Source organism: Enterobacter sp. R-1.6.2 (assembly GCF_035064085.1).
Lineage (GTDB): Bacteria > Pseudomonadota > Gammaproteobacteria > Enterobacterales > Enterobacteriaceae > Enterobacter > Enterobacter asburiae_B.
In genome coordinates, this window is the sequence record NZ_JASEYI010000015.1 from 1 (window position 1) to 57,671 (window position 57,671).

Consider the following 57,671-nt stretch of genomic DNA (forward strand, 5'->3'; position numbering starts at 1 on the left):
AGTGAAACGCCGTAGCGCCGATGGTAGTGTGGGGTCTCCCCATGTGAGAGTAGGGAACTGCCAGGCATCAATTAGAAAAACCCCGTACCGTAAGGTGCGGGGTTTTTTGCTTTTGTTTTTCCCTCTCCGCCCTCCTTGAAACTTTCTCACCTTCCGCTTGCAGGCTCGACATTATGCCCGTTTCTGGGTATCGTTAGCTATCTGGATGTCTAAACGTTTATACGTATGCTGTGAGGATATAAAGCTATGCCGATTCGGGTGCAGGACGAGCTACCAGCCGTCAATTTCTTGCGTGAAGAAAACGTCTTCGTCATGACGGCTTCGCGTGCGACAGGTCAGGAAATTCGCCCGCTGAAGGTGCTTATTCTCAATCTGATGCCAAAAAAGATCGAAACAGAAAACCAGTTCCTGCGTCTTCTGTCGAACTCCCCGCTGCAGGTGGATATCCAGTTGCTGCGAATCGATGCCCGTGAATCACGTAACACGCCATCTGAGCATTTGAACAACTTCTACTGTAACTTCGATGACATTCAGGGTGAAAACTTCGACGGACTGATCGTGACCGGCGCGCCGCTCGGCCTGGTTGAATTTAACGATGTCGCCTACTGGCCTCAGATCAAACAGGTTCTGGAGTGGGCAAAAGATCACGTTACCTCCACATTGTTTGTCTGTTGGGCGGTACAAGCCGCACTGAATATTCTTTATGGCATCCCCAAGCAAACCCGCACTGAAAAGCTCTCTGGCGTATACGAACACCACATTCTTCATCCACATGCGTTGCTGACGCGCGGTTTCGATGACTCTTTCCTGGCCCCGCATTCTCGCTACGCCGATTTCCCGGCCCAGCTGATTCGTGATTACACCGATCTGGAGATCCTGGCCGAAACGGAAGACGGAGATGCTTACCTGTTTGCCAGCAAGGATAAACGCATTGCTTTTGTGACCGGACATCCTGAGTACGATCCGCATACCCTCGCATCAGAGTATTTCCGTGATGTCGAAGCGGGTCTTAATCCGGATGTACCGTACAACTATTTCCCGAAAGACGATCCGCAAAACAAACCGAGAGCAACCTGGCGCAGCCACGGGAATTTGCTTTTCACTAACTGGCTCAACTATTACGTCTACCAGATAACGCCATACGATCTGCGTCACATGAATCCAACGCTGGAGTAATCTTCTGCACTAAACGATCCTAAAGCGTTTCAGCTATTCAAATCAGGCACCTTCGGGTGCCTTTTTTATTTCCGAAATGTCGCCCACCCTCCAGTTAAACTTTAATTTCAATAAAATCAGACAATTAAATTCAATATTAAATTAAAATGGAAATTGTTTTTGATTTTAGAAAAAATATAGATAGTCTTAATTCTGCTGAGCGAAAACTACCCAACGATCTTTCGTTCGCATCGGGGGCGTGATTTTGGATCTTTGATGAGGAGCAGAGTAATGACTCAACAGGCAACGACGGTCGATGAACTGGCCTTTACCCAGCCGTATGGCGAGCAAGAACAGCAGGTTTTGACGGCGGAAGCGGTAGAATTTCTGACTGAACTGGTGACCCGCTTTACGCCGCAGCGTAATAAGCTGCTGGCGGCACGCATTCATCAGCAGCAGGAAATTGACGATGGCAAGTTGCCTGGATTCATTTCGGAAACCGCTTCCATTCGTCGCGGTGAGTGGAAAATCCGCGGCATCCCTGAAGAGTTACAGGATCGTCGCGTTGAGATCACCGGTCCGGTAGAGCGCAAAATGGTGATCAACGCCATGAACGCCAACGTTAAAGTCTTCATGGCCGATTTTGAAGACTCTCTGGCGCCGGACTGGCGTAAGGTCATCGAGGGGCAGATCAACCTGCGCGACGCCGTGAACGGCACCATCAGCTATACCAACGAAGCCGGCAAAATTTACCAGCTCAAACCGAACCCGGCGGTGCTGATCTGTCGCGTGCGCGGCCTGCACCTGCCTGAAAAACATGTCACCTGGCGTGGGGAAGCCATTCCGGGCAGCCTGTTTGATTTCGCACTCTATTTCTTCCACAACTACAAGAACCTGCTGGCAAAAGGCAGCGGCCCTTATTTCTATCTGCCAAAAACGCAGGCCTGGCAGGAAGCGGCCTGGTGGAGCGAAGTGTTCAGCTACGCGGAAGATCGTTTCAACCTGCCGCGCGGCACCATCAAAGCCACGCTGCTAATTGAAACGCTGCCTGCCGTGTTCCAGATGAATGAAATTCTGCACGCCCTGCGCGACCACATTGTCGGCCTGAACTGCGGACGCTGGGACTATATTTTCAGCTACATCAAAACCCTGAAAAACTATCCCGACCGCGTGTTGCCGGATCGCCAGGTCGTGACCATGGATAAACCGTTCCTGAGCGCTTACTCGCGCCTGCTGATCAAAACCTGCCATAAGCGCGGCGCCTTTGCGATGGGCGGCATGGCGGCATTTATCCCGAGCAAAGACGCAGAACGCAACAATCAGGTGCTCAACAAGGTTAAAGCCGACAAAGAGCTTGAAGCCCGTAACGGTCACGACGGCACGTGGATTGCCCATCCCGGCCTGGCCGATACGGCGATGGAGGTCTTTAACCGCGTTCTCGGCGACAACAAAAACCAGCTGTTTGTCACGCGCGAAGACGATGCCCCAACGGCTGAAGAACAGCTGCTGGCACCGTGCGCGGGCGAGCGTACGGAAGAGGGCATGCGTGCCAATATCCGCGTCGCGGTCCAGTACATCGAAGCATGGATCTCCGGCAACGGCTGCGTACCTATCTACGGCCTGATGGAAGATGCCGCGACGGCGGAGATCTCACGTACCTCCATCTGGCAGTGGATCCACCATCAAAAAACGCTCAGCAACGGCAAACCGGTGACCAAGACCCTGTTCCGCCAGATGCTGGCCGAAGAGATGCGGGTGATCCAGGACGAGCTGGGCGAGCACCGCTTCAGCAGTGGACGTTTTGACGACGCCGCGCGCCTGATGGAGCAAATCACCACATCAGATGACTTAATCGACTTCCTGACCCTGCCGGGCTACCGCTTCCTGGCGTAACTCACCACATAACAATATGGAGCATCTGCACATGAAAACCCGTACCCAACAAATCGAAGAGTTGAAGAAAGAGTGGACACAGCCTCGCTGGGAAGGCATCCGCCGTCCTTACAGCGCGGAGGAAGTGGTGAAATTACGCGGCTCGGTCAATCCGGAATGCACGCTGGCACAGAACGGTGCGGCGAAAATGTGGAAGCTGCTGCACGGTGGCTCTAAAAAGGGCTACATCAACAGCCTCGGCGCGCTGACCGGCGGTCAGGCGCTGCAGCAGGCGAAGGCGGGTATTGAGGCGATTTATCTCTCCGGCTGGCAGGTTGCGGCGGACGCTAACCTGGCGTCCAGCATGTACCCGGATCAGTCGCTCTATCCGGCTAACTCCGTGCCGTCGGTGGTGGATCGGATCAACAATACCTTCCGCCGTGCGGATCAGATCCAATGGGCCGCCGGAATCGAACCTGGCGATCCGCGCTTTACTGACTACTTCCTGCCGATCGTCGCGGATGCGGAGGCGGGCTTCGGCGGCGTGCTGAACGCCTTCGAGCTGATGAAATCGATGATTGAGGCCGGTGCAGCGGCCGTTCACTTCGAAGACCAGCTGGCGTCAGTGAAAAAATGCGGACACATGGGCGGTAAGGTGCTGGTTCCTACACAGGAAGCCGTACAGAAGCTGGTTGCCGCGCGTCTGGCTGCGGACGTGCTCGGCGTGCCGACGCTGGTGATTGCCCGTACCGATGCCGATGCGGCGGACCTGATCACCTCTGACTGTGACCCGTACGACAGCGAGTTCATCACCGGCGAGCGTACCAGTGAAGGCTTCTACCGCACCCATGCCGGCATTGAACAGGCGATCAGCCGCGGCCTGGCGTACGCGCCTTATGCGGACCTGGTCTGGTGTGAAACCTCCACGCCGGATCTGGCGCTGGCAAAACGCTTTGCCGACGCCATCCACGCGAAGTATCCGGGAAAACTGCTGGCCTACAACTGCTCGCCGTCCTTCAACTGGCAGAAAAAGCTGGATGACAAAACCATCGCCAGCTTCCAGCAGCAGTTGTCCGACATGGGCTACAAATACCAGTTCATTACCCTGGCAGGCATCCACAGCATGTGGTTCAACATGTTCGACCTGGCGCACGCCTATGCGCAGGGTGAGGGCATGAAGCACTACGTTGAGAAGGTGCAGCAGCCGGAGTTTGCGGCGGGCAAAGACGGTTACACCTTCGTGTCTCACCAGCAGGAGGTGGGAACCGGCTACTTTGACAATGTGACCACGATTATCCAGGGCGGAACCTCCTCCGTCACCGCCTTAACGGGTTCAACGGAAGAAGCACAGTTCTAATCTTTTCCCCCTCTCCCCTCTCGGGGAGAGGGTTGGGGTGAGGGGGAATATATGTCGCGTGGCCTGGAATTGCTGATTGCCCAAACTATTTTGCAGGGCTTCGATGCCCAGTATGGTCGTTTTCTTGAAGTGACATCCGGCGCGCAGCAGCGCTTCGAACATGCAGACTGGCATGCGGTTCAGCAGGCCATGAAGCAGCGTATCCATCTCTATGACCACCACGTGGGTCTGGTGGTGGAGCAGCTGCGCTGTATTACCGACGGTAAAAGTCCGGACGCGGAATTTTTACTGCGCGTGAAAGAGCACTACACCCATTTGTTACCCGATTACCCGCGCTTCGAGATTGCGGAGAGCTTTTTCAACTCCGTCTATTGTCGGTTATTTGACCACCGCTCACTATCTCCTGAGCGGTTATTTATCTTCAGCTCCCAGCCCGAGCGACGCTTTCGAACCATTCCCCGTCCGCTGGCGAAAGATTTCTTTCCCGATCGCGGATGGGAAAAGCTCCTGCACCGCGTGCTAACGGATCTGCCGCTGCGCCTGCCCTGGGAGAATAAAACCCGGGATATCGGCTATATCCACGCCCATCTCAACGAAACCTTCGGCGCGGAGGTGCTCAGCCACAGCCATTTGCAGGTTGCCAACGAGCTTTTCTACCGCAATAAAGCCGCCTGGCTGGTGGGCAAACTGGTTACGCCGACCGCCATTGTGCCTTTTCTGCTGCCCATTCACCGTACCGACGATGGGGAACTGTTTGTCGATACCTGCCTGACCACAGGCGCCGAAGCCAGCATCGTGTTTGGCTTCGCCCGCTCCTATTTCATGGTATACGCTCCGCTGCCTGCCGCCCTGGTGGAGTGGCTGCGAGAGATCCTGCCGGGCAAAACCACCGCCGAGCTGTATATGGCCATTGGCTGCCAGAAGCACGCCAAAACGGAAAGCTACCGGGAGTACCTGCGCTATGTCACCGCGGCCGATGAGCAGTTTATCGAAGCGCCCGGCATTCGCGGTATGGTGATGCTGGTCTTTACGCTGCCGGGTTTCGACCGGGTCTTTAAGGTGATTAAAGACAGATTCGCACCGCAGAAAGAGATGACCGCCGCGCACGTTCGCGCCTGCTATCAGCTGGTTAAAGAACACGATCGCGTCGGGCGCATGGCGGATACCCAGGAATTCGAAAACTTTGTGCTGGATAAACAGCAGATCGACCCGGCGCTCATGGCGCTGTTAATGCAGGAAGCGCCCGCGAAAATCACCGATCTGGGTGATAAAATCGTGATTAGCCATCTCTACATCGAACGCCGCATGGTGCCGCTGAATATCTGGCTTGAGCAGTCCGAAGGCCAGGCGCTGCGGGATGCCATTGAAGAATATGGCAACGCGATTCGCCAGCTTGCCGCCGCCAATATTTTCCCGGGCGACATGCTGTTTAAAAACTTCGGCGTCACCCGTCACGGGCGGGTGGTGTTCTACGATTACGACGAAATTTGCTACATGACCGAGGTAAATTTCCGCGATATACCACAGCCCCGCTACCCGGAAGATGAGCTTTCCGGTGAGCCGTGGTACAGCGTCTCGCCGGGCGATGTGTTTCCGGAGGAGTTTCGCCACTGGCTGTGCGCCGACCCGCGCATCGGGCCGCTATTCGAAGAGATGCATGAGGATCTGTTCCGCGCCAGCTACTGGCGCGGGCTGCAAACGCGGATCAAAAATGGGCATGTCGAAGATGTGTACGCTTACCGCCGCAAGCAGCGGTTTTGCATTAGGTTTGCACCCTCTCTAGCAGGGTGAGGGCATCAGATTTCCCTCTCCCTGCGGGAGAGGGCCGGGGTGAGGGCATCAGGCCGCACTCAATCTCAACGAATCCCACCATACGCCAGCGTCACCTCTTTCGCCGCCTTAATCACCAGCGCGCCCAGCTCGGTCACGCGGTCGTCGGTCATCCGCGAAATCGGCCCGGAGATGGATATGGCGGCAAACGGCTCGCGGTGCTCGTCAAAAATACAGGCCGCGAGGCAGCGCAGGCCCAGGGCATGTTCTTCATCATCAAACGAATAGCCGCGCTTGCGGGTCAGGGCCAGATCTTCTTTCAGATGCACGGGCGACACCAGCGTGGCGTGGGTATAGGCGTGCAGCCCTTTACGGTGCAGCAGTCCCGTCACCTGCTCTTCGCTCAGCTGCGAAAGAAACGCTTTCCCCGCCCCGGAGGCATGCATCGGCAGCTTGCCGCCAATCGGTGCGGACATGCGCATCAGCTGCGTGCACTGCACCTGGTCGATGATAATCGCCTGGTGGTCGCTCTGGTCCAGCACCGCCAGGTTGACCGTCTCGCCGGACTCCTCCATCAGCTTGCGCAGAATCGGGTGCACAATCGCCAGCAGGTTGCGGCTCTGCAGGAAGCTGCTGCCGACGATAAACGCATGCGCGCCCACCGCCCAGTGCCCCAGCTCGCCGACCTGGCGGACAAAGCCCAGCTGCTGCATGGTGGTCAGCAGGCGGTGCGTCGTGGAGTTCGGCAGGCCGGCCTGCTGGGCCAGCTCCGTCAGGGCCACGCTGCCGTGCGACTCGGCTATCCACTCCAGCAGCTTCAAACCGCGCGTTAGCGATTGAACCTGTCCGCCCTGTTGTGCGGCGGCGGCGGTGGCAGCAGGTTTTCTGCCGCGTTTAGCGGGAACGGTCGCGACCATGACGATCTCCTTTTTCTGTATCGTGGAAATCATTTTCGTTTTATTTGGTGAATTTGCAACCGTTATCCTGACTGATCGGATGAGTGATGGTGAACATGTCTCATGTTACCGCTGTGCGGCTTTTCCACCCTGCGAGATTGTGCCAGTATGGAACGCAGCCTTTTGGCCTTGTTGAGCGTTGTCGGGAGCAAGTGTGAGCAGCAAAGTAGAGCAACTGCGTGCGCAGTTAAATGAACGAATTCTGGTGCTGGACGGCGGCATGGGCACCATGATCCAGGGGTATCGTCTGAGTGAAGACGATTTCCGCGGCGAACGCTTTGCCGACTGGCCCTGCGACCTGAAAGGGAACAACGACCTGCTGGTGCTCAGCAAGCCGTCCGTTATTAAGGATATCCACAACGCCTACTTCGAAGCGGGTGCGGATATCGTTGAAACCAACACATTCAACTCGACAACTATCGCCATGGCGGATTACCAGATGGAATCCCTGTCGGCGGAAATCAACCTGGAAGCCGCGAAGCTGGCGCGCGCCTGCGCCGACGAGTGGACGGCCCGCACGCCGGACAAGCCTCGCTACGTTGCCGGGGTGCTTGGCCCGACGAACCGCACCGCGTCGATTTCGCCGGACGTCAACGACCCGGCGTTTCGTAATATCACCTTCGATCAGCTGGTCGCGGCCTACCGTGAATCGACCAAAGCGCTGGTGGAAGGCGGTTCCGATCTGATCCTGATTGAAACCGTATTCGACACCCTCAATGCCAAAGCCGCGATTTACGCGGTGAAAGAGGAGTTCGAGGCGCTGGGCGTTGACCTGCCGATCATGATTTCCGGCACCATCACCGACGCTTCCGGCCGTACCCTGTCCGGTCAGACAACCGAAGCGTTTTATAACTCCCTGCGTCACGCCGAAGCGCTCTCCTTTGGCCTTAACTGCGCGCTGGGGCCGGATGAACTGCGCCAGTACGTACAGGAGCTTTCCCGCATCGCGGAATGCTACGTCACTGCCCACCCGAACGCCGGTCTGCCGAACGCGTTCGGTGAATACGATCTCGATGCCGACACCATGGCGGCGCAAATCCGCGAGTGGGCCGAGTCTGGCTTCCTGAACATCGTCGGTGGCTGCTGCGGCACCACGCCGGAGCACATCGCGGCCATGAGCAACGTCGTGGCCGGGCTGCCGCCGCGCAGGCTGCCCGAGCTTCCGGTTGCCTGTCGTCTGTCCGGCCTTGAGCCGTTGACCATCGGCGACGACAGCCTGTTTGTGAACGTGGGTGAGCGTACTAACGTCACCGGTTCTGCAAAGTTCAAGCGACTGATCAAAGAAGAGAAATACAGCGAAGCGCTGGACGTTGCCCGCCAGCAGGTGGAAAGCGGCGCGCAGATTATCGATATCAACATGGACGAAGGGATGCTCGACGCCGAAGCGGCGATGGTGCGTTTCCTCAACCTGATTGCCGGCGAGCCGGATATCGCCCGCGTGCCGATCATGATCGACTCCTCCAAGTGGGAGGTCATCGAAAAAGGGCTGAAGTGCATTCAGGGTAAAGGCATCGTCAACTCTATCTCGATGAAAGAGGGCGTTGATATCTTTATCCACCACGCGAAGATGGTCCGCCGCTACGGTGCCGCCGTGGTGGTCATGGCCTTCGACGAGGTGGGCCAGGCGGATACCCGCGAGCGTAAAATTGAGATATGCCGCCGCGCGTACAAGATTTTGACCGAAGAGGTGGGCTTCCCGCCGGAAGACATTATCTTTGACCCGAATATCTTCGCCGTCGCGACCGGGATTGAAGAGCACAATAACTACGCCCAGGACTTTATCGGGGCATGTGAGGACATCAAGCGCGAGCTGCCGCATGCGCTGATCTCCGGCGGCGTATCGAACGTGTCGTTCTCGTTCCGCGGTAACGACCCGGTGCGCGAAGCGATCCACGCCGTGTTCCTCTACTACGCCATCCGCAACGGCATGGACATGGGGATCGTTAACGCCGGCCAGCTGGCAATTTACGACGACCTCCCTGCCGAGCTGCGCGATGCCGTAGAGGACGTAATTCTTAACCGCCGCGACGACGCCACCGAGCGCATGCTGGACCTGGCGGAGAAATACCGCGGCAGCAAATCGGATGAGGCGGCAAACGTTCAGCAGGCCGAGTGGCGTTCGTGGGACGTGAAAAAGCGTCTGGAATACTCGCTGGTCAAAGGTATCACCGAATTTATCGAGCTCGATACCGAAGAGGCGCGCCAGCAGGCAGCCCGCCCGATTGAGGTGATCGAAGGTCCCCTGATGGACGGCATGAACGTGGTCGGCGATCTGTTCGGTGAGGGCAAAATGTTCCTACCGCAGGTGGTGAAATCCGCCCGCGTGATGAAGCAGGCAGTGGCCTATCTGGAGCCCTACATCGAAGCCAGCAAAGAGAAAGGCTCCAGCAACGGCAAGATGGTTATCGCCACCGTGAAGGGCGACGTGCACGACATCGGCAAGAACATCGTTGGCGTAGTGCTGCAGTGTAATAACTACGAAATTATCGACCTTGGCGTGATGGTCCCGGCGGACAAAATCCTCAAGACCGCGCGCGAAGTGAACGCCGACCTGATTGGCCTCTCTGGCCTGATTACGCCGTCGCTCGACGAAATGGTCAACGTGGCAAAAGAGATGGAGCGACAGGGCTTCACCATTCCGCTATTGATTGGCGGGGCGACCACCTCGAAAGCGCACACGGCGGTGAAAATCGAGCAGAACTACAGCGGCCCGACGGTCTACGTGCAGAACGCCTCGCGCACCGTGGGCGTAGTCTCCGCGCTGCTCTCCGACACCCAGCGCGACGATTTTGTGGCGCGCACCCGCAAAGAGTACGAAACCGTTCGCATCCAGCACGGCCGTAAGAAGCCGCGCACCCCGCCTGTTTCGCTTCAGGCGGCACGCGACAACGATCTGGCCTTCGACTGGTCCAGCTACACGCCGCCGGTGGCACATCGTCTGGGCGTGCAGGACGTGACGGCCAGCATCGAGACGCTGCGCAACTACATCGACTGGACGCCGTTCTTTATGACCTGGTCGCTGGCGGGCAAATATCCGCGCATCCTGGAAGATGAGGTGGTCGGCGAGGAGGCGAAGCGCCTGTTTAAAGATGCCAACGACATGCTCGACACGCTGAGCGCAGAGAAAACCCTCAACCCGCGCGGCGTGGTGGGCCTGTTCCCGGCGAACCGCGTGGGCGACGACATCGAAATCTACCGCGATGAAACCCGCACCCACGTGCTGGCGGTCAGCCGCCATCTGCGCCAGCAAACGGAAAAAGTGGGCTTTGCCAACTACTGCCTGGCCGATTTCGTCGCGCCGAAGCTGAGTGGTAAAGCCGACTATGTCGGCGCCTTTGCGGTAACCGGTGGTCTCGAAGAAGATGCGCTGGCGGACGCGTTCGAAGCGCAGCACGATGATTACAATAAAATCATGGTGAAAGCGATTGCCGACCGCCTGGCGGAAGCCTTCGCCGAGTACCTCCACGAGCGCGTGCGTAAGGTGTACTGGGGCTATGCGGCGAATGAAAACCTCAGCAACGAGGAGCTGATCCGCGAAAACTACCAGGGGATTCGCCCGGCGCCGGGCTATCCGGCCTGTCCGGAGCACACCGAAAAAGGCACCATCTGGAAGCTGCTGGATGTGGAAGCCCATACCGGCATGAAGCTCACCGAGTCGTTCGCCATGTGGCCAGGCGCGTCCGTCTCAGGCTGGTACTTCAGCCATCCGGACAGCAAGTACTTTGCCGTGGCGCAGCTGCAGCGGGATCAGATTGAAGATTACGCCCTGCGCAAAGGGATGAGCGTGTCTGAAGTGGAGCGCTGGCTGGCGCCTAATCTTGGCTACGATGCCGACTAAAATCACTTTTCCTTACAACAAACAGGGCGCTCATTGGGCGCCCTGTCTCTTTCTTACGTTTAAACCCTTATACTGGAAGAAGGTTCTTATCTTTTGCCCGGTGGCGCTGCGCTTACCGGACCTGCGCGTAGGCCGGATAAGGCGTAGCCGCCATCCGGCAAGACAATGCGCAACAAACCTCAGGAAAACACATAACGATAAGGAGGAAAAACTTCCGTGCTGACGTTGTTACACCTGCTCTCTGCAGTCGCACTGCTCGTATGGGGCACCCATATCGTCCGTACCGGCGTGATGCGCGTATTTGGCGCGCGCTTACGTACCGTTCTCAGCAGCAGCGTTGAGAAGAAGCCGCTCGCCTTCTGCGCGGGCATTGGCGTAACGGCACTGGTTCAGAGCAGTAACGCCACGACCCTGCTTGTCACCTCCTTTGTGGCGCAGGATCTGGTGGCGCTGGCCCCGGCGCTGGTGATTGTGCTGGGTGCGGATGTAGGTACCGCGCTGATGGCGCGTGTTCTGACCTTCGATCTCTCCTGGCTGTCGCCGCTGCTGATTTTTCTCGGCGTCATCTTCTTCCTCGGCCGCAAACAGACGCGCGCCGGGCAGCTCGGGCGCGTAGGAATTGGCCTCGGGCTGATCCTGCTGGCGCTGGAGCTGATTGTGCAGGCGGTCACGCCAATCACCGAGGCCAATGGCGTTCAGGTCATCTTCGCCTCCCTGACCGGGGACATCATGCTGGACGCGCTCATTGGCGCGGTGTTTGCTATCGTCAGCTACTCCAGCCTGGCGGCGGTCCTGCTGACGGCCACGCTTACCGCCGCAGGGGCGATCTCTTTCCCGGTAGCGCTGTGTCTGGTGATCGGGGCCAACCTCGGCTCAGGCCTGCTGGCGATGCTTAACAACAGCGCGGCCAATGCCGCCGCCCGCCGCGTGGCGCTGGGCAGCCTGCTGTTTAAGCTGGTGGGCAGCCTGATTATCCTGCCCTTTATCCACCCGCTGGCGAACCTGATGGACAATCTCCCGCTGCCGAAGGCGGAGCTGGTGATCTACTTCCACGTGTTCTACAACCTGGTGCGCTGCCTGGCGATGGTGCCTTTTGCCGGGCCGATGGCCCGCTTCTGCGAGCGTCTCATTCAGGACGAACCGGAGCTGGATGCGCGCCTGAAGCCGAAGCACCTGGATACGTCCGCTCTGGATACCCCGGCGCTGGCGCTGGCGAATGCCGCGCGCGAGACGCTGCGCATGGGCGACGCAATGGAAACCATGCTCGAAGGCCTGCAAAAGGTGATGCACGGCGAGCCGCGTGAAGAGAAAGAACTGCGCAGACTGGCGGACGATATCAACGTGCTCTATACCGCTATCAAGCTTTACCTGGCGCGTATGCCGCAGGACGAGCTGGCGGAAGAGGAGTCCCGCCGCTGGGCGGAAATCATCGAGATGTCGCTTAACCTTGAGCAGGCCTCGGATATCGTTGAGCGTATGGGCAGTGAGATCGCCGACAAATCCCTTGCCGCGCGTCGTGCGTTTTCAGGTGAAGGCCTGAAGGAGCTGGAAGCGCTGCACGAACAGCTGGTCAGCAACCTCAAGCTGGCGATGCTGGTCTTCTTCTCCAGCGACGTGCCGAGCGCGCGCCGCCTGCGCCGCAACAAGCATCGTTTCCGCATTCTGAACCGCCGCTACTCGCACGCCCACGTTGAGCGTCTGCACCAGCAGAACGTGCAGAGTATCGAAACCAGTTCGCTGCACTTGGGGCTGCTGGGGGATATGAAGCGTCTCAACTCGTTGTTCTGCGCGGTGGCGTACAGCGTGATGGAACAGCCGGATGAAGACGACGAGCGGGATGAGTATTAATCTCCGGCGTGTTTGATAGTTAGCCCAAGACCCAATGCTTTCATGACCGCCAGAGTGGTTTTAAGCGTTGGGTTTCCTTTATCACTGAACGATCGATACAGTTGCTCTCGTGATAGGCCAGTTTGCTGTGAAATGGTCGACATTCCTTTCGCTCGCGCGATCACGCCCAGAGCTTTAGCAATATACGCTGAGTCGCCCGTTTCTAAGGCATCAGCCATAAACACGGCGATTTCCTCGTCATCCACCAGCGCATTGGCTGGATCGTAGGGTGTTAATTTATGCATGCTCATTCACTCCTGCCATTGGGATACATTGCTCAGCATTTTTGCCATAAGTATGTCTCTGGCCTGGCTGCTTTTGTCACCACCACACAACAGCACGATGATGCAATTGCCCTGGTCTTTAAAATAGATTCTGTAGCCCGGACCATAGTGGATCCTCAGCTCACTTATACCTTCGCCCACGGGTTTAATGTCGCCCGCTAAACCATTTGCCAACCGAAAGAGGCGGGAAGCGATAATGGTTTTCGCTCGCCGATCTTTTAAGTTTTGCTCCCAGCGTTGGAAGGATTCTGTCTGAACGATCTCCTTCATATTACTCCATGTGATTTATAAACTACAAATAATTGTCTCTGGAGAGTAAAGCTAAAAGGAGTTAGCTCAAGGATAAATGGCCTGACGCTAAATCCTGAAAGCGTCTCGCAAAATAAAAAACCCGTCTCAGTAACCGTCGGCTAATCTTTTTTTCCAGCCCATACCTAAGGTATATTTCGCCCTTCACAGGAGAAACTATGCTGCCAACTCAATCAACCCGATTAAACAAATACATTAGCGAGAGCGGGATCTGCTCACGTCGCGAGGCTGATCGTTACATTGAACAAGGTAACGTGTTTCTTAACGGCAAACGCGCCACCATCGGCGACCAGGTGGTCCCTGGCGATGTGGTTAAAGTGAATGGTCAGGTCATCGAACCGCGTGATGCTGAAGACCTGGTGTTTATCGCGTTGAACAAACCGGTTGGGATTGTCAGCACCACGGAAGACGGTGAGCGGGACAACATCGTTGATTTCGTGAACCACAGCAGCCGTATCTTCCCGATTGGCCGTCTGGATAAAGACTCTCAGGGGCTGATTTTTCTCACCAACCACGGCGATCTGGTCAACAAAATTCTGCGTGCCGGTAATGACCACGAGAAAGAGTATGTCGTTACGGTGAACAAGCCGGTTACGGACGAATTTATTCGTGGCATGGGCGCGGGCGTGCCGATCCTCGGTACCGTCACGAAAAAGTGTAAGGTGAAGAAAGAAGCGCCGTTCGCGTTCCGCATTACGCTGGTGCAGGGCTTAAACCGCCAGATCCGCCGTATGTGCGAGCACTTCGGTTATGAAGTGACGAAGCTGGAACGCACGCGCATCATGAACGTCAGCCTGTCCGGTATCCCGCTGGGCGAGTGGCGCGATTTAACGGATGACGAGCTGATTGAGCTCTTCAAGCTTATCGAGAACTCCTCGTCCGAAGCGAAGCCGAAGGCCAAAGCCAAACCGAAAACCCAGGCGATTAAGCGCCCGGTGGTGAAGGCGCCTCAGGCGGAAGATAAGGGGCGAGGCAAGCCGGGTAATGGAAAACGCTTTACCCAGCCGGGGCGCAAAAAGAAAGGGCGCTGATTAGCGCCTTCCACGGGTAGACGTTGTGGCGGACCAGGAAAAGGTCGCCTCTGCATCGGGTTTATAAGCCTGCTCTTTTTTAAGCTTGCGGGCTTTTTTCGCCGCGGCGTCACGCTGCGCCATCAGCTTATCGATGTACTCTTTTTTCACCTGATTGGTTTCGGCGTTCGTCAGCGTGCGGCCATGTGCGATACGGGCACGGTCGAGAAGCGTTTTCAGTTCGCGCTGCTCGGCTTCCGTCATGTCTTTCTGGGTCAAACGTGGTGTAGCCATTGCTGAAGCCTCCTGATAGAGAGGCTTCAGTGTAAAGCAAGCCGCGCAAATTAACCCTGCTTCACCGCATCTTTTTTCGTTTGTTCATCAATCGGTTTGCCGGACCAGTAGCCCGCCAGCAGCGAGCCGGAGAGGTTATGCCAGACGGAGAACAGCGCGCCAGGCAGGGCCGCCAGCGGGGAGAAGTAAATTTTACCGAGCGCCGCCGCCAGGCCGGAGTTCTGCATGCCTACCTCGATTGCCAGCGTGCGGCAGGTCGATTCGTCAAAACCGAACAGCTTCCCGCCCCAGTAGCCGCCCAGCAGGCCAATCGTGTTATGCAGCACCACGGCGATAATCACGACAAAGCCCACGGAGGCAATGTGCGATGCGGAACCCGCCACCACGGCGCTGATGATTGCCAGAATGCAGACCATCGAAAACGCGGGCAGGTACGGCTCAACGGCCTTCACCACGCGCGGGAAAAGATGGTGAATGACCAGCCCCAGCGCAATCGGGATCACCACAATCTGCAGAATGCTGAGCAGCATGCCCATCACGTCCACCTGAATATGCGCGTCCACGTACAGACGGGTTAACAGCGGCGTGGCAACGACGCCAACCAGCGTCGAAACGGACGAGATCGTGACGGAGAGCGCCACGTCGCCTTTCGCCAGGTAGATCATGACGTTGGACGCCGTGCCGCTGGCCACGCTGCCTACCAGCACCATCCCGGCGGAGAGATCGGGCGGCATCTTAAAGGCCATCGCCAGCAGCCACGCCGCAAGCGGCATCACCAGGTAGTGCAGGAAGATCCCTGCCGCGACGGGCGCAGGGCGAGACAGCACGCGTTTAAAGTCGTCGATTTTCAGATGCACGCCCATACCGAACATGATCAGCATCAGCAGCGTGGCGACCCACGGACCAATGCCCGTGAACGTGGCGGGGGTGTAATACGCGAGTACGGAGAGCAGCAGCGCCCATAACGGGAACAGCCGCGTAACGGCGGATAACATAGTGGATTCCTTACAGTATTGTCGTGTTGTTTAGTTATGAAAAAGCCGGGTCTGTGCCCGGCTTATAGGTATTGTTTATCCTGCTAACGAATTTTATTCAAACAAATTCTGATGAAGTTTCTGCACGACCTGCTCGGCCTGATCGGCAGGCACCAGGAAGCAGAGGTTGTAGCTGGATGCGCCGTAGCAGATCATGCGGATGCTGAACGGGTCGAGCACGCCGAACACTTCTTTACCCACGCCGCAGGCGCGCGACAGCTTGTTGCCGATGATGGCAACCAGCGCCAGGTCTTCTTCTACTTCCACGCGGCACAGCTCAGACAGCTCAATCAGCAGCGACTGCGTCAGCAGCGTGTCGCCGGTGGAGGTAGAGCCTGTGGTGTCCAGCGTAAGCGCAATGCTCACTTCAGAGGTGGTGATCAGATCCACCGAGATATTGTGGCGCGCCAGAATGCCAAACACTTCCGCCAGGAAACCGCGTGAATGCAGCATATTGTGGCTGTGGAGCGTCACCAGCGTCTGGCGACGGCGCAGGGCCAGGGCGCGGAACAGCGGTGGGTTTTCCGTTTTTTTGCAGACCAGCGTCCCGCCCGCTTTCGGATCTTTACTGGAGCCGACGAAGACCGGAATATCGCTGCGTACGGCCGGCAGCAGCGTTGCCGGGTGCAGCACTTTCGCACCGAAGGTGGCCATTTCAGCCGCTTCTTCAAAGGCGATCACATCAATACGTTTAGCCGCAGAAACGACGCGCGGGTCGGTGGTGTAAATTCCCGGAACGTCAGTCCAGATATCCACGCGCGTTGCATGCAGGGCTTCGCCCAGCAGCGCGGCGGTGTAGTCGCTGCCGCCGCGGCCAAGCGTGGTGGTGCGGCCTTTTGCTTCACTGCCGATAAAGCCCTGGGTGATCACGATACCGTCTGCCAGGCGTGGTGCCAGCTGCTGATTGGTCAGCTCCGCCAGCGCCTCAACGTCCGGCTCGGCGCGGCCAAAGCGATCGCTGGTGCGCATCACTTTACGCACGTCAAACCACTGCGCCTGAACGTTACGCTCGCGCATGATTTCAACAAACAGCAGGGTGGACATCAGCTCGCCGTGGCTGACCAGCTCGTCGGTCAGGGCGGTGGAGGTAGCCAGAGACGCCGCTTCTGCCAGAGTGGTGATATTTTCCAGCAGACGTTCCACTTCCTCGCGGATGACGTTCGGGTTCTGCAGACGTTCAAGGATGTCGAACTGAATTTTGCGCAGTGCATCCAGCTTCACGAAACGTTCTGTCGCTTCCAGTCCTTCAGACAGAGAAACCAGCAGGTTCGTCACGCCGGCGGAGGCAGACAGCACCACCAGGCGGGTATTCGGATCGGCCAGCACCACATCGGCGCTGCGGTTCATGGCATCGTAATCGGCCACACTGGTGCCGCCAAATTTGGCGACCACAAAACTCGTCATAACAACCTCGTGTCAGGGAATGAATAAGCGACCATGGCACAAGAATGAAATGAAAACAGGTGCAGGCGCAAAATACGGCCCTATAAATAAAATGCGGGGGAGGTCCTGTCAATGCTGGGATTATGCGGATTTTTTATGGGGGGGTACCCCTGAGAAACAGGACTTATAACAGCGCCAGATTTTATGCTCCGTTTTAGGGCTTTTTGACCGACATTTCGCCGCCCCGGGAGGGCGCTTCAGCAGCTATACTTTTCGGGTCTTTTCACCTGTGTTTGATGCAGGCCAGGGCAATGGCATAAAAACCATCACAATTTTTATTTGCAGGCGCTACAATCGACCGCAGTCACAATTCTCAAATCAGAAGAGTATTGCTAATGAAAAACATCAACCCAACGCAGACCGCTGCCTGGCAGGCACTCCAGAAACATTTTGATGAAATGAAAGACGTCACCATCGCGGATCTGTTCGCGAAGGATGCCGATCGTTTCTCTAAGTTCTCCGCGACCTTCGACGACCTGATGCTGGTGGATTTCTCCAAAAACCGCATTACCGAAGAGACGCTGGCAAAACTGCAGGATCTGGCGAAAGAAACCGAGCTTGCCGACGCCATCAAATCCATGTTCTCCGGCGAGAAGATCAACCGTACCGAAGACCGTGCCGTGCTTCACGTGGCCCTGCGTAACCGTAGCAATACGCCAATCATCGTTGACGGCAAAGACGTCATGCCGGAAGTGAACGCGGTGCTGGAAAAGATGAAAACCTTCTCCGAAGCGATCATCTCCGGTAGCTGGAAAGGCTACACCGGCAAAGCGATCACCGACGTGGTTAACATCGGTATCGGCGGTTCTGACCTCGGCCCGTTCATGGTGACCGAAGCGCTGCGCCCGTACAAAAACCACCTCAATATGCACTTTGTGTCTAACGTCGATGGTACCCACATCGCCGAAGTGCTGAAGAACGTGAACCCGGAAACGACCCTGTTCCTGGTTGCGTCCAAAACCTTCACCACTCAGGAAACCATGACCAACGCCCACAGCGCGCGCGACTGGTTCCTGAAAACCGCGGGCGACAACAAGCACGTGGCGAAACACTTCGCGGCGCTGTCTACCAACGGTAAAGCGGTCAGCGAGTTCGGCATTGATACCGCGAACATGTTCGAGTTCTGGGACTGGGTTGGCGGCCGCTACTCCCTGTGGTCTGCGATCGGTCTGTCCATCATCCTGTCCGTGGGCTTCGACAACTTCGTCGAGCTGCTCTCCGGCGCGCACGCGATGGACAAACACTTCTCCACCACCGCACCAGAGAAAAACCTGCCGGTGCTGCTGGCGCTGATCGGTATCTGGTACAACAACTTCTTCGGCGCTGAAACCGAAGCGATCCTGCCGTACGACCAGTATATGCACCGCTTTGCTGCTTACTTCCAGCAGGGCAACATGGAATCCAACGGTAAGTATGTTGACCGTAACGGCAACGCGGTGGATTACCAGACTGGTCCAATCATCTGGGGCGAGCCGGGCACCAACGGCCAGCATGCCTTCTACCAGCTGATCCACCAGGGCACCAAAATGGTACCGTGCGATTTCATCGCCCCGGCTATCACCCATAACCCGCTGTCCGACCACCATCCGAAGCTGCTGTCCAACTTCTTTGCGCAGACCGAAGCGCTGGCGTTCGGTAAATCCCGAGAAGTGGTTGAGCAGGAATACCGTGACCAGGGTAAAGATCCGGCAACCCTGGACCACGTTGTGCCGTTCAAAGTGTTCGAAGGCAACCGCCCAACCAACTCCATCCTGCTGCGCGAAATCACGCCGTTCAGCCTGGGCGCGCTGATTGCCCTGTACGAGCACAAGATCTTCACGCAGGGCGCCATCCTGAACATCTTCACCTTTGACCAGTGGGGCGTTGAGCTGGGCAAACAGCTGGCAAACCGTATTCTGCCAGAGCTGGGTGACGATAAAGCGATTGCCAGCCATGACAGCTCGACAAATGGTTTGATCAACCGTTATAAAGCCTGGCGTGCGTAATTAAAGCGTCATGAAAACGTGCCGGCTTAATGCCGGCATTTTTTTATCGGATAATTCCTGATGTCTGTTAGTTAACTCAAATTCTGAATCTGAGTTTAATCCGAAAAAGACGCTTAACCCGTTAATTGCTGCGGTTTATTTTAAGAAAATACGTAGTGGTTCATTAATATTGATATATTATAACTTATTGATTTTTATTAATTATATATTTGTGTTATTTGCCTTTCATTTCCATTTTAACCATTAGTCCGAAAACCCTCTCCCTATTTCCCCTTACGGCAAACCCACGGCACTAGTTGTGTATACTCGATTCCGCCTGAAATTCTTTTCGGGCAAATCTCCATTCATTCATTGAAGGGAAATTGTTATGAAGAAAGTACTGTATGGCATTTTTGCCATATCTGCGCTTGCGGCGACATCTGTCTATGCAGCTCCGGTTCAGGTCGGGGAAGCGGCAGGTTCGGCTGCGACGTCTGCGTCTGCGGGAAGTTCTACCGCAGCCAGCGCCAGCACCGTAAGTTCAGCCGTGGGTGTCGCGCTGGCGGCAACCGGTGGCGGTGATGGCTCCAATACCGGAACCACGACCACCACGACAACCAGCACCCAGTAATAGCGGGTGTTTTAATCATAACCACACTTCGGTGTGGTTATTTCGCCCCTTCGGAGAAGAGTCGTGAAGCGACCTGCAATCATTCTGATTTGCCTGCTGCTGCAGGCGTGCTCGGCCACCACCAAAGGGCTGGGAAACTCACTGTGGGAAAGCATGTTCGGCACACCGGGCGTGCATTTGACCGATGACGAACTTCAAAACATGCCCTATGCCAGTCAGTACATGCAGCTTAACGATGGCCCGCAGCTGTTTGTGGTGCTCGCTTTCGATGAAAACGGGCAGCAGAAATGGGTGACGCAGGATCAGGCCACCATCGTGACGCAGCATGGTCGTATCGTGAAAACCCTGTTGGGCGGCGACAACCTGCTGGAGGTGAATAACATCGCTGCCGATCCGCTGATCAAGCCGAACCAGATCGCCGACGGCGCAAGCTGGACGCGCACGATGGGCTGGACCGAACATAAGCAGGTGCGTTACGCCACGGCACGCTCGACCTTCCGCTGGGACGGCACGGACAGCGTGAAAGTCGGCAGCGACGAAACGCAGGTTCGCGTGCTGGATGAAGAAGTCACTACCGACCAGGCCACCTGGCACAACCGCTTCTGGATCGACGAGGAAGGGCAGATCCGCCAGTCCCTGCAGTATCTTGGTGCCGGATTCTTCCCGGTGAAAACCACCCTGATCAAGGCGGCGAAATCATGAAAACGCTCATCCACGTTGCGCTTCTCGCCAGCCTTGCCGCACCGCTGGCATGGTCCGCAGGGACGGTGAAGGTCTACACGCCGGACAGTGAAAAACCCAAAACCTTAACCCACGCTGAGCATCTGCTCGATCTCGTCGGACAGCCAAGGCTCGCCAACAGCTGGTGGCCGGGGGCAGTGATCGCTGAGCGGCAGAAGACGGCTGAAGCGGAACAACAGCACAAGGCGCTCCTTGCCAGGCTGACGGGGTTAGCGGAGCAGGAAGATGGCGACGACGCGGCGGCGATTAACAGCGTTCGCCAGCAGCTGCAGGCGCTGAAGGTGACGGGCCGTCAGAACGTGAACCTTGATCCCGACGAAGTGCGCGTCACGGAAAAGGGCAATCCCACGCTTGAAGGGGAGTATACGCTCTGGCTGCCGGAGAAGCCGACGACGGTGACCGTAATGGGGCTTATCAGCAGCCCGGGTAAAAAGCCCTTCACGCCCGGTCGTGACGTGGCGAGCTACCTCGACGAGCAGAGCCTGCTGAGCGGTGCCGATAACAGCTACGCCTGGGTGGTTTACCCTGACGGGCACACACAAAAAGCCCCCGTCGCTTACTGGAATAAACGGCATATCGAACCTATGCCGGGCAGCATCATTTTTGTCGGTTTTGCCGACCATTTCTGGACGAAGGCGTATGACGGGCTTAACGCCGATATCCTTCACTCCCTGATTCAGCGGATACCGGAATAATGAAAAGAACCTATCTCTACAGCATGCTGGCGCTCTGCGTGAGTGCCGCCTGCCATGCAGAAACGTATCCGGCACCCATTGGCCCGTCTCAGTCAGACTTCGGCGGCGTCGGTTTACTGCAAACGCCCACCGCGCGGATGGCGCGCGAAGGCGAAATTAGTCTTAACTACCGTGATAACGACCAGTATCGCTATTACTCGGCGTCGGTGCAGCTGTTCCCGTGGCTTGAAACCACGCTGCGCTATACCGACGTGCGTACGAAACAGTACAGCAGCGTAGAGGCGTTCTCCGGCGATCAGACCTACAAAGATAAAGCCTTCGACGTCAAGCTGCGCCTGTGGGAAGAGAGCTACTGGATGCCGCAGGTGTCCGTGGGCGCCAAAGATATCGGTGGTACCGGTCTGTTTGATGCGGAATACATCGTGGCCAGTAAAGCCTGGGGGCCGTTCGACTTCTCGCTCGGCCTGGGATGGGGCTATCTCGGCACCAGCGGCAACGTGAAAAACCCGTTTTGCTCCTACAGCGACAAATACTGCTACCGCGATAACAGCTATAAGAAAGCGGGCTCCATCAACGGAGACCAGATGTTCCACGGTCCGGCGTCGCTGTTTGGCGGCGTGGAGTATCAAACGCCCTGGCAGCCATTACGCCTGAAGCTGGAATATGAGGGGAATGACTACTCGCAGGACTTCGCCGGAAAGATTGAGCAGAAGAGCAAGTTTAACGTCGGCGCCATTTATCGCGTCACCGACTGGGCCGACGTTAACCTCAGCTACGAGCGCGGCAATACGGTGATGTTTGGCTTCACGCTGCGCACCAACTTTAACGACATGCGGCCGCACTACAATGATAACGCGCGCCCTGCATACCAGCCGGAGCCGCAGGATGCGATTCTGCAGCACTCCGTGGTTGCAAACCAGCTGACGCTGCTGAAATACAATGCCGGCCTGGCGGATCCGAAAATTCAGGTGAAAGGCGATACGCTGTACGTGACCGGCGAGCAGGTGAAATACCGCGACTCGCGCGAAGGGATCGAACGCGCTAACCGGATCGTTATGAACGATCTGCCGGAGGGGATCCGCACGATCCGCGTGACGGAGAACCGTCTCAACCTGCCGCAGGTCACAACCGAAACGGACGTTGCCAGCCTCAGGCGCCATCTGGAAGGCGAGCCGCTCGGGCATGAAACCGAGCTGGTGCAAAAACGCGTAGAGCCGATCGTGCCGGAAACCACCGAGCAGGGCTGGTATATCGACAAATCGCGCTTCGATTTCCATATCGATCCGGTGCTGAACCAGTCCGTGGGCGGGCCTGAAAACTTCTACATGTATCAGCTGGGCGTCATGGCGACGGTGGATCTGTGGCTCACCGACCACCTGCTGACCACCGGCAGCCTGTTCGGCAACATCGCCAATAACTACGACAAGTTCAACTACACCAACCCGCCAAAAGACTCGGCGCTGCCGCGCGTGCGTACCCGCGTGCGTGAGTACGTACAAAACGATGCCTACGTGAATAACCTGCAGGCCAACTACTTCCAGTACTTCGGCAACGGCTTCTACGGCCAGGTGTACGGCGGGTATCTGGAAACCATGTATGGCGGCGCGGGGGCGGAAGTGCTTTATCGTCCTGTCGACAGTAACTGGGCGTTCGGGGTGGATGCCAACTACGTCAAACAGCGTGACTGGCGCAGCGCGCAGGACATGATGAAATTCACCGACTACAGCGTCAAAACGGGCCATCTGACCGCCTACTGGACGCCGTCGTTCGCCCCTGACGTGCTGGTGAAAGCCAGCGTCGGCCAGTACCTGGCGGGCGATAAGGGCGGCACGCTCGATATCTCTAAACACTTCGACAGCGGCGTCGTGGTGGGTGGCTACGCCACTATCACCAACGTTTCGCCGGACGAGTACGGGGAAGGGGACTTCACCAAAGGGGTCTACGTGTCGATTCCGCTGGATCTGTTCTCGTCAGGCCCAACCCGCAGCCGTGCGGCAGTGGGCTGGACGCCGCTGACGCGTGACGGGGGTCAGCAGCTTGGACGTAAGTTCCAGCTGTATGACATGACGAGCGATAAGAACATTAACTTCCGCTGATGCTTCACGCCGGGCGGCACCGCGTTTGCCCGGCCTGCTATTTTGTAGGCCCGGTAAGCGCAGCGCCACCGGGCGAATCACAAGCGGCGCAGTAGCCTCGCCGGGTTCCCGGCATAGACACCTTTCTCGACGATCGATTTTGTTACCGCGCTCCCTGCACCAATCACCGCACCGTCGCAGATGGATACCGCCAGAATGGTCGCTCCACTGCCTATCGAAACATCATTCCCCACGGTAATATGGCCCCAGCTCTCTCGGTCGGCATTCGGTTTCCCCTCCCGAAACATATCGTTGGCAAACATCACGCCATGGCCAACAAAGCAACGCTGACCAATAGTGACATACTCGCAGATGAAGGTGTGCGACTGGATTTTGCAGTCGTCACCGATGCGCGTATTGCCCTGGATTTCAACAAACGGGCCGACGAATACGCCGTTGCCCAGCACACAGTCGTAAAGGTTAGCAGGCTCATATACGATCACATTGTCGCCACAGGTCACGTTGCGAACCCCGGTTTGTTTACGCTCCATCGGTTTTCTTCCTACATAAAACATAATTAAAAAATATAGATCCCCGTCACATTTTTGCGTTATACAGGAACCTCGCCCTGGAGAATGAGGTGCTGTATGACATCCCTGACTCGCCCGCGCGTTGAGTTTATCTCAACAGTCCTCCAGACCGTGCTGAACCTCGGTCTGTTGAGCCTTGGCCTGATACTGGTCGTCTTTTTGGGTAAAGAGACAGTGCATCTTGCGGATGTACTGTTCGCCCCTGAACAAACCAGCAAATATGCGCTGGTGGAAGGCCTGGTGGTCTACTTTCTCTACTTTGAATTTATCGCCCTGATTGTGAAGTACTTTCAGTCCGGCTTTCACTTCCCGCTGCGTTATTTTGTCTACATTGGGATCACTGCGATAGTGCGGCTGATCATCGTCGATCATAAATCCCCGCTCGACGTGCTGATCTACTCGGCGGCGATCCTGCTGCTGGTGATCACCCTCTGGCTGTGTAATTCGAAGCGGCTGAAACGCGAATAAAAAAATGGCGGCCCGGAGGCCGCCTAACAACAGTCACAAGTTTACTCTTCATATTTTACGCTGCTGATGCGTTGTCTGCGTTCGCTCACCCCAGTCACTTACTTTAGTAAGCTCCTGGGGATTCACTCACTTGCCGCCTTCCAGCACCGCAAAATATTTTGAGTATTGGGTCAATACAATACGTCTAAAGTTGAGGGTTGCAGTGGCATAACAAAATGAAACTTAACCTTTCACACCGCCCGCCGTCAGGCCGTTGACCAGCCAGCGCTGCGCCAGCAGGAACACCACGGTAATCGGGATGGCGGAAAGTACGGCCGCCGCGGCAAAGTCGCCCCACAGGTAGTTTTGCGGGTTGAGGTATTGCTGCATACCTACGGCCAGGGTGTAGCTGTTCACATCACGCAGTAACAGTGAGGCAACCGGTACTTCGGTGATCGCAGCGATAAACGACAGGATAAACACTACCGCCAGAATCGGCACCGACAGCGGCAGCAGCACCAGGCGGAACGCCTGCCACGGGGTTGCGCCATCCAGCGCGGCCGCTTCTTCCAGCGAGCCGTCGATAGTTTCGAAATAGCCTTTGATGGTCCACACATGCAGTGCGATACCGCCAAGATAGGCGAAGATCACGCCGCCGTGGGTGTTCAGGCCGATAAACGGTACGTACTGGCCCAGACGGTCAAACAGGGCATACAACGCCACCAGCGACAGTACGGCCGGGAACATCTGGAAAATCAGCATCCCTTTCAGCAGCGTCGCTTTGCCCGGGAAACGCATGCGGGCGAAGGCATAAGCACAGGTGGTGGAAAGCGCCACGATACCAATGGCGGTAATGCCTGCGATTTTCACCGAATTCCACAGCCACAGCAGGACCGGGAACGGCGGCGGCGTGACGCGGCCATCCGCGTGTTCCACGCTGAAGCCCAGCGCGAGCTTCCAGTGCTCCCAGGAGATTTCGTCCGGGATCAGGCTCCCCGTCGCGAAGTTACCCGAACGCAGAGAGATGGCGATAACCATCAGCAGCGGGAACATGATCGCCGCGATGAAAATCAGCAGGCCTAAGTGCGTCGCCAGGAGGCGCAACTTCTGAGATTTGGGTTGTACCATTGCCATGATCGATGCCCTCCTTAGTCGAATTTCATACGTGTGGCTTTCAGGTTCACAATCGCCAGTGCGCCTACCAGCAGGAAGATCAGGGTGGCAATTGCTGCCGCCAGACCGAAGTCCTGGCCGCCGCCGCCTTCGAAGGCGATACGGTAGGTGTAGCTCACGAGCAGGTCGGTATAGCCTGCTGGCGTCGTGGTGCCAAGGCGGTCCGGGCCGCCGTTGGTCAACAGCTGAATCAGCACGAAGTTGTTAAAGTTAAAGGCGAAGCTGGCAATCATCAGCGGCGTCAGCGGCTTAATGAGCAGCGGCAGCGTAATTTTAAAGAAGTTCTGGAACGGGCCCGCGCCGTCCATCGCCGAGGCTTCGTACAGATCGTCCGGGATAGCCTTCAGCAGGCCCATGCACAGGATCATCATGTACGGATAACCGAGCCAGGTGTTCACGATGATAATCATCGAGCGAGCGGTGGTCGGGTCGCTGAACCAGGCCGGTTTGATGCCGAACAGGGCGCTCAGCATCATGTTGATTTCACCGAAGCTCTGGTTAAACAGCCCTTTGAAAATCAGAATCGAGATAAACGACGGTACGGCATACGGCAGGATCAGCAGCACGCGGTAAATCGCTTTGCCTTTCAGGGATTCCCACTGGACCAGACAGGCCAGCACCATGCCCACGGCCACGGTCAGGATCACCGTCAGCACCGAGAAGACCACCGTCCAGACGAAGATGGCGAAGAACGGTTTCTGAATGCCTTCGTCGGTAAACACGCGGGTAAAGTTGTCCCAGCCGATGGTGACGGTATAGCCCGGGCTGAGCTTGTCATCACCCCATTTGCCGTCGGCAGTAATGGACTGATAGAAACCAATGTCGTTATTCGGACGATATTTCACGCCGCTCTGGTTGTTGGTCAGCGTACCGTCGTCCGCCAGGGTATACAGCGGCTGCGTGCCGGAGAACTGGCGCAGCGAGCTCATGGTCACCTTGCTTTCGTCTGGCAGCACGGCGGTGAGCTGGGTCAGCGCCTGACGGTTCTGGGTAATGACGCGCAGGTTGGCACGTTCACCTTCCGGCAGGGCCTGTGCCTCTTTTAAGGTGAGCTTCTGCTCGCCGCCAAATTTGAACGCGTCGGAGACATAATATTTGCTGCTTGCTTCGTCAGTAAGCGCTAACTTCCAATCGTTCCCGGCAGGATACAGGCCGAAGTTAAAGGTCTTGCCTGCCTGATATGAGCGATCCAGCAGGACCTGCTGCGCGCGTTCCTGCGCAAGCTGGTTGGTGCTGCTGTAGTTGGTAAACGCAATGGCGATGGTACAAATCAGCGGGAACAGGACAAACAGCCCCATCCCGGCCACGCCCGGGTAAACATAGCGCCAGGCATAGGCTTTACGATTAGCGAAAATATACAGGCCAGCAGAGCTTAAAATCAGCGTCATGATGGCAAACAGATATTCCCCTTGTACGTACATTAAAACAACAAGGTAACCCACCAGCAGGCACAGCAGACCGATCGCTGACCACTTCAGCGCGTCGCTTTGCCACCAGCGTTTCTTTTTAATGACATCCATGGGGTTTTTCCTCTACAACGTTTGATCTTTTCTCCCTCTCCTGGAGGAGAGGGCCGGGGTGAGGGCGTGCGGATAGCGCCAACCCTCACCCTAACCCTCTCCTAAAGGGAGAGGGGACTACGTCATTACTTAGTAATACGACCCTGAGCATCTTTCAGCGCGGCATCGACAGTCTGACGACCGCTTGCAGCGTTGATGACCGCGGTACGCGTGGCGTACCAGAACGCAGCCATCTGTGGGATGTTCGGCATGATTTCGCCTTTCTGGGCGTTATCCATGGTGGCCGCGATACGTGGATCTTTCGCCAGCTGATCCTGGAAGGATTTCAGCGCGACGGCGCCCAGCGGTTTGTCCTTGTTCACTTCATCCAGACCCTGATCGGTCAGCAGGTAATTTTCCAGGAACTCTTTCGCCAGCTCTTTGTTCGGGCTGGCGGCGTTGATGCCCGCGCTCAGCACGCCAACGAACGGTTTAGACGGCTTGCCTTTGAAGGTTGGCAGCAGCGTCACGCCGTAGTTGACTTTGCTCTTGTCGATGTTGGTCCAGGCCCACGGACCGTTGATGGTCATCGCGGTTTCGCCTTTGTTGAACGCCGCTTCCGCGATGGAGTAGTCGGTATCCGCGTTCATGTGTTTGTTCTTGATCAGATCCACCAGGAAGGTCAGACCCGCTTTCGCGCCAGCGTTGTCCACGCCCACGTCTTTCACGTCATATTTGCCGTTTTCAAACTTGAACGCGTAACCGCCGTCGGCAGCGATCAGCGGCCAGGTGAAGTACGGCTCTTGCAGGTTGAACATCAGCGCGGATTTACCTTTCGCCTTCAGCTCTTTATCCAGTTTCGGGATCTCTTCCCAGGTTTTAGGTGGGTTTGGTACCAGGTCTTTGTTGTAAATCAGAGACAGGGCTTCAACCGCGATAGGGTAAGCGATCAGCTTGCCGTTATAGCGAACGGCATCCCAGGTGAACGGGAACAGTTTGTCCTGGAAGGCTTTATCTGGCGTCACTTCAGCCAGCAGGCCAGACTGCGCGTAACCCCCGAAACGGTCATGCGCCCAGAAGATGATGTCCGGGCCGTCGCCGGTTGCTGCAACCTGCGGGAACTTCTCTTCCAGCTTGTCAGGGTGTTCTACGGTAACTTTGATGCCGGTATCTTTTTCGAATTTTTTGCCCACTTCGGCCAGGCCGTTATAGCCCTTGTCGCCGTTAATCCAGATAACCAGTTTGCCTTCTTCAATTTTGGCGAGCGCCGGTGCGGAAATCATCATTGCTGCGAGGGCGGACAATGCGAAAACGCGTGCGCCAGTCTTGATATTCATAGCTGCCATCCTTTTTGGTGATGTCTCATGGTATGACTTCAGTGGTTCAACGTGTCTCAGTCTCCTTATTTGACATCCTCTTTCCATCCTCCCAACCCCTACGCCCCACCCCCCGTTTGTGTGATCTCCGTTGCATAAATTTAAGTTATGAGTGCTGGCGCACATAAAAACCCACCGAATTTTGCAGGCGGCTTCACGAATTTTGCCTCAGCCCGCCCATGGCGGTCGCAGAGCCTGCTCCCTCATCCTCCCGCCTCCTCCCCCATAAAAAAGGCGGGGGGTGGAGGATTCGGGAAAGTAATGGATACCCCATAGTGAACTTATCTTGAATGTTTCTGTCGGTGACAGGTTGTAACGAAGGGAGAAGGGCATGGCGAGCGTACAGCTGCGTAATGTAACGAAAGCCTGGGGTGACGTTGTGGTGTCGAAAGACATCAATCTGGACATCAACGAAGGCGAATTCGTGGTGTTTGTTGGCCCATCAGGCTGTGGTAAATCTACTCTGCTGCGTATGATTGCCGGTCTTGAAACGATTACCAGCGGCGACCTGCTGATTGGTGATACCCGAATGAACGACATCCCGCCTGCCGAACGTGGCGTAGGTATGGTGTTCCAGTCTTATGCACTCTATCCACACCTTTCCGTTGCCGAAAATATGTCCTTCGGCCTGAAGCTGGCCGGCGCGAAGAAAGAGGTCATTAACCAGCGCGTGACGCAGGTGGCGGAAGTGTTACAGCTGGCCCACCTGCTGGAGCGTAAACCAAAAGCGCTTTCCGGTGGTCAGCGTCAGCGTGTGGCGATTGGCCGTACGCTGGTGGCCGAACCGCGCGTGTTCCTGCTCGATGAACCTCTTTCTAACCTGGATGCCGCCCTGCGCGTCCAGATGCGTATTGAAATCTCCCGTCTGCACAAGCGTCTTGGCCGCACGATGATTTACGTCACCCACGATCAGGTGGAAGCGATGACCCTCGCCGACAAAATCGTGGTGCTGGATGCCGGCCGCGTGGCGCAGGTGGGTAAACCGCTGGAGCTGTATCACTACCCGGCAGACCGCTTTGTTGCGGGCTTTATTGGCTCGCCAAAGATGAACTTCCTGCCCGTCAAAGTGACCGCGACAGCCATTGAACAGGTACAGGTGGAGCTGCCAAACCGCCAGCAGGTCTGGCTGCCGGTCGACAGCGCCAACGTACAGGTCGGGGCAAACATGTCCCTCGGTATTCGTCCTGAGCACCTGCTGCCGAGCCACATCGCTGATGTGACCCTGGAAGGTGACGTTCAGGTCGTCGAACAGCTTGGTCACGAAACACAGATTCATATCCAGATCCCCGCCATCCGTCAGAACCTGGTCTACCGCCAGAACGACGTGGTGTTGGTAGAAGAGGGTGCCACATTCGCTATCGGCTTGCCGCCAGAGCGTTGCCATCTGTTCCGTGAGGATGGCACTGCATGTCGTCGGTTGCACAAAGAGCCAGGCGTTTAAGCAATCCCAAAAGAAGACACGAAACCGACAGGTGAAGTGTTCAAAGAAAAGCAATGATCTCAGGAGATAGAATGATGATTACTCTGCGCAAACTTCCTCTGGCAGTTGCCGTCGCAGCGGGCGTAATGTCTGCTCAGGCAATGGCCGTGGATTTCCATGGTTATGCTCGTTCCGGTATCGGCTGGACGGGTAGTGGCGGCGAACAACAGTGCTTCCAGGCAACCGGTGCTCAAAGTAAATACCGTCTGGGTAACGAATGTGAAACCTATGCGGAACTGAAACTGGGCCAGGAAGTGTGGAAAGAAGGCGATAAGAGCTTCTACTTCGACACCAACGTCGCGTATTCAGTGGCGCAACAGAACGACTGGGAGGCCACTGACCCGGCGTTCCGTGAAGCCAACGTGCAGGGTAAAAACCTGATTGAGTGGCTGCCAGGTTCGACTATCTGGGCCGGTAAGCGCTTCTATCAGCGTCATGACGTCCACATGATCGACTTCTACTACTGGGATATTTCAGGTCCTGGTGCAGGTCTGGAAAACATCGACGTAGGTTTTGGTAAGCTCTCTCTGGCTGCAACCCGTTCTTCTGAAGCCGGCGGTTCTTCATCCTTCGCCAGCAACAGCGTTTATGACTACACCACTCGCACGGCGAACGATGTCTTTGACGTGCGTTTAGCCCAGATGGAAATTAACCCGGGCGGTACCCTGGAGCTGGGGGCTGATTACGGCCGTGCAAACCCACGTGATGATTATCACCTGATCGACGGCGCATCTAAAGATGGCTGGATGTTCACCGCTGAACACACGCAGAGCATGCTGAAAGGCTACAACAAATTCGTTCTGCAATATGCAACTGACTCTATGACCTCTCAGGGTAAAGGTCTGTCGCAAGGTTCGAACATTGGCACCACTGACGATATCAACTACGGCATCAACAACAACGGGCACCTGTGGCGCGTACTTGACCACGGTGCTATCTCGCTGGGCGATAGCTGGGATCTGATGTACGTCGGTATGTACCAGGATATCAACTGGGATAACAACAACGGTACGAAATGGTGGACCGTAGGCGTTCGTCCTATGTACAAATGGACGCCTATCATGAGCACTCTGCTTGAAGTGGGCTACGACAACGTCAAATCTCAGGAAACTGGCGAAACCAACAACCAGTATAAAATCACCCTGGCACAACAGTGGCAGGCTGGCGACAGCATCTGGTCACGTCCAGCAATCCGCGTCTTCGCCACCTATGCCAAGTGGGATGAGAAATGGGGTTATGCGCCTTCAGGTAAAAACTCCGTTGCGGGTTACACCCCAGGCATGGCCTATAGCGATACCACTGCGAAAAGCTTCAGCCGCGGCGACAACGACGAGTGGTCCTTCGGCGCCCAGATGGAAATCTGGTGGTAATCCCGTCTTAACCTGACGTAATGACCAAACTGAGGGGCGTAAGCCCCTCAATCCTTGGGACGGCGCGCTATTGCCTGGCTACCGCTGAACCTGTGCATTTTGAGGTGATAACAATGAAAATGAACAAAACTCTCCTTGCCCTTTGTTTAACCGCAGGGCTGCTGGCAAGCGCGCCTGCTGTAACGCTCGCTAACGTCAATTTCGTTCCGCAAAACACAACATCCGCGCCAGCCATTCCGACAGCGGCATTGCAACAGCTTGTCTGGACCCCTGTCGATCAGTCTAAAACCCAGACCACCCAGCTCTCAACGGCTGGTCAGTCACTTAATGTTCCGGGTATTACCGGCCCTGTCGCTGCGTATAGCGTACCCGCCAATATTGGTGAACTGGCCATTACCTTGACCAGTGAGGTTAATAAGCAGACGAGTGTATTTGCACCAAACGTGTTGATTCTCGATCAGAACATGACGCCATCTGCCTTTTTCCCAAGTGAATACTTTACGTATCAGGAGCCCGGCGTGATGAGCGCCGACCGTCTGGAAGGCGTCATGCGCCTTACGCCAGCGCTGGGCCAGCAAAAACTCTACGTTCTGGTCTTTACCACTGAGCAAGATCTTCAGAAGACCACCACGTTGCTCGATCCGGCTAAAGCCTACGCAAAAGGTACCGGTAACGCGATTCCTGATATTCCAGACCCGATTGCTCGTCACGTCACCGACGGAACGTTAAAGCTGAAGGTGAAAACGAACAGCGGTTCAAGCGTGCTGGTCGGCCCGCTGTTTGGCTCTTCCGGTTCCGGCCCTGTCACTGTAGGTAACACAGCTGCTCCTGCCTATACCGCGCCAGCTGCCACGGCAGCCGCACCGGTAGCGACCGCAGCGCCTGCCCCGGCGAAGAAGGCCGAGCCGGTACTGAACGACACCGAAGAGTACTTCAACAACGCCATTAAGCAGGCGGTGAAGCGCGGCGATGTCGATAAAGCGCTGAAACTGCTTGATGAAGCCGAACGTTTAGGTTCAACCACTGCCCGTTCCACCTTTATCAGCAGTGTAAAAGGCAAGGGGTAACCGTTTCCCCACAGTGCTGATTTGTTAGTAGTTTGGTGCGCCTGAGTGGGCGCACTTTTTTTCGTATCGGCCAGGCTGTTGCGCCCATGTTGCGATCGTGATCGTTAAATAACGTTTGGCCCCCCTCAATCCGTGTTTCTGCGATACAATGCCATTACGTTATGTATCGGAGAGTCTGGCATGTCACACCCTGCGCTAACGCAACTGCGTGCGCTGCGCTATTTCGACCAAATACCTGCGCTTGATCCGCAGCAGCTTGACTGGCTGTTGCTGGAAGATTCCATGACGAAACGTTTTGAGCAACAGGGTAAAACGGTCACTGTGACCCTGATTCAGGAAGGGTTTGTCTCTGGTGATGAGATCGCCAGCGAGCTGCCGCTGCTGCCGCAAGAGCCACGCTACTGGCTGCGCGAAATTTTACTCTGTGCTGATGGTGAGCCGTGGCTTGCCGGGCGGACGGTGGTCCCCGAGTCCACCCTTTCCGGGCCAGAGCTCGCGCTGCAACGTCTGGGGAAAACGCCTCTGGGGCGTTACCTTTTTACCTCGTCTGAGCTTACCCGGGATTTTATTGAGATTGGTCGTGATGCCGAACTCTGGGGGCGTCGTTCCCGCCTTCGCCTGAGCGGTAAACCGTTAATTCTGACGGAGCTTTTTTTACCGGCATCACCGTTGTACTAAGAGGAAGAAAAAATGGAGTGGAGCCTGACGCAGAATAAGCTGTTGGCGTATCACCGCTTAATGCGTACCGATAAACCCATTGGCGCGTTACTGCTGCTGTGGCCGACCCTTTGGGCGCTGTGGCTCGCCACGCCAGGCGTGCCGCCGCTGTGGATCCTGGCCGTGTTCGTTGCCGGCGTCTGGCTGATGCGCGCGGCGGGCTGCGTGGTGAATGACTATGCCGATCGTAAATTCGACGGTCATGTTAAGCGTACTGCCGGTCGTCCGTTACCCAGCGGGCAGGTCACCGGGAAAGAAGCCCGCGTGCTGTTCATTGTTCTGGTGCTGCTCTCTTTCCTGCTGGTGTTAACCCTCAACACCATGACCATTCTGCTTTCCGTTGCGGCGCTGGCGTTGGCCTGGGTATATCCCTTTATGAAGCGCTATACCCACCTGCCTCAGGTGGTGCTGGGCGCGGCGTTTGGCTGGTCGATTCCGATGGCGTTTGCGGCGGTTAGTGAGTCCTTACCGCTCAGCTGCTGGCTGATGTTCCTGGCGAACATTCTCTGGGCGGTGGCGTATGACACGCAATACGCGATGGTAGACCGCGACGATGACCTGAAAATTGGCATCAAATCCACCGCCATCCTCTTTGGTCGTCAGGACAAGCTGATTATCGGCATCCTGCAGGTCGCGGTACTGGCGCTGATGGTTGCGATCGGTCGCCTGAACGGGCTGAACTGGGAGTTTTACTGGTCCGTGCTGGTGGCGGGACTGCTGTTTGCTTATCAGCAAAAGCTGATTGCGAAGCGTGAACGCGACGCCTGCTTTAAAGCGTTTATGAACAACAACTACGTTGGTCTGGTGCTGTTTTTAGGCCTGGCGATGAGCTATTTCTTATAAAAAAGTCGGGTGGCGGCTTCGCCTTACCCGACCTACGAGTTAGCAGGACATCTAGGCCCGGTAAGCGTTAGCGCCACCGGGCTTTTTTTACCGGCGACGCAGCAGCCGAAGCGCGTTCGCCGTCACCAGCACCGTTGCTCCGGTATCCGCCAGCACCGCCAGCCACAGTCCGGTCATGCCGAGCAGGGTCGTCACCAGGAAAATTCCTTTCAGCCCGAGCGCAATGCCGATGTTCTGACGGATGTTGGCCCGCGTCGCGCGCGCCAGGCTAATCATCTGCGCCAGCCCGGTCAGGCGGTTGTGCGTCAATGCCGCGTCGGCCGTTTCCAGCGCCACGTCGGTGCCGCTGCCCATCGCAATACCAATGGTGGACGCTTTCATCGCCGGGGCATCGTTAATCCCGTCACCGACCATTGCCAGCGGCGCGCGGGCGTTCAGCGCCGTCACGGCGCTGACCTTATCCGCAGGCAACAGTCCGGCTTTAAACTCCAGCCCCAGCTCACCGGCAATCGCTGCCGCCGCGCGAGGGTTATCACCGGTAAGAATAACGCCCTGCACGCCCAGCTTGTGCAGCGCCGCTACGGCTTCTTTGGCGTCATCGCGCAGGGTATCGCGCAGCGCCAGCATTCCCTTCGCGACGCCGTCCTGCAGGACGGTCACGACAGTTTGTCCGGTCTGTTCTAACGCCTCAACCTCTGGACTGGTAGACTTGCCCGCCGCGACAATCAGCACCTTTTTACCGTCAACGGTGGCCTCAATCCCTGACCCGACCAGCGCCCGCTGGGCGGTTGCCGGAGGGATGTCCAGCCCGCGCGACTGCGCTTCTCGCACAATCGCCTGCGCCAGCGGGTGAGTGGACCCCTGTTCAACGGCAGCGGCCAGTGTAAGAAGCTCATCTTCACTGATGTCCTGCGGATAGACGCCGGTCACCTGCGGCTTGCCGACGGTTAACGTACCGGTTTTATCGAAGGCGATATGCTGAATCTGGCTCAGCTGTTCCAGCGCCGCGCCGCCCTTAATCAGCGCGCCGCGACGCGCCGCCGCCGCCAGACCTGAGGTAATCGCCGCCGGGGTGGAAATCACCAGCGCGCACGGGCAGCCAATCAGCAGCAGCGTCAGCCCTTTATAAATCCAGCCCTCCCACGGCGCGCCAAAGAACAGCGGCGGGACGACGGTGACCAGCAGGGCAACCAGCATGATGGCAGGGGTATAAATCCGGCTGAAGCGATCGATAAAGCGTTCGACCGGCGCGCGGCGTTCCTCTGCCTCTTCAATCAGCTTCAGGATACGGTCGATGGCGCTGTCGCCCGGCTCTGAAAGCACGGTGAGCTGCACCAGACGGTCGACGCTGGTGGCACCAGCAGGCACTTTTTCACCTGCGGCACGCTCTACCGGAATGGATTCCCCGGTCAGGGCGCTTTCATCAAAGCTCGCGGTGGCGGTAAGTAGCGCGCCGTCTGCGGGCAGACGCCCCCCTGCGGCCACTTCAATCACGTCGCCCGGGCGCAGCGTAGTGATGGCGACCGTTTCACGCGTGCCGTTTACCACGCGCGTGGCGGTTTCCGGCTTCAGCGCCATCAGCGCGCTGACCCCTTTACGCGCCCGGCTCGCCGCCCAGCCCTCAAGACGTTCGCCGATTAAGAACAGCAGCAGCACCATCGCCGCTTCCGCCGTCGCGCCAATGAACAGCGCGCCGATTGCCGCCACGCTCATCAGCGTTTCGATGGCAAACCAGCTCCCGCTTTTCATCAGGCGCAGCGCCTGACGGGCAATCGGGAAAAGCCCGACCAGCGTGGTGGCGATAAACGCCAGATTGCCGAACGGATGGTTAATCTGCTCCAGACCCCAGCTCAGGGCCATCATGATGATGAGGGTAATGAGCGGCAGGTTTTCTTTCAGGGAGGAGGCTTTTTCAACGGGCGCCGTTTCGCTACGCAGGGTATAGCCCGCCTTGCTGACGGCGGCTTCAACCTGTTTGCTGACGTCGCTATCGGCGCTGACCAGCAGCTTTTCGGTGGCGAACAGCACCTGAACGTGACTCACGCCCGGCACCTGCTTGACGGCGTTTTCCACCTTGCGGGCGCAGGCCGCGCAGTCCATGCCGTTGACGACCCAGCTGTAGCGGTTGCCGCTTTCAGGAAGGGGTTGAGTTGGCGTTTCGCACGCGCCTTCGCAGCAGCAGTCGTCTTTCGACGGCACCGGGCTGAGCTTAAGTGCCGAGAATTGAGGAACTTTTTTAGGTATTTCTGGAGTCGACATGGCAGTCTCCGGCAATGATAATTTTCTCATTAACCGCAGCATACACTCTGGAGTCGACTCCAGAGTCAAGCGCTATTTAGATATACAGCGAACGCACAATCAGGAAATGCCCGGCAAAGTAACACGCGGAGGCTATCGCGTTATCCGCCCGGAAGCGGCGGCGATAGTGGCTGCCCAGCCAGACGACATTCCCGATCAGCAGCAGCGCGGCGCCGAAGAACGCTGACATCGCTGGAGCGGTCGGACGGAAGAACCACAGTTCGCCCGCCAGCCACACCATCACCAGCGTCATGGCGATAAACGTACAGACCGGCAAACGCATCTCTTCCAGACGCGACCAGATCACCGCAATCAGCAGGGCGCCAATCACCAGCAGCACCAGCGGCAGCGGCCAGAAGAAGGAGAGCGTCATCTGGCTGGCAAAGTAGATGGTATACAGCAGATGGGAGAGGAAGAACGCCCCAACGGCGTACAGCAGGCGCTGGCGCGGCAGCAGGGTTAAGGCATCGCCAATCAGGGATGCACACAGCCCGGCGAGCACCAGATAGCTGACGGCGTTAAACATCGGCGCTTGCCAGGCCAGCAGCAGCAGGAGCAACAGCGTGACCGGTTTAAACAACCAGCGCTGCCAGGTGGGACCGCGGTACGACGCATCGACATAAAGCCATGCGGAAAAACAGACAGCGATAAATGACCAAAGCATATTAACTCCCTGTATCTGTTAAGTCTGAATAATCAGTTTCTGATCCAGTGTAGTGACGCGGGCGGGCGTTTGGCAATGGCGGGGGAGGCAAGGTATCCTGAATTCCGCAAAATCTGATGGGATTGTCGAATGAGCAAGATGCCGCTTTTTTTCATTATCGTGGTGGCGATTATCGTCATTGCCGCCTCGTTCCGTTTCGTGCAGCAGCGCCGCGAGAAGGCGGATAACGATGCCGCACCGCTGATGCAAAAGCGCGTGGTGGTGACCAACAAACGCGAGAAACCGCTCAACGACCGCCGCTCGCGCCAGCAGCAGGTGACGCCTGCGGGCACGGCAATGCGCTATGAAGCGAGCTTTAGGCCGGAAGCAGGCGGCCTCGAGATGACCTTTCGCCTGGAGGCGCAGCAGTACCATCAGCTGACGGTGGGGGAGAAAGGGACGTTGAGCTACAAAGGGACGCGGTTTGAAGGGTTCAGGACGGAATAATGCACGAACGGTCCCCTCTCCCTGTGGGAGAGGGTTAGGGTGAGGGCATCAGACCGCGCCTTACTTCTTCACCTGCGCCTTAAACTTCTTCATCCACACCAGCAGTTCAAACACGCCGAAAATAAACACGCGCAGCTGCTGCCAGCCCGTCATCTGCGGGCCGTCTTTCGGCAGACCGTTTTTTAGCATCACCATCTGCAGGGCGTGCATAAACGACGTGAAAATCAGCGCGACGTTAACGAAAATATTCATCGGGCGCGGGAAGGGGTGTACCAGGTTGAGAATTAAAAACGCCCAGACGCCCAGCATCAGCAAACGTCCCAGGTTAATCAGTACCGGCATCGGATCCTCCTTGTGCCTGACGGTGATAAAGACGGTAAGCGACCTGGCCTGCGACCTTTTCGCGGTGCAGATCCCAGTGAGTGGGAACCGGCGGCAGACCGTTTTCCACTTCGCTTTCAACGTAAATTAGCGCGTCATCCGCCAGCCAGCCGTTTTGCTCCAGCAGGGATAACGTCTCTTCCAGCAGCCCCTTGCGGAACGGCGGATCGACAAACACCACGTTATGCGGCGTGCCTTTCTGCGCAAGAAAACTCAGCGTGTTGGTGTTCACGACTTTAGCGTTGCTCGCTTTCAGCGTCGCCAGATTTTGCTGCAGCGTCTGCGCAACGCCGCGCTCCATCTCCAGCAGCGTGGCGCTGGCGGCATAGCGCGACAGCGCTTCAAGCCCGAGCGCGCCGCTTCCGGCGAAGCAGTCCAGGCAGTGGGCGTCTACCATTGACGGGGCCAGCCAGTTAAACAGCGTCTCGCGCACGCGGTCGGTGGTAGGGCGTAAACCGGGGCTGTCCGGCACCGGTAATTTCCGGCCTCGCCACTGACCGCCGATAATACGAATTTGACCGGCCGGGGCGCGGTTGGGTTTCTTCATCTCAGGAAAGCTCTGTTAACAATTGGCCTGCGATTGCGGGCGGTGATGTCAATTAAGTAAAGTGTTAGACTATTTCATCATTTTTTTAGCTTCCATGTATATAGCGCCGCGAGGAGTGTAGTCGCAGATGGCAAAACAAAAAAAACGTGGCTTCTTTTCCTGGCTGGGCTTCGGTGAAAAAGAGCAAGAAACAGAACAGAAAACCGAAGAGCAACAAGCCGTTGAAGAGCAGTCACAGCCTGAAACGCCTGTAGAAACCGCCGCGGTTGTCGAAGCGGAAGAAACGGCGCACAGCAAAGAAGAGATTGAATCCTTTGCTGAAGAGGTGGTTGAGGTCACGGAACAGGTTCAGGAGAGCGAGAAGCCAGAGCCGGTTGTCATTGAGGCCCTTGCCGAAGCGCCGCAGGCCGTTATCGAGCACGAAGAGCTGCCGCTGCCGGAAGAGGTGAAAGCCGAAGAGGTTTCTGCCGAAGAGTGGCAGGCCGAAGCGGAAACCGTTGAAATCGTTGAGGCGGTGGAAGAAGAAGCGGCACTCGAGCCAGAGCTGACCGATGAAGAGCTGGAAGCCCAGGCGCTGGCGGCAGAAGCCGCGGAAGAAGCGGTCATCGTCGTGCCGGTTGAAGAACAGCCGGAAGAAGAGAGCGTACAGGAGCAGGAAAAACCGACCAAAGAAGGTTTCTTCGCGCGCCTGAAGCGCAGCCTGCTCAAAACCAAAGAAAACTTAGGTTCCGGATTTATCAGTCTGTTCCGCGGCAAGAAGATCGACGACGATCTCTTTGAAGAGCTGGAAGAACAGCTGCTGATTGCGGACGTCGGCGTGGAAACCACCCGTAAGATCATCGCCAATCTGACCGAAGGGGCGAGCCGCAAACAGCTGCGCGACGCCGAAGCGCTGTACGGCCTGCTGAAAGACGAGATGGGTGAAATTCTCGCAAAAGTTGACGAACCGCTTAATATTGAAGGCAAAACGCCATTTGTTATTCTGATGGTTGGCGTAAACGGCGTGGGTAAAACCACCACCATTGGCAAGCTGGCGCGTCAGTTCGAGCAGCAGGGCAAATCGGTGATGCTGGCGGCGGGCGATACCTTCCGCGCGGCAGCGGTTGAGCAGCTGCAGGTTTGGGGCCAGCGTAACAACATTCCGGTGATTGCCCAGCATACCGGCGCGGACTCCGCGTCCGTGATCTTCGACGCCATCCAGGCGGCGAAGGCGCGCAACGTGGACGTGCTGATTGCCGATACCGCAGGGCGTTTGCAGAACAAATCGCACCTGATGGAAGAGTTGAAGAAAATCGTTCGCGTCATGAAGAAGCTGGACGAAGACGCGCCGCATGAAATTATGCTGACCATTGATGCCAGCACCGGACAGAACGCCATCAGCCAGGCGAAGCTGTTCAATGAAGCGGTAGGACTGACGGGGATCGCGCTGACCAAGCTGGACGGCACCGCGAAAGGCGGGGTGATCTTCTCCGTGGCCGACCAGTTCGGTATTCCTATCCGTTACATCGGTGTGGGCGAGCGTATTGAGGATTTGCGTCCGTTTAAAGCGGACGACTTTATTGAGGCATTATTTGCCCGAGAGGACTAACAATGATTCGCTTTGAACACGTCAGCAAGGCCTATCTCGGTGGGAGACAAGCGCTGCAGGGGGTAACATTCCACCTGCAGCCGGGCGAGATGGCATTCCTGACCGGCCATTCCGGCGCGGGGAAAAGTACCCTGCTCAAGCTTATCTGTGGGATCGAGCGGCCAAGCGCCGGGAAAATCTTTTTCGGCGGCCATGAGATCAGCCGCCTGAAAAACCGCGAAGTGCCGTTCCTGCGTCGTCAGATCGGCATGATTTTCCAGGATCACCACCTGCTGATGGATCGCACCGTTTTCGATAACGTGGCCATTCCGCTGATTATTGCCGGCGCCAGCTATGACGATATCCGCCGTCGCGTCTCTGCGGCGCTGGATAAGGTCGGGCTGCTGGACAAAGCGAAGAACTTCCCGATCCAGCTCTCCGGCGGTGAACAGCAGCGCGTGGGCATCGCCCGCGCGGTGGTGAACAAGCCTGCCGTACTGCTGGCGGATGAACCAACCGGTAACCTGGACGATGCCCTGTCCGAAGGGATTTTGCGTCTGTTTGAGGAATTCAACCGCGTAGGAGTCACCGTATTGATGGCGACGCACGACATCGGGCTCATTTCCCGTCGTTCGTACCGCATGCTGACCCTGAGCGACGGGCATTTGCACGGAGGCCACGGTGAATAAGCGTGATGCAATAAACCAGATTCGGCAGTTCGGAAACCGGTTTGACCGTTTCCGTAAGCCGCAGGGCGGTGGTGACGGCAATCGTAATGCGCCGAAGCGCCAGAAGGCCGCGCCAAAACCGGCCTCCCGTAAAACCAACGTGTTTAACGAGCAGGTGCGCTACGCCTTCCACGGCGCACTGCAGGACCTGAAAAGCAAACCGCTGGCGACGTTCCTGACGGTGATGGTGATTGCCATCTCCCTGACGCTGCCAAGCGTCTGCTATATGGTCTATAAAAACGTCAACCAGGCGGCCTCACAGTATTATCCGTCCCCGCAGATCACGGTCTATATGGATAAAGCGCTCGACGATAACGCCGCGGCGCAGGTGGTCGGGCAAATTCAGGCCGAGCAGGGCGTGGAGAAGGTCAACTATCTCTCCCGTGAAGACGCGCTGGGCGAGTTCCGTAACTGGTCTGGCTTTGGCGGCGCGCTGGATATGCTCGAAGAGAACCCGCTGCCCGCCGTGGCGGTGGTGATCCCGAAGCTGGATTTCCAGGGGACCGATTCGCTTAACACCCTGCGCGATCGCATCACGCGCATTAAGGGCATTGATGAAGTACGCATGGACGACAGCTGGTTTGCGCGCCTTGCTGCCCTGACCGGGCTGGTAGGACGCGTCGCGGCGATGATTGGCGTGCTGATGGTGGCGGCGGTCTTCCTCGTCATCGGTAACAGCGTGCGCCTGAGCATCTTTGCCCGTCGCGATACCATTAACGTGCAGAAACTGATTGGTGCGACGGATGGTTTCATCCTCCGACCGTTCCTTTACGGTGGCGCATTGCTCGGTTTTTCCGGTGCATTTCTTTCACTGATATTGTCAGAAATTTTGGTGATGCGGCTTTCGTCCGCCGTCACTGAAGTGGCGCAGGTTTTCGGAACGAAGTTTGATATCAGTGGCTTAGGTTTCGATGAGTGCCTGTTGTTGCTGCTGGTTTGTTCGATGATTGGGTGGGTGGCAGCCTGGCTGGCAACCGTTCAACATTTACGTCACTTTACTCCCGACTAATAAAAGCGTGATATAATCTTTCCCTGCACCGAGATGCTCGCTCTGCAGGGAAAGCGTCCCTGTTGTCGCTTCCCCTGTTATCATCTCCATGTCACAATTTGTGCGTAATTTATTCACCGTTGCACCTGGAACTTGTGGATAAAATCACTGTCTGATAAAAGAGTGAATGCTAATCTCGTTGCTCAAACGCTTTGGCATGGTTGTTGCCTGACGGGGACGACCAGGACCAGAAGAAACATTGAGAGGAATGAATGACCAAAGAAATGCAAACTTTAGCTTTAGCCCCTGTTGGTAACCTGGAATCTTATATCCGGGCTGCGAACACCTGGCCGATGTTAACGGCCGAGGAAGAAAAGGAGCTTGCTGAAAAGCTGCATTACCAGGGCGATCTGGAAGCAGCGAAAAAGCTGATCCTGTCTCACCTGCGCTTTGTTGTTCACATTGCTCGTAACTATGCGGGCTATGGCCTGCCGCAGGCGGACTTGATTCAGGAAGGTAACATCGGCCTGATGAAGGCTGTGCGTCGCTTTAACCCGGAAGTGGGTGTGCGACTCGTCTCCTTCGCTGTGCACTGGATCAAAGCAGAAATTCATGAATACGTGCTGCGCAACTGGCGTATCGTGAAAGTCGCCACGACAAAAGCGCAACGCAAACTGTTCTTCAACCTGCGTAAAGCCAAGCAGCGTCTGGGCTGGTTCAATCAGGATGAAGTGGAAATGGTGGCGCGCGAGCTGGGCGTATCCAGCAAAGACGTGCGTGAGATGGAATCCCGTATGGCCGCGCAGGACATGACCTTTGATATGTCCTCCGACGACGACGCATCTGACAGCCAGCCGATGGCGCCGGTTCTGTATCTGCAGGATAAAACCTCTAACTTTGCTGACGGCATCGAAGAGGATAACTGGGAAGATCAGGCCGCGAACAAGCTGACCCATGCGATGGAAGGCCTCGACGAGCGTAGCCAGGATATTATCCGCGCCCGCTGGCTGGACGAAGACAACAAGTCCACGCTGCAGGAGCTGGCCGACCGCTACGGCGTTTCTGCGGAACGTGTCCGTCAGCTTGAAAAGAACGCCATGAAAAAACTTCGCGCCGCTATCGAAGCGTAATTTCCGCGAAGTACACCGAGAACCCCTGGATGAAAGTCCGGGGGTTTTGTTTTTTTAGCGCCCGCTCTGGCGAATTCCCTCCCCCTGGCAAACACTTACTGATGCGCTAAGCAGGCGACTTTCTCAGGGGGACAGGGTGAAAAATAACGAACTGAACGACCGGCGTTTACAGGCGACGCCGCGCGGCATCGGCGTGATGTGTAACTTCTATGCTGATAAAGCTGAAAACGCCACGGTGTGGGACGTGGAAGGTAACGAGTACATCGACTTCGCCGCCGGGATCGCGGTGCTGAATACCGGCCATCGCCATCCAAAAGTCATTTCCGCCATTGAAAAACAGCTCCACGCGTTTACCCATACGGCGTACCAGATTGTGCCGTACGAAGGCTATGTGGCGCTTGCCGAGCGCATCAACCAGCGCGTGCCCGTTGACGGTCCGGCCAAAACCGCGTTCTTCTCCACGGGGGCAGAGGCGGTCGAAAACGCGGTCAAAATTGCCCGGGCGTACACTAAACGTCCCGGCCTAATCACCTTCGGCGGCGCGTTCCACGGCCGCACCTTTATGACCATGGCGCTGACCGGCAAAGTTGCGCCGTACAAGCTCGGCTTTGGCCCGTTCCCCGGTTCGGTGTATCACGCGCAGTATCCGAATGAACTGCACGGCGTCAGCACGGCGGAAGCGTTGAAAAGCCTGGAACGCATCTTTAAAGCGGATATCGCACCCGACCAGGTCGCGGCCATTATTCTCGAACCGGTTCAGGGAGAGGGCGGTTTCAACATTGCGCCAGCTGATTTTATGCAGGCGCTGCGCGCCCTGTGCGACACCCACGGTATTTTGCTGATTGCCGACGAGGTGCAAAGCGGCTTCGCCCGTACCGGCAAGCTGTTCTCGATGGAACACCACTGCGTGAAGCCCGATATGATCACCATGGCGAAAAGCCTGGCGGGCGGGATGCCGCTCTCAGCGGTATCGGGCCGTGCGGAGGTCATGGACGCCCCTGCACCGGGCGGGCTGGGCGGTACCTACGCCGGGAACCCGCTGGCGATTGCGGCGGCGCATGCCGTGCTCGACGTGATTGATGAAGAGGATCTCTGCACGCGCTCGGCGCATCTTGGCCATCACCTGGTGGAAGTGCTGAACAAGGCGAAGGAACACTGCCCGTATATCGCTGACATTCGCGCGCAGGGATCGATGGTGGCGGTGGAGTTTAACGACCCGCAAACGGGCCAGCCTTCGCCGGAATTTACTCGACAGGTGCAGGAGCGCGCGTTGCAGGAAGGGCTGCTGCTGCTGAGCTGCGGCGTCTACGGCAACGTCATTCGTTTCCTGTATCCGCTGACTATCCCTGAAGCGCAGTTCCGTAAAGCGCTGGACATTATCTCCGCGTCGCTGACACGTTAAAGCCATATGCCCGGCGAAAATCCCTGCCGGGCTTATCATATATTCATTTCAAATTAGCTATTCCAAAATCATAAAAATCGGGTATGTTTTAGCAGAGTATGCTGAAAAAGCGCGGACAGCACACCTATAACTGACATAAAGCGCTGCACAACAACATCACAACAATCGTAATAACCATAATAATGGGGAATCTCAGGATGAACATGAAGGGTAAAGCGTTACTGGCAGGATGTATCGCGTTGGCATTCAGCACCATGGCACAGGCAGACATCAAGGTGGCTGTGGTTGGCGCAATGTCCGGTCCGGTAGCACAGTACGGCGACCAGGAATTTACCGGCGCTGAACAGGCGGTTGCAGACATTAATGCTAAGGGCGGTATCAAGGGCGAAAAACTGCAGATTGTAAAATACGATGATGCCTGTGACCCGAAACAAGCGGTCGCGGTCGCGAACAAAGTGGTGAACGACGGGATCAAATACGTTATCGGTCACCTGTGCTCTTCCTCGACTCAGCCTGCGTCTGACATCTACGAAGACGAAGGTATTCTGATGATCACCCCGGCAGCGACCGCACCGGAGCTGACCGCGCGCGGCTACAAGCTGACCCTGCGCACCACCGGTCTGGACTCTGACCAGGGCCCAACCGCGGCGAAATACATCGTTGAAAAAGTGAAGCCGAAGCGCATTGCCATCGTTCATGACAAGCAGCAGTACGGTGAAGGTCTGGCGCGTTCAGTGCAGGATAACCTCAAGAAAGCGAATGCCGACGTGGTGTTCTTCGACGGGATCACCGCCGGTGAGAAAGACTTCTCCACCCTGGTGGCGCGTCTGAAGAAAGAGAATATTGATTTCGTTTACTACGGTGGCTACCACCCGGAAATGGGCCAGATCCTGCGCCAGGCGCGCGCTGCGGGCCTGAAAACCCAGTTTATGGGCCCGGAAGGCGTGGCGAACGTTTCCCTGTCTAACATTGCGGGTGAATCAGCCGAAGGCCTGCTGGTAACCAAACCGAAGAACTACGACCAGGTCCCTGCGAACAAACCTATCGTAGATGCCATCAAGGCGAAGAAACAGGATCCAAGCGGCGCGTTCGTCTGGACCACCTACGCGGCGCTGCAGTCTCTGCAGGCGGGCCTGAACCAGTCAGCCGATCCGGCTGAGATTGCCACCTGGCTGAAAGCGAATACCGTCGAGACCGTCATGGGACCACTCTCCTGGGACGCGAAGGGCGACCTGAAGGGCTTCGAGTTCGGCGTGTTTGACTGGCATGCTAACGGCACGGCGACCGACGCCAAATAATTTTCCCGTCGCCTTTCGCGCCGCAGGTGCGTTGGCTGCGTTATTCAACCCCGGTCACTTACTTATGTAAGCTCCCGGGGATTTCATAACTTGCCGCCTTCCTGCAACACGAAATGCTTGGGAAAATGCGGAAGATAATGTAGGCCGGGTAAGGCGCAGCCGCCACCCGGCTTTCTTTTAGCGCTTCTCCCAACCGCTCTCCTGCGCCGTAAACCCTAACGCCTGCATAAACGCCGCCATCACGCCGCGGTCTTCCACGCCCACATCAGCCATCCACCATGAGGTCACGCTCGGGTTTTCGCGGATCACTTCTTCAATTAAATACTGTCCCACACCGCGACGACGGGTGACGTCACGCACGCGCAGCGAGTCCAGCGCTCCCTCTGTACCGCTCAGGGTTACGCGAACCGCTGCCAGCAGGCGTTCGTTAAAACGCGCGGCATAAATGCGGTGGGTCTCATCAACGCGCAGCGACGAAGGGGAATATTCCGGCCAGATCTTGCCCAGGTCGATATGATCCTGGTCGCTAAAGGTCACCAGACGCACGATAGTCAGTTTCATTAGCCACTTGTCCAAATCAGATTGAGTAGGGGCAGTGTACTCAATTTATTCACTCAGCGGCTTCCTCTTTTTATTCTCATTAACCAGGTGATTAGTTTTTTGGCAACGCGATGGGCAGTTTGAAAACACATGGATCGAAAAATAAGCAGAATTTTAACCTGAACGGTAGTGATTTATTCGGCGCTTTGTACCGTTATTTTATGCTGCAAACTGCACTTTTATTTGTTTATCTCTGCCTGATTTCAGAATATTATCTTTGCTTAATCGCCTGAAAAATAGAGATTTTAGTCTGGTTTTTGACAAAAAACTGCGCTAAACCATTAAAGGCACTGGTAAAAATAGCGTTGTTCATTAAAAGTACAGAATGCTTTTTAACCATAATAAAACAAAATATAAACACGACATCACGAATGGGGATTCAGAGATGAAAAGGAACGCGAAGACGTTAATCGCGGGGATGGTCGCACTGTCGATCTCGCATGCCGCTATGGCAGACGACATTAAAGTTGCGGTAGTGGGGGCGATGTCCGGCCCTGTTGCCCAGTGGGGTGACATGGAGTTCAACGGCGCGCGTCAGGCCATCAAAGACATCAACGCCAAGGGCGGTATCAAAGGCGACAAGCTGGTGGGCGTGGAATATGACGACGCCTGCGATCCGAAACAGGCCGTCGCGGTCGCCAACAAAATCGTCAACGACGGTATTCAGTATGTGATCGGCCACCTGTGCTCATCCTCCACGCAGCCGGCGTCTGATATCTACGAAGACGAAGGCATTCTGATGATCACCCCTGGCGCAACGAACCCGGAGCTGACCCAGCGCGGCTACCAGCACATTATGCGTACCGCCGGTCTGGACTCCTCGCAGGGTCCCACCGCCGCCAAATACATCCTCGAGAGCGTTAAGCCACAGCGCATTGCCATTATTCATGACAAACAGCAGTACGGCGAAGGCCTGGCGCGCTCCGTGCAAGACGGCCTGAAAAAAGGCGGCGCGAACATCGTCTTCTTCGACGGCATTACCGCCGGTGAGAAAGACTTCTCCGCGCTGATTGCCCGCCTGCAAAAAGAGAATATCGACTTCGTTTACTACGGCGGCTACTACCCGGAGATGGGCCAGATGCTGCGTCAGGCGCGCGCCACCGGTCTGAAAACCCAGTTTATGGGGCCAGAGGGCGTGGGCAATGCCTCCCTGTCAAACATCGCGGGGGATTCTGCCGAAGGCATGCTGGTGACGATGCCAAAACGCTATGACCAGGATCCGGCCAACAAGGCTATCGTGGATGCGCTCAAGGCGCAGAAGAAAGATCCGAGTGGTCCGTACGTCTGGATCACCTACGCGGCCGTACAGTCTCTGGCCACCGCGCTGGATCGCTCCGGCAGCAAAGAACCGCTGGATCTGGTGAAAGATTTAAAAGCACACGGGGCGAACACCGTGATTGGGCCGCTGAACTGGGATGAGAAAGGCGATCTGAAGGGATTTGAGTTTGGTGTCTTTAAGTGGCACGCCGACGGTTCATCCTCGGCCGCCAAATAATTATCCCACCGCCCGGCATGACGGGCGGGTATAAAAAGGTTTGCATATGTCCGAGCAGTTTCTCTATTTCCTGCAGCAGATGTTTAACGGCGTTACGCTGGGAAGCACCTACGCGCTGATCGCCATCGGCTATACGATGGTTTACGGCATTATCGGCATGATCAACTTCGCCCATGGCGAGGTGTACATGATCGGTAGCTACGTCTCCTTTATGATTATCGCCGCCCTGATGATGATGGGCATCGACAGCAGCTGGCTGCTGGTCGCCGCCGGTTTTGTCGGCGCGATTGTGATTGCCAGCGCCTACGGCTGGAGCATTGAGCGCGTGGCCTACCGGCCGGTGCGCAGCTCCAAGCGCCTGATTGCGCTTATTTCCGCGATTGGGATGTCGATCTTCCTGCAAAACTACGTCAGCCTGACCGAAGGTTCGCGCGACGTGGCGCTGCCAAGCCTGTTCAATGGCCAGTGGATTGTGGGGGCCAGCGAAAACTTCGCGGCCTCTATCACCACCATGCAGCTGGTTATCTGGGTCGTGACCTTTATTGCGATGCTCGCCCTGACGCTGTTCATCCGCTACTCGCGTATGGGACGCGCCTGCCGCGCCTGCGCGGAAGACCTGAAGATGGCGAGCCTGCTCGGCATCAACACCGACCGCGTGATTGCCCTGACCTTCGTGATTGGCGCCGCGATGGCGGCGGTGGCGGGCGTCCTGCTCGGCCAGTTCTACGGCGTGATCAACCCATACATCGGCTTTATGGCCGGGATGAAAGCCTTCACCGCGGCGGTTCTGGGCGGTATCGGCAGTATTCCGGGCGCGATGATCGGCGGCCTGATCCTGGGCGTGGCCGAAGCGCTCTCCTCGGCGTACCTGAGCACGGAGTATAAAGACGTGGTGTCGTTTGCCCTGCTGATTCTGGTTCTGCTGGTGATGCCTACCGGTATTCTGGGCCGTCCGGAGGTAGAGAAAGTATGAAACCGATGCATTTTGCAATGGCGCTGCTCTCTGCCGCCATGTTCTTCGTGCTGGCCAGCGTCTTTATGGGAGTCCAGCTTGAGCTGAATGGCACCAAACTGGTTGTCGATACCGCAGCTGACATCCGCTGGCAGTGGGTATTTATCGGCACGGCCGTAGTGTTCCTGTTCCAGCTGCTGCGTCCGCTGTTCCAGAAGACGCTGAAAAACGTCTCCGGGCCGAAATTCGTCCTGCCGGCAATCGACGGTTCTACGGTTAAGCAGAAGCTGTTCCTCGTGGCGCTGCTGGTGGCCGCCGTGGCGTGGCCGTTCGTGGTGTCGCGTGGCACCGTGGATATCGCCACGCTGACCATGATCTACGTGATTCTCGGCCTCGGTCTGAACGTGGTCGTGGGGCTCTCGGGCCTGCTGGTGCTGGGCTACGGCGGCTTCTACGCCATCGGCGCCTATACCTTCGCGCTGCTGAACCACTATTACGGTCTCGGCTTCTGGACCTGCCTGCCGCTGGCGGGGCTGGTCTCTGCCGCTGCTGGCTTACTGCTTGGCTTCCCGGTACTGCGCCTGCGCGGTGACTACCTGGCGATTGTGACCTTAGGCTTCGGCGAAATCGTCCGTATCCTGCTGCTCAACAACACCGAAGTGACCGGCGGCCCGAACGGCATCAGCCAGATCCCGAAACCGACCTTCTTCGGGCTGGAGTTCAGCCGTACCGCCCGCGAAGGCGGCTGGGATACCTTCAGCAACTTCTTCGGCGTGAAGTATGACCCGTCCGACCGCGTGATCTGGCTCTATCTGGTGGCGCTGCTGCTGGTGGTGATTACCCTGTTCGTGATCAACCGCCTGCTGCGCATGCCGCTGGGCCGCGCGTGGGAAGCGCTGCGTGAAGATGAGATTGCCTGCCGCTCCCTGGGCCTGAACCCGACCCGCATCAAGCTGACCGCGTTCACCATCAGCGCCGCGTTTGCCGGTTTCGCCGGAACGCTGTTTGCCGCGCGTCAGGGCTTCGTTAGCCCGGAATCGTTCACCTTCGCCGAATCCGCCTTTGTGCTGGCGATTGTGGTGCTCGGCGGGATGGGCTCGCAGTTCGCCGTTATCCTCGCGGCCATCCTGCTGGTGGTCTCGCGCGAGCTGATGCGCGACTTTAACGAATACAGCATGCTGATGCTGGGTGGTTTGATGGTGCTGATGATGATCTGGCGTCCGCAGGGTCTGCTGCCGATGACCCGTCCACAGCTGAAGCTGAAGAACGGGCAAGCGAAAGGAGAGCAGGCATGAGTCAGCCATTATTATCCGTTAACGGTCTGATGATGCGTTTTGGCGGCCTGCTGGCGGTCAACAACGTGAATCTGGATTTGCACAAGAAAGAGATTGTCTCCCTGATTGGCCCGAACGGCGCGGGGAAAACCACGGTCTTTAACTGCCTGACCGGCTTCTACAAGCCGACGGGCGGTACCATCATGCTGCGCGACCAGCACCTGGAAGGGCTGCCGGGCCAGCAGATCGCCCGTATGGGCGTGGTGCGTACCTTCCAGCACGTGCGTCTGTTCCGCGAGATGACGGTGATTGAGAACCTGCTGGTGGCCCAGCATCAGCAGCTGAAAACCGGGCTGTTCTCCGGCCTGCTGAAAACCCCGGCCTTCCGCCGCGCGCAGGATGAAGCGCTTGACCGCGCCGCCACCTGGCTCGACCGAATTGGCCTGCTGCAGCACGCCAACCGTCAGGCGAGCAATCTGGCCTACGGTGACCAGCGTCGTCTGGAGATTGTGCGCTGCATGGTGACGCAGCCGGAAATCCTGATGCTCGACGAACCGGCGGCAGGGCTCAACCCGAAAGAGACCAAAGAGCTGGACGAGCTGATTGCCGAGCTGCGCGACAGTCACGACACCACCATCCTGCTGATTGAGCACGACATGAAGCTGGTGATGGGCATTTCGGACCGTATCTATGTGGTAAACCAGGGCACGCCGCTGGCGAACGGCACGCCGGAAGAGATCCGCAACAACCCGGACGTGATCCGCGCATACCTTGGTGAGGCATAAGATGGAAAAAGCGATGTTAATGTTCGACAAGGTCAACGCGCACTACGGCAAGATCCAGGCGCTGCACGACGTCAGCCTGCACATCAATCAAGGTGAAATCGTGACCCTGATTGGCGCCAACGGCGCGGGCAAAACCACGCTGCTCGGCACCCTGTGCGGCGACCCGCGCGCCACCAGCGGGCGGATTGTGTTCGATGGTAAAGACATTACCGACTGGCAGACCGCCAGAATCATGCGCGAGGCGGTGGCGATTGTTCCGGAAGGGCGCCGCGTCTTCTCCCGCATGACGGTGGAAGAGAACCTGGCGATGGGCGGGTTCTTCGCTCACCGCGATGAATACCAGACCCGCATCAAGTGGGTATATGAACTCTTCCCGCGCCTGTGGGAGCGCCGCATCCAGCGTGCGGGCACCATGTCCGGCGGTGAACAGCAGATGCTGGCGATTGGCCGCGCGCTGATGAGCCAGCCGCGCCTGCTGCTGCTGGACGAACCGTCGCTCGGTCTGGCGCCGATCATCATCCAGCAGATTTTCGACACCATCGAGCAGCTGCGCAAAGAGGGGATGACCATCTTCCTCGTCGAGCAGAACGCCAACCAGGCGCTGAAGCTCGCCGATCGTGGCTACGTGCTGGAGAACGGCCGCGTGGTGCTGGAGGATACCGGCGACGCGCTGCTGGCGAACGAAGCGGTGCGGAGCGCGTATCTGGGCGGATAGGTAAAAGCAAAAAGGCAACGCAAGTTGCCTTTTTTAATGTTTTCTCCCTCTCCCCGTGGGAGAGGGTCGGGGTGAGGGCACCAGACCGCACGAGGTAAAAGCAAAAAGGCAACGCAAGTTGCCTTTTTTAGTGTTTTCTCCCTCTCCCCGTGGGAGAGGGGCGGGGTGAGGGCACCAGACAGCACCTAAACCACACCGCCAACCCCCTTTCACACAACCATCATCCCCCTGACGCCTGGCTGTCACTTATCTGTAAACAAACAGTTATTTTTCTGTAATTCGAGCATGTCATGTTACCTCGCGAGCATAAAACGCGTGATATCGCGCATCCGGCACAATAAGAGAGATGACAATGACATCGTTACGACACACAGCTTTGGGTCTGGCACTGAGTCTGGCTTTTGCGACGAACGCAATGGCTGTGACCACCATTCCGTTCTGGCATTCCATGGAAGGGGAGTTGGGTAAAGAAGTTGACTCCCTGGCGCAGCGTTTCAACGACACCCATCCGGATTACAAAATTGTGCCGGTGTACAAAGGCAACTACGAGCAGAGCCTGAGCGCGGGCATCGCCGCCTTCCGTACCGGTAACGCACCTGCGCTGTTGCAGGTTTATGAAGTGGGTACCGCCACCATGATGGCCTCCAAAGCCATCAAACCGGTCTATGAAGTGTTCAAAGAAGCGGGCCTCAACTTCGACGAGTCGCAGTTCGTGCCGACCGTAGCGGGTTACTACACCGATTCCAAAACCGGCCACCTGCTATCCCAGCCGTTTAACAGCTCCACGCCGGTGCTGTACTACAACAAAGACGCCTTCAAAAAAGCCGGTTTAGACCCGGAGCAGCCGCCCAAAACCTGGCAGGACCTGGCGGAGTACACCGCGAAGCTGAAAGCGGCGGGGATGAAGTGCGGCTACGCCAGCGGCTGGCAGGGCTGGATCCAGATTGAAAACTTCAGCGCCTGGCACGGCCTGCCGGTGGCGACCAAAAACAACGGCTTCGACGGCACCGACGCGGTCCTGGAGTTCAACAAGCCTGAGCAGGTGAAGCATATCGCGCTGCTTGCCGATCTGAACAAGAAGGGCGACTTCAGCTACTTCGGACGTAAAGACGAATCCACCGAGAAGTTCTACAACGGCGACTGCGCCATTACCACCGCCTCTTCCGGCTCGCTGGCGGATATCCGTCACTACGCCAAATTCAACTACGGCGTGGGCATGATGCCGTACGACGCTGACGTGAAGGGCGCGCCGCAGAACGCCATCATCGGCGGAGCGAGCCTGTGGGTGATGCAGGGTAAAGACAAGGGCACCTACAAAGGCGTAGCCGAATTCCTCGACTTCCTGGCCAAGCCTGAAAACGCCGCCGAGTGGCACCAGAAGACCGGCTACCTGCCGATCACCAAAGCCGCGTACGACCTGACCCGCGAGCAGGGCTTCTACAGCAAGAACCCAGGGGCGGACATTGCGACGCGTCAGATGCTGAACAAGCCGCCGTTGCCGTTCACCAAGGGCCTGCGTCTGGGCAACATGCCGCAGATCCGTACCATCGTGGATGAGGAGCTGGAAAGCGTGTGGACCGGTAAGAAAACGCCACAGCAGGCGCTGGACTCTGCGGTAGAGCGCGGGAATCAGCTGCTGCGCCGCTTTGAGCAGTCGACTAAATCGTAAAAAATGCCCGGTGACGCGCAGCGTTCCGGGCTTACGGATTAATGCGGCCTGATGCCCTCACCCCAACCCTCTCCCACGGGGAGAGGGCGAAAACCGAAACCGTAGGCCGGGTAAGGCGTAGCCGCCACCCGGCGCTGTTCAGGAACCCAATCTCAATGTCATCATCCCGTCCGGTGTTCCGTTCCCGCTGGCTGCCCTATCTTCTGGTCGCACCGCAGCTGGTCATCACCGTTATCTTCTTTATCTGGCCTGCGGGCGAAGCGCTGTGGTACTCGGTACAAAGCGTCGATCCGTTCGGGCTTTCCAGCCAGTTTGTTGGCCTGGACAACTTCACCGCGCTGTTCCACGACAGCTACTACCTGGACTCCTTCTGGACGACGATGAAGTTCAGCGCGCTGGTGACCGTCAGCGGTCTGGTTGCCTCGCTGTTTTTCGCCGCGCTGGTGGACTACGTGGTGCGCGGCAGCCGGATTTATCAAACCCTGATGCTGCTGCCTTACGCCGTGGCTCCCGCCGTCGCCGCCGTACTGTGGATCTTCCTGTTTAACCCCGGTCGCGGATTGATTACCCACTTCCTGGCTGAGTTCGGCTACGACTGGAACCACGCCCAGAACAGCGGTCAGGCCATGTTCCTGGTGGTGTTCGCCTCGGTGTGGAAGCAGATCAGCTACAACTTCCTGTTCTTCTTTGCCGCGCTGCAGTCCATTCCGCGCTCGCTGGTGGAAGCCGCGGCAATTGACGGCGCAGGGCCCATTCGTCGCTTCTTCAGGCTGTCGCTGCCGCTGATCGCCCCGGTGAGTTTCTTCCTGCTGGTGGTTAACCTCGTGTACGCCTTCTTCGACACCTTCCCGGTGATCGACGCGGCGACCGCAGGCGGCCCGGTGCAGGCGACCACCACGCTGATTTACAAAATCTATCGCGAAGGCTTTGCGGGGCTGGATCTCTCCGCCTCCGCCGCGCAGTCGGTCGTGCTGATGTTCCTCGTCATCATCCTCACGGTGGTGCAGTTCCGCTATGTCGAAAGTAAGGTGCGCTACCAATGATTGAGAACCGTCGCGGGCTGACGATTTTCAGCCATACCATGCTGATTTTAGGGATTATCGTCATCCTCTTCCCGCTGTACGTGGCGTTTGTCGCCGCCACGCTGGACACCAAAGCGGTGTTCGACACGCCGATGACGCTGCTCCCCGGCGGGCATCTTTTCGAGAACATGAAGACCATCTGGACCCTGGGCGTGGGCGCCAACAGCGCGCCGTTCTGGCTGATGATGCTCAACAGCTTCATCATGGCGTTTGGCATTACGGTCGGCAAAATTACGGTGTCGATGCTTTCGGCCTTCGCCATCGTCTGGTTCCGCTTTCCGCTGCGTAACCTCTTCTTCTGGATGATTTTTATCACCCTGATGCTGCCGGTAGAGGTGCGTATCTTCCCGACGGTAGAAGTGATTGCCAACCTGAAGATGCTCGACAGCTACGCGGGCTTAACCCTGCCGCTGATGGCCTCGGCGACCGCCACCTTCCTGTTCCGCCAGTTCTTTATGACCCTGCCGGACGAGCTGATTGAAGCGGCGCGCATCGACGGCGCGTCGCCGATGCGCTTCTTCCGCGACATCGTGCTGCCGCTGTCGAAAACCAACCTTGCAGCGCTGTTTGTGATCACCTTTATCTACGGCTGGAACCAGTACCTGTGGCCGCTGCTGATTATTCAGGACGTTAACCTCGGTACCGCCGTGGCGGGCATCAAAGGCATGATCGCCACCGGCGAAGGCACCACCCTCTGGAACCAGGTGATGGCGGCGATGCTGCTCACCCTTATCCCACCCGTAGTCATTGTTTTAGCCATGCAGCGCGCGTTTGTCCGCGGCCTGGTCGATAGCGAGAAATAAGATGGCAGGTTTAAAACTTCAGGCAGTAACCAAAAGCTGGGATGGCAAAACCCAGGTTATTCAGCCGCTGACGCTCGACGTGGCGGACGGGGAATTCATCGTGATGGTCGGCCCGTCCGGCTGCGGCAAATCCACCCTGCTGCGCATGGTGGCGGGGCTGGAGCGCGTGACCTCCGGGGATATCTGGATTGACCGCCAGCGCGTCACCGAGATGGAGCCTAAAGACAGAGGCATTGCGATGGTGTTCCAGAACTACGCACTCTATCCGCACATGAGCGTGGAAGAGAACATGGCCTGGGGGCTGAAAATCCGCGGCATGGGCAAAGGCCATATCGACGAGCGGGTGAAAGAGGCGGCGCGTATTCTCGAGCTGGACGGCCTGCTGAAGCGCCGCCCGCGCGAGCTCTCCGGCGGCCAGCGCCAGCGCGTGGCAATGGGGCGCGCCATCGTGCGCGATCCGGCGGTATTCCTGTTCGACGAGCCGCTGTCTAACCTCGACGCCAAGCTGCGCGTGCAGATGCGTCTTGAGCTGCAGCAGCTGCACCGTCGTCTGAAAACCACCTCTCTGTACGTCACCCACGATCAGATTGAAGCCATGACGCTCGCCCAGCGCGTAATGGTGATGAACAAAGGCATCGCCGAGCAGATTGGCACGCCGGTGGAAGTGTACGAGAAACCGGCCACCCGCTTTGTGGCGAGCTTTATCGGCAGCCCGGCAATGAACCTGCTGGAAGGGCGTATCAGCAGCGCGGGCACGCATTTTGAGCTGGAAAGCGGGATGGCATTGCCGATCAACTGGTACTATCGTGGCTACGCCGGGCGTAAGATGACGCTCGGTATCCGCCCGGAACATATTGGTTTAACCTCTCAGGCGGACGGCGGCGTGACGCTGGTGATGGACACGCTGGAGATGTTGGGTGCAGATAACCTGGCGCACGGGCGCTGGGGCGAGCAAAAAATGGTGGTGCGCCTGGCACATCAGGAGCGTCCGAAAGCAGGCAGCACGCTGTGGCTGCGCCTGCCGGAAAACCATCTGCACCTGTTTGACGGTGAAACAGGACAACGAGTATGAGCAACTGGCCTTATCCCCACGTCGTCGCCCACCGGGGCGGCGGTAAGCTGGCGCCGGAAAACACGCTGGCGGCGATTGACGTTGGCGCGCGCTACGGTCACACGATGATCGAGTTCGATGCCAAGCTGTCGAAAGACGGCGAAATTTTCCTGCTGCATGACGATAACCTCGAACGCACCAGCAACGGCTGGGGCGTGGCGGGTGAACTGCCGTGGCGCGATCTGCTGAAGGTGGATGCCGGAAGCTGGTACAGCGGCGAATTTAAAGGCGAACCGCTGCCGCTGCTGGCGGAAGTGGCCGATCGCTGTCGCCAGCACGGCATGATGGCCAATATCGAAATCAAACCGACCACCGGCACCGGGCCGCTGACGGGCAAAGTCATTGCCCTGGCCGCGCGCGAGCTGTGGGAAGGGATGACCGCGCCGCTGCTGTCATCATTTGAAATCGATGCGCTGGAGGCCGCACAGGCGGCCGTACCGGAGCTGCCGCGCGGGCTACTGCTTGACGAGTGGCGCGAGGACTGGCGCGAGCTGACGACACGCTTAGCGTGCGTCTCTATCCATCTCAACCACAGGCTGCTGGATGAAGCGCGGGTGAAGATGCTGAAGGACGCGGGTCTGCATATTCTGGTCTACACCGTTAACAAACCCCAGCGCGCAGCCGAACTGCTGCGCTGGGGCGTGGACAGCATCTGTACCGATGCAATCGACCTGATCGGCCCGGACTTTAGTTCTGCGGATTAAGCATACTGCCATTCGACTGCGGCGGCAGCATGTGCTGCTGTCCGCTGCCTGACGACGTCATTCCTCCTAACATCCCGCCGTTTTTATTCGGCAGCGGCTGCTCGCGCACCTGCCCCTGCTGCACGCGCTGGGTGTTGGCGTTCATCTGATTTTGCAGGCTTTGCTGCTGCATCTGGGTCTGCGTTTTAAGCTGCTGATTAAGCATCCCTTTCTGCTGCTGTTGCTGGCTCATCATCTCCGTCTGCATTCGCTGCTGGCTCGGGATAACGTAACCCTGCTGGTTCGGGTTGTTCAGGGTGTTGAGTGGCTGTGCGAGCGCGGAAAACGGGATCAGCGCCGTAAGAATCCATAAGCGTTTCATTGTCATTTCCTCCTTTTGAGGTCTCTCTTAAGTTTACCCCGATTTCACCATGACGATGATTTTTTAGGAGTTGTGAACCAGGCTTAAGCGGGGAATATGGATCCCTTCACCTGGAGAACAATAATGATGAAACCAACATTTTTGCGCTGGGTCGCCATCGCCGCGCTGATGGCAGGCGGTACATTTAGCGTGGCGGCCAACCCGCCAGCGGCGCCTCCGGTCTCTTACGGCGTGGAGGAAGATGTTTTTCATCCCGTGCGGGCAACCCATGGCATGGTGGCGTCGGTGGATGCGCTGGCAACCAAAGTGGGCGTCGATATTCTCAGGCAGGGCGGTAACGCGGTGGATGCAGCGGTCGCCGTCGGCTATGCGCTGGCGGTGACGCATCCGCAGGCGGGGAACCTGGGCGGCGGTGGTTTTATGATGCTGCGCACCAAAGACGGCAAAACCACCGCCATCGATTTCCGCGAAATGGCGCCTTCTCAGGCGTCCCGCGATATGTTCCTCGACGATCAGGGTAACCCTGACAGCAAAAAATCCCTGACTTCGCACCTCGCCACCGGCACGCCGGGCACCGTTGCGGGCTTCTCGCTGGCGCTGGAGAAATACGGCACGATGCCGCTGAACAAGGTGGTGCAGCCTGCCATCAAGCTGGCGCGCGACGGCTTTGTGGTAAATGATGCGCTGGCGGACGATCTCAAGACCTACGGCAGCGAAGTCATTCCGAATCACGAAAACAGCAAGGTCATCTTCT

52 protein-coding genes (1 of these 52 running past the window's edge) are annotated in these 57,671 nt (G+C 57.2%); 36 read left to right on the forward strand and 16 right to left on the reverse strand.

All coding sequences use genetic code 11. The features are described from left to right. Positions 1-246 precede the first annotated feature (246 nt). The 4 genes from metA to aceK all read left to right on the forward strand — a co-directional run bounded on the left by metA (position 247) and on the right by aceK (position 6,175). The gene (metA, locus tag QMN93_RS16290; RefSeq protein ID WP_024906663.1) at positions 247-1,176 is read left to right on the forward strand and encodes a homoserine O-succinyltransferase; all 930 of its coding nucleotides are present in this window, start codon (positions 247-249) and stop codon (positions 1,174-1,176) included. 270 nt (positions 1,177-1,446) lie between these two features. Next, a complete protein-coding gene (gene aceB / locus QMN93_RS16295) occupies positions 1,447-3,048 on the forward strand; it encodes a malate synthase A (protein WP_033144370.1) in 1,602 nt (533 codons plus the stop codon). Positions 3,049-3,079: 31 nt separating this feature from the next. Next, positions 3,080-4,384 carry an isocitrate lyase gene (aceA, locus tag QMN93_RS16300; protein ID WP_023309986.1) on the forward strand — a complete coding sequence of 435 codons (1,305 nt, stop codon included), beginning with the start codon at positions 3,080-3,082 and terminating at the stop codon, positions 4,382-4,384. A gap of 51 nt (positions 4,385-4,435) precedes the next feature. Then, positions 4,436-6,175: a bifunctional isocitrate dehydrogenase kinase/phosphatase gene (aceK, locus tag QMN93_RS16305; protein ID WP_059445339.1), complete on the forward strand. Its 1,740-nt coding sequence runs from the start codon at positions 4,436-4,438 to the stop codon at positions 6,173-6,175. 65 nt (positions 6,176-6,240) lie between these two features. On the opposite strand, the gene iclR is transcribed toward aceK, so the two are convergent. Then, entirely contained in the window at positions 6,241-7,071 is an 831-nt protein-coding gene (gene iclR / locus QMN93_RS16310) for a glyoxylate bypass operon transcriptional repressor IclR (protein WP_023309988.1), read from the reverse strand. A gap of 193 nt (positions 7,072-7,264) precedes the next feature. On the opposite strand from iclR, the gene metH reads away from it, so the two are divergent. Together metH and QMN93_RS16320 are read left to right on the forward strand one after the other, a co-directional pair. Then, positions 7,265-10,948, forward strand: coding sequence for a methionine synthase (metH, locus tag QMN93_RS16315; protein WP_182382903.1), 3,684 nt, complete (start codon positions 7,265-7,267; stop codon positions 10,946-10,948). Between the two features lie 216 nt (positions 10,949-11,164). Then, positions 11,165-12,796, forward strand: a complete 1,632-nt coding sequence (locus tag QMN93_RS16320; protein ID WP_033144374.1) for a Na/Pi cotransporter family protein — start codon at positions 11,165-11,167, stop codon at positions 12,794-12,796. Here the strand turns inward: QMN93_RS16320 and QMN93_RS16325 are convergent. Together QMN93_RS16325 and QMN93_RS16330 are read right to left on the reverse strand one after the other, a co-directional pair. Continuing rightward, positions 12,793-13,080 carry an addiction module antidote protein gene (locus QMN93_RS16325; RefSeq protein ID WP_033144375.1) on the reverse strand — a complete coding sequence of 96 codons (288 nt, stop codon included), beginning with the start codon at positions 13,078-13,080 and terminating at the stop codon, positions 12,793-12,795. The genes QMN93_RS16320 and QMN93_RS16325 overlap by 4 nt on opposite strands. A 6-nt stretch (positions 13,081-13,086) precedes the next feature. Continuing rightward, positions 13,087-13,389 (reverse strand): type II toxin-antitoxin system RelE/ParE family toxin, encoded by a 303-nt coding sequence (locus QMN93_RS16330; RefSeq protein ID WP_039264167.1) that lies wholly within the window; start codon positions 13,387-13,389, stop codon positions 13,087-13,089. Between the two features lie 197 nt (positions 13,390-13,586). On the opposite strand from QMN93_RS16330, the gene rluF reads away from it, so the two are divergent. Then, complete coding sequence (rluF, locus tag QMN93_RS16335) at positions 13,587-14,459, forward strand: 23S rRNA pseudouridine(2604) synthase RluF (protein ID WP_033144377.1); 873 nt, start codon at positions 13,587-13,589, stop codon at positions 14,457-14,459. On the opposite strand, the gene QMN93_RS16340 is transcribed toward rluF, so the two are convergent. From QMN93_RS16340 to lysC, 3 genes are all read right to left on the reverse strand, one after another. After that, a complete protein-coding gene (locus tag QMN93_RS16340; RefSeq protein ID WP_023309994.1) occupies positions 14,460-14,732 on the reverse strand; it encodes a DUF3811 domain-containing protein in 273 nt (90 codons plus the stop codon). It abuts the gene before it with no gap. Positions 14,733-14,782: 50 nt separating this feature from the next. Beyond that, on the reverse strand, positions 14,783-15,727 hold the full coding sequence (panS, locus tag QMN93_RS16345) for a ketopantoate/pantoate/pantothenate transporter PanS (protein WP_029740629.1): 945 nt from the start codon (positions 15,725-15,727) through the stop codon (positions 14,783-14,785). A gap of 93 nt (positions 15,728-15,820) precedes the next feature. Next, a complete protein-coding gene (lysC, locus tag QMN93_RS16350) occupies positions 15,821-17,170 on the reverse strand; it encodes a lysine-sensitive aspartokinase 3 (protein ID WP_023309996.1) in 1,350 nt (449 codons plus the stop codon). Between the two features lie 374 nt (positions 17,171-17,544). Here lysC and pgi point away from each other — a divergent pair, with 374 nt between their 5' ends. The 5 genes from pgi (at position 17,545) to QMN93_RS16375 (ending at position 23,336) form a co-directional block, all read left to right on the forward strand. Beyond that, positions 17,545-19,194 (forward strand): glucose-6-phosphate isomerase, encoded by a 1,650-nt coding sequence (pgi, locus tag QMN93_RS16355; RefSeq protein ID WP_048977787.1) that lies wholly within the window; start codon positions 17,545-17,547, stop codon positions 19,192-19,194. Between the two features lie 367 nt (positions 19,195-19,561). Further along, positions 19,562-19,804, forward strand: a complete 243-nt coding sequence (gene yjbE / locus QMN93_RS16360; RefSeq protein ID WP_008503423.1) for an exopolysaccharide production protein YjbE — start codon at positions 19,562-19,564, stop codon at positions 19,802-19,804. Between the two features lie 63 nt (positions 19,805-19,867). Further along, positions 19,868-20,506, forward strand: coding sequence for a YjbF family lipoprotein (locus QMN93_RS16365; protein ID WP_047059420.1), 639 nt, complete (start codon positions 19,868-19,870; stop codon positions 20,504-20,506). Further along, positions 20,503-21,240 carry a capsule biosynthesis GfcC D2 domain-containing protein gene (locus QMN93_RS16370; protein WP_023334129.1) on the forward strand — a complete coding sequence of 246 codons (738 nt, stop codon included), beginning with the start codon at positions 20,503-20,505 and terminating at the stop codon, positions 21,238-21,240. Before QMN93_RS16365 ends, QMN93_RS16370 begins: the two co-directional genes overlap by 4 nt. After that, positions 21,240-23,336, forward strand: coding sequence for a YjbH domain-containing protein (locus QMN93_RS16375; protein WP_193138775.1), 2,097 nt, complete (start codon positions 21,240-21,242; stop codon positions 23,334-23,336). Before QMN93_RS16370 ends, QMN93_RS16375 begins: the two co-directional genes overlap by 1 nt. 77 nt (positions 23,337-23,413) lie before the next feature. Here QMN93_RS16375 and QMN93_RS16380 read toward each other — a convergent pair whose 3' ends face one another. Further along, positions 23,414-23,866, reverse strand: a complete 453-nt coding sequence (locus tag QMN93_RS16380) for an acyltransferase (RefSeq protein WP_182382907.1) — start codon at positions 23,864-23,866, stop codon at positions 23,414-23,416. Positions 23,867-23,962: 96 nt separating this feature from the next. Here QMN93_RS16380 and psiE point away from each other — a divergent pair, with 96 nt between their 5' ends. Next, a complete protein-coding gene (gene psiE / locus QMN93_RS16385) occupies positions 23,963-24,373 on the forward strand; it encodes a phosphate-starvation-inducible protein PsiE (protein ID WP_021242727.1) in 411 nt (136 codons plus the stop codon). 222 nt (positions 24,374-24,595) lie between these two features. Here psiE and malG read toward each other — a convergent pair whose 3' ends face one another. The 3 genes from malG to malE all read right to left on the reverse strand — a co-directional run bounded on the left by malG (position 24,596) and on the right by malE (position 28,361). Continuing rightward, positions 24,596-25,486, reverse strand: coding sequence for a maltose ABC transporter permease MalG (gene malG, locus QMN93_RS16390; protein WP_023310002.1), 891 nt, complete (start codon positions 25,484-25,486; stop codon positions 24,596-24,598). Positions 25,487-25,500: 14 nt separating this feature from the next. After that, positions 25,501-27,045 carry a maltose ABC transporter permease MalF gene (malF, locus tag QMN93_RS16395; protein ID WP_048979403.1) on the reverse strand — a complete coding sequence of 515 codons (1,545 nt, stop codon included), beginning with the start codon at positions 27,043-27,045 and terminating at the stop codon, positions 25,501-25,503. Between the two features lie 125 nt (positions 27,046-27,170). Then, positions 27,171-28,361, reverse strand: coding sequence for a maltose/maltodextrin ABC transporter substrate-binding protein MalE (gene malE, locus QMN93_RS16400; RefSeq protein ID WP_039264157.1), 1,191 nt, complete (start codon positions 28,359-28,361; stop codon positions 27,171-27,173). A 370-nt stretch (positions 28,362-28,731) separates the two neighbouring features. On the opposite strand from malE, the gene malK reads away from it, so the two are divergent. The 5 genes from malK (at position 28,732) to ubiA (ending at position 33,877) form a co-directional block, all read left to right on the forward strand. Continuing rightward, positions 28,732-29,841, forward strand: coding sequence for a maltose/maltodextrin ABC transporter ATP-binding protein MalK (gene malK, locus QMN93_RS16405; RefSeq protein ID WP_023310005.1), 1,110 nt, complete (start codon positions 28,732-28,734; stop codon positions 29,839-29,841). Positions 29,842-29,912: 71 nt separating this feature from the next. Next, a complete protein-coding gene (locus QMN93_RS16410; RefSeq protein WP_072210885.1) occupies positions 29,913-31,250 on the forward strand; it encodes a maltoporin in 1,338 nt (445 codons plus the stop codon). A 113-nt stretch (positions 31,251-31,363) separates the two neighbouring features. Continuing rightward, on the forward strand, positions 31,364-32,317 hold the full coding sequence (malM, locus tag QMN93_RS16415) for a maltose operon protein MalM (RefSeq protein ID WP_087823764.1): 954 nt from the start codon (positions 31,364-31,366) through the stop codon (positions 32,315-32,317). 180 nt (positions 32,318-32,497) lie between these two features. Next, positions 32,498-32,995, forward strand: coding sequence for a chorismate lyase (ubiC, locus tag QMN93_RS16420; protein ID WP_023334136.1), 498 nt, complete (start codon positions 32,498-32,500; stop codon positions 32,993-32,995). Positions 32,996-33,007: 12 nt separating this feature from the next. Then, positions 33,008-33,877, forward strand: coding sequence for a 4-hydroxybenzoate octaprenyltransferase (gene ubiA, locus QMN93_RS16425; RefSeq protein ID WP_032662636.1), 870 nt, complete (start codon positions 33,008-33,010; stop codon positions 33,875-33,877). Between the two features lie 87 nt (positions 33,878-33,964). Here the strand turns inward: ubiA and zntA are convergent, their stop codons facing one another. Both zntA and QMN93_RS16435 read right to left on the reverse strand, forming a co-directional pair. Beyond that, positions 33,965-36,136: a Zn(II)/Cd(II)/Pb(II) translocating P-type ATPase ZntA gene (gene zntA / locus QMN93_RS16430; RefSeq protein ID WP_193138777.1), complete on the reverse strand. Its 2,172-nt coding sequence runs from the start codon at positions 36,134-36,136 to the stop codon at positions 33,965-33,967. A gap of 76 nt (positions 36,137-36,212) precedes the next feature. Beyond that, the gene (locus QMN93_RS16435; protein WP_029741976.1) at positions 36,213-36,839 is read right to left on the reverse strand and encodes a lysoplasmalogenase; all 627 of its coding nucleotides are present in this window, start codon (positions 36,837-36,839) and stop codon (positions 36,213-36,215) included. Positions 36,840-36,968: 129 nt separating this feature from the next. Here QMN93_RS16435 and QMN93_RS16440 point away from each other — a divergent pair, with 129 nt between their 5' ends. Continuing rightward, positions 36,969-37,325, forward strand: coding sequence for a DUF2500 domain-containing protein (locus tag QMN93_RS16440; RefSeq protein WP_058842057.1), 357 nt, complete (start codon positions 36,969-36,971; stop codon positions 37,323-37,325). 60 nt (positions 37,326-37,385) lie between these two features. Here the strand turns inward: QMN93_RS16440 and QMN93_RS16445 are convergent, their stop codons facing one another. Beyond that, positions 37,386-37,667 carry a DUF1145 family protein gene (locus QMN93_RS16445; RefSeq protein ID WP_010436509.1) on the reverse strand — a complete coding sequence of 94 codons (282 nt, stop codon included), beginning with the start codon at positions 37,665-37,667 and terminating at the stop codon, positions 37,386-37,388. Continuing rightward, the gene (gene rsmD / locus QMN93_RS16450) at positions 37,651-38,253 is read right to left on the reverse strand and encodes a 16S rRNA (guanine(966)-N(2))-methyltransferase (protein ID WP_023334140.1); all 603 of its coding nucleotides are present in this window, start codon (positions 38,251-38,253) and stop codon (positions 37,651-37,653) included. The genes QMN93_RS16445 and rsmD overlap by 17 nt, the downstream gene beginning before the upstream one ends. A gap of 127 nt (positions 38,254-38,380) precedes the next feature. Here rsmD and ftsY point away from each other — a divergent pair, with 127 nt between their 5' ends. From ftsY to livJ, 6 genes are all read left to right on the forward strand, one after another. Further along, positions 38,381-39,841: a signal recognition particle-docking protein FtsY gene (ftsY, locus tag QMN93_RS16455; protein WP_048979412.1), complete on the forward strand. Its 1,461-nt coding sequence runs from the start codon at positions 38,381-38,383 to the stop codon at positions 39,839-39,841. Positions 39,842-39,843: 2 nt separating this feature from the next. Continuing rightward, positions 39,844-40,509 carry a cell division ATP-binding protein FtsE gene (gene ftsE, locus QMN93_RS16460; RefSeq protein ID WP_025758973.1) on the forward strand — a complete coding sequence of 222 codons (666 nt, stop codon included), beginning with the start codon at positions 39,844-39,846 and terminating at the stop codon, positions 40,507-40,509. Continuing rightward, positions 40,502-41,557 (forward strand): permease-like cell division protein FtsX, encoded by a 1,056-nt coding sequence (gene ftsX / locus QMN93_RS16465; protein ID WP_032662628.1) that lies wholly within the window; start codon positions 40,502-40,504, stop codon positions 41,555-41,557. The genes ftsE and ftsX overlap by 8 nt, the downstream gene beginning before the upstream one ends. 251 nt (positions 41,558-41,808) lie before the next feature. Continuing rightward, positions 41,809-42,666: an RNA polymerase sigma factor RpoH gene (rpoH, locus tag QMN93_RS16470; protein ID WP_033144392.1), complete on the forward strand. Its 858-nt coding sequence runs from the start codon at positions 41,809-41,811 to the stop codon at positions 42,664-42,666. A gap of 136 nt (positions 42,667-42,802) precedes the next feature. Then, positions 42,803-44,068 carry a 4-aminobutyrate--2-oxoglutarate transaminase gene (locus QMN93_RS16475; RefSeq protein ID WP_087823777.1) on the forward strand — a complete coding sequence of 422 codons (1,266 nt, stop codon included), beginning with the start codon at positions 42,803-42,805 and terminating at the stop codon, positions 44,066-44,068. Positions 44,069-44,265: 197 nt separating this feature from the next. Then, positions 44,266-45,366: a branched chain amino acid ABC transporter substrate-binding protein LivJ gene (gene livJ / locus QMN93_RS16480; protein WP_072163886.1), complete on the forward strand. Its 1,101-nt coding sequence runs from the start codon at positions 44,266-44,268 to the stop codon at positions 45,364-45,366. 177 nt (positions 45,367-45,543) lie between these two features. Here livJ and panM read toward each other — a convergent pair whose 3' ends face one another. Continuing rightward, positions 45,544-45,927, reverse strand: a complete 384-nt coding sequence (panM, locus tag QMN93_RS16485) for an aspartate 1-decarboxylase autocleavage activator PanM (protein WP_023334145.1) — start codon at positions 45,925-45,927, stop codon at positions 45,544-45,546. Between the two features lie 424 nt (positions 45,928-46,351). Between panM and livK the strand changes: the two genes are divergently transcribed. From livK to ugpQ, 10 genes are all read left to right on the forward strand, one after another. Then, positions 46,352-47,461 carry a high-affinity branched-chain amino acid ABC transporter substrate-binding protein LivK gene (gene livK, locus QMN93_RS16490; RefSeq protein ID WP_032662620.1) on the forward strand — a complete coding sequence of 370 codons (1,110 nt, stop codon included), beginning with the start codon at positions 46,352-46,354 and terminating at the stop codon, positions 47,459-47,461. A gap of 46 nt (positions 47,462-47,507) precedes the next feature. After that, positions 47,508-48,434, forward strand: a complete 927-nt coding sequence (livH, locus tag QMN93_RS16495) for a high-affinity branched-chain amino acid ABC transporter permease LivH (protein ID WP_008500099.1) — start codon at positions 47,508-47,510, stop codon at positions 48,432-48,434. Further along, positions 48,431-49,708 (forward strand): high-affinity branched-chain amino acid ABC transporter permease LivM, encoded by a 1,278-nt coding sequence (locus QMN93_RS16500; protein WP_193138778.1) that lies wholly within the window; start codon positions 48,431-48,433, stop codon positions 49,706-49,708. The genes livH and QMN93_RS16500 overlap by 4 nt, the downstream gene beginning before the upstream one ends. Next, positions 49,705-50,472 (forward strand): high-affinity branched-chain amino acid ABC transporter ATP-binding protein LivG, encoded by a 768-nt coding sequence (livG, locus tag QMN93_RS16505; protein WP_023310024.1) that lies wholly within the window; start codon positions 49,705-49,707, stop codon positions 50,470-50,472. The genes QMN93_RS16500 and livG overlap by 4 nt, the downstream gene beginning before the upstream one ends. Position 50,473: 1 nt before the next feature. Then, complete coding sequence (gene livF / locus QMN93_RS16510) at positions 50,474-51,187, forward strand: high-affinity branched-chain amino acid ABC transporter ATP-binding protein LivF (protein ID WP_029741811.1); 714 nt, start codon at positions 50,474-50,476, stop codon at positions 51,185-51,187. A gap of 352 nt (positions 51,188-51,539) precedes the next feature. Then, positions 51,540-52,856, forward strand: coding sequence for a sn-glycerol-3-phosphate ABC transporter substrate-binding protein UgpB (gene ugpB, locus QMN93_RS16515; protein ID WP_193138779.1), 1,317 nt, complete (start codon positions 51,540-51,542; stop codon positions 52,854-52,856). 155 nt (positions 52,857-53,011) lie between these two features. Next, a complete protein-coding gene (gene ugpA / locus QMN93_RS16520; RefSeq protein WP_033144396.1) occupies positions 53,012-53,899 on the forward strand; it encodes a sn-glycerol-3-phosphate ABC transporter permease UgpA in 888 nt (295 codons plus the stop codon). Then, positions 53,896-54,741, forward strand: a complete 846-nt coding sequence (ugpE, locus tag QMN93_RS16525; RefSeq protein ID WP_058842054.1) for a sn-glycerol-3-phosphate ABC transporter permease UgpE — start codon at positions 53,896-53,898, stop codon at positions 54,739-54,741. The genes ugpA and ugpE overlap by 4 nt, the downstream gene beginning before the upstream one ends. A gap of 1 nt (position 54,742) precedes the next feature. Then, entirely contained in the window at positions 54,743-55,813 is a 1,071-nt protein-coding gene (locus QMN93_RS16530; protein WP_182382909.1) for a sn-glycerol-3-phosphate import ATP-binding protein UgpC, read from the forward strand. Next, positions 55,810-56,556, forward strand: coding sequence for a glycerophosphodiester phosphodiesterase (gene ugpQ / locus QMN93_RS16535; RefSeq protein ID WP_045888354.1), 747 nt, complete (start codon positions 55,810-55,812; stop codon positions 56,554-56,556). Before QMN93_RS16530 ends, ugpQ begins: the two co-directional genes overlap by 4 nt. On the opposite strand, the gene QMN93_RS16540 is transcribed toward ugpQ, so the two are convergent. Beyond that, the gene (locus tag QMN93_RS16540; RefSeq protein WP_182382910.1) at positions 56,540-56,917 is read right to left on the reverse strand and encodes a DUF2756 family protein; all 378 of its coding nucleotides are present in this window, start codon (positions 56,915-56,917) and stop codon (positions 56,540-56,542) included. The genes ugpQ and QMN93_RS16540 overlap by 17 nt on opposite strands. Before the next feature lie 123 nt (positions 56,918-57,040). On the opposite strand from QMN93_RS16540, the gene ggt reads away from it, so the two are divergent. After that, positions 57,041-57,671: the start of a gamma-glutamyltransferase gene (gene ggt, locus QMN93_RS16545; RefSeq protein WP_182382911.1), read on the forward strand. The gene runs 1,115 nt beyond the window's last position; 631 of the gene's 1,746 nt are visible here — the first part of the coding sequence; it begins with the start codon at positions 57,041-57,043; the stop codon falls past the right edge of the window.

Excerpts from the sequence above, each read along its gene's own strand:
- metA (WP_024906663.1), top strand. The coding sequence starts at position 247 with ATGCCGATTCGGGTGCAGGACGAGCTACCAGCCGTCAATTTCTTGCGT.
- zntA (WP_193138777.1), bottom strand. The coding sequence starts at position 36,136 with ATGTCGACTCCAGAAATACCTAAAAAAGTTCCTCAATTCTCGGCACTT.
- QMN93_RS16325 (WP_033144375.1), bottom strand. The coding sequence starts at position 13,080 with ATGCATAAATTAACACCCTACGATCCAGCCAATGCGCTGGTGGATGAC.
- aceB (WP_033144370.1), top strand. The coding sequence starts at position 1,447 with ATGACTCAACAGGCAACGACGGTCGATGAACTGGCCTTTACCCAGCCG.
- livJ (WP_072163886.1), top strand. The coding sequence starts at position 44,266 with ATGAACATGAAGGGTAAAGCGTTACTGGCAGGATGTATCGCGTTGGCA.
- livG (WP_023310024.1), top strand. The coding sequence starts at position 49,705 with ATGAGTCAGCCATTATTATCCGTTAACGGTCTGATGATGCGTTTTGGC.
- malE (WP_039264157.1), bottom strand. The coding sequence starts at position 28,361 with ATGAATATCAAGACTGGCGCACGCGTTTTCGCATTGTCCGCCCTCGCA.
- QMN93_RS16340 (WP_023309994.1), bottom strand. The coding sequence starts at position 14,732 with ATGGCTACACCACGTTTGACCCAGAAAGACATGACGGAAGCCGAGCAG.
- ftsE (WP_025758973.1), top strand. The coding sequence starts at position 39,844 with ATGATTCGCTTTGAACACGTCAGCAAGGCCTATCTCGGTGGGAGACAA.
- QMN93_RS16445 (WP_010436509.1), bottom strand. The coding sequence starts at position 37,667 with ATGCCGGTACTGATTAACCTGGGACGTTTGCTGATGCTGGGCGTCTGG.
- malG (WP_023310002.1), bottom strand. The coding sequence starts at position 25,486 with ATGGCAATGGTACAACCCAAATCTCAGAAGTTGCGCCTCCTGGCGACG.
- pgi (WP_048977787.1), top strand. The coding sequence starts at position 17,545 with ATGAAAAACATCAACCCAACGCAGACCGCTGCCTGGCAGGCACTCCAG.
- ftsY (WP_048979412.1), top strand. The coding sequence starts at position 38,381 with ATGGCAAAACAAAAAAAACGTGGCTTCTTTTCCTGGCTGGGCTTCGGT.
- ugpB (WP_193138779.1), top strand. The coding sequence starts at position 51,540 with ATGACATCGTTACGACACACAGCTTTGGGTCTGGCACTGAGTCTGGCT.
- QMN93_RS16330 (WP_039264167.1), bottom strand. The coding sequence starts at position 13,389 with ATGAAGGAGATCGTTCAGACAGAATCCTTCCAACGCTGGGAGCAAAAC.
- QMN93_RS16500 (WP_193138778.1), top strand. The coding sequence starts at position 48,431 with ATGAAACCGATGCATTTTGCAATGGCGCTGCTCTCTGCCGCCATGTTC.
- aceA (WP_023309986.1), top strand. The coding sequence starts at position 3,080 with ATGAAAACCCGTACCCAACAAATCGAAGAGTTGAAGAAAGAGTGGACA.
- ubiC (WP_023334136.1), top strand. The coding sequence starts at position 32,498 with ATGTCACACCCTGCGCTAACGCAACTGCGTGCGCTGCGCTATTTCGAC.
- panS (WP_029740629.1), bottom strand. The coding sequence starts at position 15,727 with ATGTTATCCGCCGTTACGCGGCTGTTCCCGTTATGGGCGCTGCTGCTC.
- rpoH (WP_033144392.1), top strand. The coding sequence starts at position 41,809 with ATGACCAAAGAAATGCAAACTTTAGCTTTAGCCCCTGTTGGTAACCTG.
- QMN93_RS16370 (WP_023334129.1), top strand. The coding sequence starts at position 20,503 with ATGAAAACGCTCATCCACGTTGCGCTTCTCGCCAGCCTTGCCGCACCG.
- QMN93_RS16540 (WP_182382910.1), bottom strand. The coding sequence starts at position 56,917 with ATGAAACGCTTATGGATTCTTACGGCGCTGATCCCGTTTTCCGCGCTC.
- malM (WP_087823764.1), top strand. The coding sequence starts at position 31,364 with ATGAAAATGAACAAAACTCTCCTTGCCCTTTGTTTAACCGCAGGGCTG.
- psiE (WP_021242727.1), top strand. The coding sequence starts at position 23,963 with ATGACATCCCTGACTCGCCCGCGCGTTGAGTTTATCTCAACAGTCCTC.
- lysC (WP_023309996.1), bottom strand. The coding sequence starts at position 17,170 with ATGACGAGTTTTGTGGTCGCCAAATTTGGCGGCACCAGTGTGGCCGAT.
- ugpQ (WP_045888354.1), top strand. The coding sequence starts at position 55,810 with ATGAGCAACTGGCCTTATCCCCACGTCGTCGCCCACCGGGGCGGCGGT.
- QMN93_RS16435 (WP_029741976.1), bottom strand. The coding sequence starts at position 36,839 with ATGCTTTGGTCATTTATCGCTGTCTGTTTTTCCGCATGGCTTTATGTC.
- QMN93_RS16530 (WP_182382909.1), top strand. The coding sequence starts at position 54,743 with ATGGCAGGTTTAAAACTTCAGGCAGTAACCAAAAGCTGGGATGGCAAA.
- QMN93_RS16380 (WP_182382907.1), bottom strand. The coding sequence starts at position 23,866 with ATGGAGCGTAAACAAACCGGGGTTCGCAACGTGACCTGTGGCGACAAT.
- yjbE (WP_008503423.1), top strand. The coding sequence starts at position 19,562 with ATGAAGAAAGTACTGTATGGCATTTTTGCCATATCTGCGCTTGCGGCG.
- QMN93_RS16375 (WP_193138775.1), top strand. The coding sequence starts at position 21,240 with ATGAAAAGAACCTATCTCTACAGCATGCTGGCGCTCTGCGTGAGTGCC.
- aceK (WP_059445339.1), top strand. The coding sequence starts at position 4,436 with ATGTCGCGTGGCCTGGAATTGCTGATTGCCCAAACTATTTTGCAGGGC.
- livF (WP_029741811.1), top strand. The coding sequence starts at position 50,474 with ATGGAAAAAGCGATGTTAATGTTCGACAAGGTCAACGCGCACTACGGC.
- rluF (WP_033144377.1), top strand. The coding sequence starts at position 13,587 with ATGCTGCCAACTCAATCAACCCGATTAAACAAATACATTAGCGAGAGC.
- ugpE (WP_058842054.1), top strand. The coding sequence starts at position 53,896 with ATGATTGAGAACCGTCGCGGGCTGACGATTTTCAGCCATACCATGCTG.
- panM (WP_023334145.1), bottom strand. The coding sequence starts at position 45,927 with ATGAAACTGACTATCGTGCGTCTGGTGACCTTTAGCGACCAGGATCAT.
- ugpA (WP_033144396.1), top strand. The coding sequence starts at position 53,012 with ATGTCATCATCCCGTCCGGTGTTCCGTTCCCGCTGGCTGCCCTATCTT.
- rsmD (WP_023334140.1), bottom strand. The coding sequence starts at position 38,253 with ATGAAGAAACCCAACCGCGCCCCGGCCGGTCAAATTCGTATTATCGGC.
- ubiA (WP_032662636.1), top strand. The coding sequence starts at position 33,008 with ATGGAGTGGAGCCTGACGCAGAATAAGCTGTTGGCGTATCACCGCTTA.
- livK (WP_032662620.1), top strand. The coding sequence starts at position 46,352 with ATGAAAAGGAACGCGAAGACGTTAATCGCGGGGATGGTCGCACTGTCG.
- QMN93_RS16440 (WP_058842057.1), top strand. The coding sequence starts at position 36,969 with ATGAGCAAGATGCCGCTTTTTTTCATTATCGTGGTGGCGATTATCGTC.
- malF (WP_048979403.1), bottom strand. The coding sequence starts at position 27,045 with ATGGATGTCATTAAAAAGAAACGCTGGTGGCAAAGCGACGCGCTGAAG.
- livH (WP_008500099.1), top strand. The coding sequence starts at position 47,508 with ATGTCCGAGCAGTTTCTCTATTTCCTGCAGCAGATGTTTAACGGCGTT.
- QMN93_RS16410 (WP_072210885.1), top strand. The coding sequence starts at position 29,913 with ATGATGATTACTCTGCGCAAACTTCCTCTGGCAGTTGCCGTCGCAGCG.
- iclR (WP_023309988.1), bottom strand. The coding sequence starts at position 7,071 with ATGGTCGCGACCGTTCCCGCTAAACGCGGCAGAAAACCTGCTGCCACC.
- malK (WP_023310005.1), top strand. The coding sequence starts at position 28,732 with ATGGCGAGCGTACAGCTGCGTAATGTAACGAAAGCCTGGGGTGACGTT.